The organism is Crossiella sp. S99.2, assembly GCF_023094165.1.
Lineage (GTDB): Bacteria > Actinomycetota > Actinomycetes > Mycobacteriales > Pseudonocardiaceae > Crossiella.
Genome location: NZ_JALMDK010000010.1, coordinates 1 through 54,829, shown reverse-complemented (window position 1 = coordinate 54,829; position 54,829 = coordinate 1). Strand labels below are relative to the sequence as shown.

Here is a 54,829-nt window from a genome sequence, read left to right as displayed (position 1 = left end):
GCCGTTGGGCCCCATGATCGCGTGGGTCTCACCGGCCTTCACGGTGAGGTTGACACCCTTGAGGATCTCCTTGTTCCCCTCATTGGTGACGACCTCGGCGTGCAGGTCCTTGATCTCCAGAGTAGCCATGGTCTTTCGTTTCTCCTGGTGAAAGCAGTCAGCGGTTCGTGGGGGTGGCCGGGTCCACGTAGACCTCGCCCTCGCGCACGCTCACCGCGTACACGTCGATCGGGTCGCTGGCCGGCGGGGTCAGCGGCTCGCCGGTGCACAGGTCGAAACCCGCACCGTGCAGCCAGCACTCGATGGCGCCGTCACTGACCTCGCCACCGTCGCTCAGGGTGACCTCGGCGTGCGAGCAGACATCACGCAGCGCGTGCACCCGCTCGCCGAGGCGGACGAGCACGACCGGCGTGCCGTCCACCTCGGTGCCGTGCGGTTTGCCCTCGGCCAGTTCGGCCAGCGGGCACACCCTGAACTCGGTCATGCGCCGACCGCCTCGAGTTCTGCCTCGATGGCGGCCTCAAGGCGCTCGCGGACCTCGGGCACGGTGATCTTGGCGAGGATCTCGCTGAAGAACCCGCGCACCACCAGTCGCCGCGCCTGCTCGACCGGGATGCCCCGTGCCTGGAGGTAGAACAGCTGCTCGTCGTCGAAGCGGCCGGTCGCGGACGCGTGACCCGCGCCCTCGATCTCGCCGGTCTCGATCTCCAGGTTCGGCACCGAGTCGGCGCGGGCGCCGTCGGTGAGCAGCAGGTTGCGGTTCAGCTCGTAGGTGTTGGTCGCCTCCGCGCTGGCCCGGATCAGCACATCGCCGATCCACACCGTGTGCGCGCCCTCGCCCTGCAGCGCGCCCTTGTAGACCACGTTGGACCGGCAGTGCGAGGCCGAGTGGTCGACGAAGAGCCGGTGCTCCAGGTGCTGGCCCGCGTCGGCGAAGTAGACGCCGAGCATCTCCGCGTCGCCGCCGGGACCGTCGTAGGTCACCGTCGGGGACAGCCGGACCAGGTCGCCGCCCAGGGTGACCGCGGTGTGCCGGAGCACGGCGTCCCGGCCGAGCTTGGCGTGGTGGCTGGCCACGTGCACCGCGTCGTCGGCCCAGTCCTGCACCGAGACCACGGTCAGCTTGGCGCCGTCACCGACGACGATCTCCACGTTCTCCGCGTAGGAGCCGGAGCCGCGGTAGTCCAGCACCACGATGCCCTCGGCGAAAGCCTCGGCGCGCAGCTGGATGTGCCCGTACGCGGTCTTGTCCAGACCCGCGCCGGTCACCGTCACCACGGTCGCCGCGGTGGCCTTGGTGTCCTTCGGGAAGGTCACCAGGGTCGCCGACGGGTAGGCGCACCACGCCTGCGCGGCCACCCGGTCGGCCGGCACGCCGGCCACGCCGAGCCGGGTGTCCCCGCGCTCGATGGTCTCCACGTTCACCTCGGGCGCGGCGCTGACCTCGACCGTGGTGGTCCCGTTGGCCGGGGCCGAACCGTCGTGCAGGTTGCGCAACCGCTTGAGCGGGGTGAACCGCCACAGTTCCTCGCGCCCGGTGGGCACCTCGAACGCGGTGACGTCGAACGAGGAGAACCACTCCGCGCGGGAGGCGTCCGGAACAACCGCGCCCGCGCCGTGCGAGTGCGGCTTCACCCCTTCCACAATCGCAGTCATCAGCCGACTGCCCCTTCCATCTGCAGCTCGATCAGGCGGTTCAGTTCGAGGGCGTACTCCATCGGCAGCTCGCGCGCGATGGGCTCGACGAACCCGCGCACGACCATCGCCATGGCCTCGTCCTCGGTCAGGCCGCGCGACATCAGGTAGAAAAGCTGGTCCTCGCTGACCTTGGACACCGTGGCCTCGTGCCCCATCGACACGTCGTCCTCGCGGACGTCGACGTAGGGGTAGGTGTCCGAGCGGCTGATCTGGTCGACCAGCAGCGCGTCGCACTTCACGGTGGAGGCGGAGTGGTGCGCGCCCTTGTTGACCCGGACCAGGCCGCGGTAGGAGGTGCGGCCGCCGCCACGGGCCACCGACTTCGACACGATGGTCGAGGAGGTGTACGGGGCGAGGTGGGTCATCTTGGCGCCGGCGTCCTGGTGCTGGCCCTCGCCGGCGAAGGCGATGGAGAGCACCTCGCCCTTGGCGTGCGGGCCCATCAGCATGACGGCCGGGTACTTCATGGTGACCTTGGAACCGATGTTGCCGTCGATCCACTCCATGGTCGCGCCCTCTTCGGCCTTGGCGCGCTTGGTGACCAGGTTGTAGACGTTGTTCGACCAGTTCTGGATGGTCGTGTAGCGGCAGCGGCCGCCCTTCTTCACGATGATCTCCACGACCGCGGAGTGCAGCGAGTCGGAGGAGTAGATCGGGGCGGTGCAGCCCTCGACGTAGTGCACGTAGGCGCCCTCGTCGACGATGATCAGCGTCCGCTCGAACTGGCCCATGTTCTCGGTGTTGATCCGGAAGTAGGCCTGCAGCGGGATGTCGACCTTGACGCCCTTGGGCACGTAGATGAACGAGCCACCCGACCACACGGCGCCGTTGAGCGCGGAGAACTTGTTGTCCCCGTGCGGGATCACCGAGCCGTAGTACTCCTGGAACAGCTCAGGGTGTTCCTTGAGCGCGGTGTCGGTGTCCAGGAAGATGACGCCCTGCTCCTCCAGGTCCTCACGGATCTGGTGGTAGACGACCTCGGACTCGTACTGCGCGGCGACACCGGCGACCAGGCGCTGCTTCTCCGCCTCCGGGATGCCCAGCCGGTCGTAGGTGTTCTTGATGTCCTCGGGCAGGTCCTCCCAGCTGGTGGCCTGCTTCTCCGTGGAGCGCACGAAGTACTTGATCGAGTCGAAGTTGATCCCGGTGAGGTCGGCGCCCCAGTGCGGCATCGGCTTGCGCTCGAACAGCTTGAGGCCCTTGAGCCGGGACTCCAGCATCCACTCGGGCTCGCCCTTACGCGCGGAGATGTCGCGGACGACGTCCTCGCTCAGGCCACGTCGAGCGGTCTCGCCGGCCGTGTCCGAGTCGGCCCAGCCGTACTCGTAACGACCAAGGGTGGCGAGCGTCTCCTCCTGGGTCATGGGCTCCGTGGTGGGACGCTGCTCGGCAGCGGCAGTCATGCGGGCTCCCCTCCGTCCGGGATCCGTGCGGTCTGGCCCGGCGCCGGCTTCTCGGCCGGTTCCGGACGCGTGGTGGTGGTGCCCGCCGTCGGCGGGACCGGGTCGTTCTGGGAAACCGCCACGGGGATCAGCGGCAAGTGCGTGGTGCACACCGCGTCACCCCTGGCGATGGTCGCCAGGCGCTGCACATGAGATCCGAGCAGCTCGGCGAATGCCGTCGTTTCGGCCTCGCAGAGCTGCGGGAACTCGGCAGCGACGTGCGCGACCGGGCAGTGGTGCTGGCAGAGCTGCTCACCATGGCCGACGCGCCGCGTCGAGGCAGCGTAGCCTTCGCTGCTCAGCGCCTGCGCGAGGGCCTCGGCCCGCTGCACCGGGTCGGAAACGGACAGCACGCTTGCCCGGTGCCGGTCCACCAGTGTGGCGACCCGGCGTTCGGCGAAGGCGCGCACCGCCTCCTCCCCGCCGCATTCGGCGAGGTAACGCAACGCGGCCACGGCGAGGTCGTCGTAGGCGTGCCCGAACTGGGCGCGGCCGCTCTCGGTGAGCAGGAAAAGCTTGGCCGGGCGGCCTCGTCCCCTCGGCTGGAGCCGGGAGGCCTCCCTGGTGCTCACTTCCTTGTCGGCCAGCAGCGCGTCCAGGTGCCTGCGCACCGCGGCCGGGCTGAGGCCGAGTTCCTCGGCAACGCTCGCGGCGGTCATCGGCCCCTGCTCCAGCAGCAGCCGGGCGACCACCTGCCGGGTACGCCCATCAGCGCGTTCCGCCTCTACGGCGGACCGCTGGGGGGTCCCGGTGTTTTTCACAACACAAGTGTTGCTTATTTACTCGCGAGCGGCAAAGGCAGGGTCCGGGGAGGTGACCCGACTCACCCCGCACACCTACGCACTACCCTTCCTGACGTGGCGTCCGGCGAGGTAGGCAGTGGTGTCAGTGGATCTGTGGTGGAAGGGCGACCGGCAGAACTAGGCCGCTCCGGCAACGGCAGGGCAGCCGGACTGAACGAGGCCGAGCAACGGCAACTCGACCTGGTGCGCCGCTTCGGCACGCTCGGCTCGCTGCTGATGGCGGTCGGCGCGATCGGCGCGGGCGCCTCCCCGGTGGTCAACCCGTTCCAGGACTTCCCGGTGCTCAACCTGTTCATCCGGGTGGGCACGGTGTCCATGGCCGCGGTCTACACCGGCATGGGCCTGCTGATCGTGTCCTGGCTGTGGCTGGGCCGTTTCGCCAGCCCAGGGCGGCCGCGGCTGGTCTCGCGCTCGCAGATGGACCGCACGCTGATGATGTGGCTGGTCCCGCTCAGCCTGTCGCTGCCGATGTTCAGCCGGGACGTCTACAGCTACCTGGCCATCGGTGAGATGGCCGCCCGCGGCTTCGACCCCTACACCCAGGGACCCGCCGAGACCCTCGGCGTGGACCACCCGCTGACCAGGGGCGTGCCCAACATCTGGCGGGACACGCCCTCGCCGTACGGGCAGGTCGGACTGGCCATCGGGCGCGGGATCGCGGCCCTGGTCGGCGACCACCTGATGGTCGGCATCCTGTTGCACCGGCTGCTCGCGCTGGCCGGCATCGCGATGATCGTGTGGGCGCTGCCCCGGCTGGCCCGCCGGTTCGGGGTGCCGCCGGTGGCCGCGCTCTGGCTTGGCGCGGCCAACCCGCTGGTGCTGTTCCACCTGGTCAGCGGGGTGCACAACGAGGCGCTGGCGATCGGCCTGATGCTGGCCGGCTTCGAGCTGGCGCTGTCCCGCTCGGTCATCCTGGGCACTGTGATCATCACCACCGCGGCGCTGGTCAAACTGCCGGCCGTGCTCGCGCTGGGCTTCCTGGGCGCGGTGCTGGCCCGCCGGATGGGCGGGGACCTCCGCGACCTGCTCCGGGTCACGGTCAAGCTGGTGATCGTCTTCGCGCTCACCCTGGCGGCGTTGACACTGGTCACCGGCATCGGCTTCGGCTGGATAGGCGCGCTGGACGTGCCCAACATCGTCAAGACGTTCAAGTCCCCGACCACCGCGCTGGGCATGGCCGCCGGCGGCATCGGCATCCTGCTCGGCGTCGGCAACCACATGGACTCGGCCATCCTGATCGGCCGCGGCCTGGGCTACGTGATCATCGCGGTGATCTGCGTGGCGCTGCTCTGGATCGCCTTCCGCACCAAGGTGCCCGGCCGCAACTCGCTCACCGCGCTGGGCATCGCGCTGGGCTGCGTGCTGCTGCTGGGCGCGGTGGTGCACCCCTGGTACATGATCTGGGCCGCCATCCCCCTGGCTGCGGCGACCAACTCGCGCCGGTTCCGCACCGCCGCGATCGTGCTCAGCATCGTGCTCGCCGTGCCCGACCCGCCGCCCGGCATGACCTACGAGGGTCGCGCCTACGTCATCCCGCTGTCGGTGGCGGCCGGCCTGATCGCGTGCGCCCTGCTGGTCTGGGCGGTGCGCAAACACATGCCCGAACCCAACAACGGCAAGAAGCGTGTCCTGTTCTGAAGCCCGCCGTCCGGGTGACCCCGCTCTCGGCCTACCCTTGGCTCTCGTGCGCCCGGATCTCGACGACCCAGCAGTGGCGATCACCGGGCTGGTCAAGCGATACGGCTCGACGGTCGCCGTCGACGGCCTCGACCTGACCGTCCAGCGCGGCCAGGTGCTGGCCCTGCTGGGCCCCAACGGCGCGGGCAAGACCACCACCGTCGAACTGTGCGAGGGCTTCCTGCGCCCGGACGCCGGCACGGTGCGGGTACTCGGCCTCGACCCGGCCACCGAAGCCGACCGGCTGCGCCCGCGCATCGGCGTGATGCCCCAGGGCGGCGGCGCCTACCCGTCGGTCCGCGCCGACGAGATGCTCCGCCTGGTCGCCGCCTGCGCCGCCGAGCCCCTCGACGTGGAATGGCTGCTGGACGTGCTGGGCCTGGCCGAGTCCCGCCGCACCCCGTTCAAGCGCCTCTCCGGCGGCCAGCAGCAGCGCCTCGCGCTGGCCTGCGCCATCGTCGGCCGCCCCGAACTGGTCTTCCTGGACGAGCCCACCGCGGGCATGGACCCCCAGGCCCGCCGCCTGGTCTGGGAACTCATCGGCGCCCTGCGCGCTGACGGCGTCACCGTGCTGCTGACCACCCACCTGATGGACGAGGCGGAAAGCCTGGCCGACCGGGTCGCCATCGTCGACCACGGCAAGCTGGTCGCCGAGGGCACACCCGCCGAACTGACCAGCGGTGAACCAGACCACCAGCAGCTGCGTTTCCGTTCCTTGCCGGGGTTGAACCTGGCACTGCTGACCGCGGCCCTGCCCGAGGGCTGCCGGACCAGCGAACCCCGCCCCGGCGACTACCTGGTGGAGGGCCACATCGACCCGCAGGTGGTGTCCACGGTGACCTCGTGGTGCGCGCAACACGGGGTGCTGGCGCACGAGCTGTCGGTGGCCCGCCGCAGCCTGGAGGACGTCTTCCTCGACCTGACCGGACGGGACCTGCGCTCATGACCGCCACCATCCGCTTCGCCCCCGGCACCTTCCGCCCCAACCCCCAGCCGGGCGCCCCGCTGCGGATGCTGGCCGCCCAGGCCGGCACCGAACTGCGCCTGCACCTGCGCCACGGCGAACAGGTCCTGCTCACCCTGCTCATCCCGATCGCGCTGCTGGTGGGCCTGGCCCTGCTGCCGATCCTCCCGCTGCCCGAACCCCGCCTGGACGTCATCGCCCCCAGGATCATCGCCCTGGCCGTCATGTCCTCCGCCTTCACCGGCCAGGCCATCGCCCTGGGCTTCGACCGCCGCTACGGCGTGGTCAAACGCCTGGCCGCCACCGGCGTCCCGCGCTGGATGCTGCTGGCGGGCCGGATCCTCGCCGTCCTGGGCGTGGTCGCCGTGCAGCTGGTGCTGATCACCGTCGTGGCCGTCGCCCTCGGCTGGCGCCCCGCCCTGCCCGGCCTGCTCCCGGCCCTGCTGCTGGTCATCCTGGGCGCCCTGAGCTTCGCCGCCCTGGGCGTCCTGCTGGGCGGCGCCCTCCGCGCCGACATCGTGCTGGCCCTGGCCAACATCATCTGGTTCGCCCTGCTCCTGGGCGGTGGCGTGGCCCTGCCGACGGCACAGCTGCCCGGCGCCTGGGCCGACATCGCCGCCTACCTCCCCACCGCCGCCCTGGCCGACGGCCTGCACACGGTGACCGCCACCGGCTCCTGGCCCGGCGCCCAACCCGTGCTGGTCCTGCTGGGCTGGGGAGCGGCGGCCACCGCCCTGGCCTGCCGCACCACCAAATTGAGCTGACGCCCCACCGGCGCACCAGCCCAGCCCCACCGGTCAGACCCGTCGGCAACCAGCCCACCCCACCGGTCGGCCCCGTCGGCAAACCACGCCTGTCCCACTGCACCGGCCTGGCCGATCACCGGCCGGCCCGCTCCGCCGCACCAGCACCAGGCCGCCCTGCTTCAGCCCGCCCCGCCTTGGCGCACCGTCACCACGCCCGCCCGCAGCCCGCCCGGCTCTGGCGGAACGCCGTCAGCGCAACGGAATCCCCTGCCCGCGCTCGCTCTCCGGCCGCGGCCCGAAGATCCGCCGCTCCCCCTCGGCGATGGCCACGTCGTTGATGCTGGCCTCCCGCCGCCGCATGTACCCCTCTTCGTCGAACTCCCAGTTCTCGTTGCCGTAGCTGCGCCACCACTGCCCGTCGGCGTCCCGCCACTCGTACTGGAAGCGCACCGCGATCCGGTCCCCGCCGAAGGTCCACAGGTCCTTCCGCAACGCGTAGTCCCGCTCCCGCTCCCACTTGCGGGTCAGGAACTCCTCGATCTCCGCCCGCCCCGTGACGAACTCGGACCGGTTGCGCCACACCGAATCCGGCGTGTACGCCGCCGCGACCTGAGCGGGTTCCCTGGTGTTCCAGGCATCCTCGGCGGCCTGCACCTTCTGCCGGGCACTGGCCTCGTCAAACGGGGGAACCGGTGCACGCGTCATCGAAAACTCCCAACACTTCTAACGGATAAACCACGTTTCTGACGTGAGAACAGAACCACGAACTTCTCACGGAATCAACCCACTGCTACCGTGAGAACGTGCTACTTCCCGGTGAGCCGCTCCCGGTACACCTGATGAACACCGTCTGGGCCGACCGCACCGGTGTGCACGACACCCTGGCCACCCTGGACTCACTCCGCGGCTGGCTCGCTGCCGTGCACGACGACGCCACAGCCCAACGGATCACCGAGAACGCTATCCCGCACTTCCTCACTCTGCGCGCTGCCCTGCGCCGCCTCGCCGCGCACCGCACCGAGGACCCCCGTGTCCGCGCCACCACCAGCCCACTCACCCCGGCCCAGGCCGTGATCGCCGTCAACCGCGCCATCACCCAGTCCCCGGCCAGCCCCCAACTGACCCTGACCGGCCACACCCTGGGCAGTACCACCACCAGCAAGGGCAGCCCCGCCGCGCGCATCCTGGCCGGCATCGCCACCCAGGCCATCCCGGTGCTCACCGCCGCACCGTTGCAGGCCTGCCTGGCCCCCGCCTGCGTCGTCTACTTCACCAAGGACCACCCCCGCCGCGAATGGTGCTCCACCACCTGCGGCAACCGGGCCCGCGCCGCCCGCCACTACAACCGCCACAAGCCCACGCCCTGACGCGCCAACCGCCACTGCCGCCCGACCCGGCCAGTCAGCGAGCCAGCGGACCGCCACACCCAACCCGCGGCCAGGCCCGCTCCGGCCTCAAGCCACCACCTCGGCAGGCGCACCCACCCACTCGCGCAGCGCCTCCTCCCGCCCGGCGCCCGCCTCGCTCCGGGACACCCAGGCCACATGCCCGTCCGGTCGCACGAGCACCGCGCGGACCCCGTCCAGGGCCGGATGCCCAGCAGGCACCCGCGCCCGCACCCCGCGCACCCGATCCGCCCACCTGGCGACCTCCCCGTCCCCGGCGAAGTCCAGCAACACGAACCGCCCGTCGCGCACCAGCTCGTAGACCCGGCGGCCCGCCCCCACCACGACATCCGGCATCCGCGCGCCCACCAGCGGTTCCGCCGCCGTCCCGTACCGCGTGTCCAGCGCCGAGATCCGTCCCGCCAGCCGGAGGTTGACCTCCTCGATCCCGAGCAGGTCATCCAGCACCGCCCGCAACGCCGCCACCGGCCGCCGGTACTCCGGCATCAGCATCAGTTCCAGCAACAGCGTCTGGGCCATCGTGTTGTCCACAACCTGTTGCCCCACCGGATGCCGCTCGGCGTGATAGCTGTCCAGCAATCCCGCCGGCGCCCAGCCCTTGACCTCGGCGGCCAGCTTCCAGCCCAGGTTCATCGCGTCCTGCAGCCCGACGTTGAGCCCCTGCCCCGCCGCCGGGAAGTGGATGTGCGCGGCGTCCCCGGCCACCAGCACCCGCCCATTGCGGTATCGGTCGGCCAGCCGGGTGGCGTTGCCGAACCGGGACAGCCAGCGCGGTTGCGCCACCCCGAGGGTGGATCCGGTCGCCCGGCGCAACGCGGCCAGGAACTCCGCCTCGGTCACCGGTTCGGACACCGGGACCCGCATCCGCTCGGCGTCCGGCAGCACGAACCGGGTCGCCCCGTTGCCCAGCGGCGCGGCCAGCACGCCGTGTTCGCCCGCCCGCCGCACCGCCTCCGGCCCGACCTGCGCGAAGTCGCCGAGCATCGCGGAGAACGTGCTGTCACTGCCCGGGAATCCGATGCCGCCCGCCTGCCGCACCACACTCCGCCCGCCGTCACAGCCCACTACGAACCCGGCCCGCACGAGGTAGTCCCCGTCCGGCCCGCGCACCTCGACGTCCACGCCGTCGACGTCCTGCCGCAGTCCGGTGACGGCATGCCCGCGCCGCGGCCGCACGCCAAGTTCCGCGGCCCGCTCCGCGAGCAGTTCCTCGGTGTGGGACTGGGCGAGGAACAACGAGTACGGGTGCGGCGAGTCCAGGTCCGCGAAGTTCAGCCCGGTGGGCAATCCGGCGAAGTGCCAGCCCGGCACCGGCCGCCCACGCGCCAGGAACCCTTCCGCGATGCCCCGCAGGTCCATCAGCTCCACGCTGCGCGGATGCAGGCTCAGCGCCCGCGAATCCCGCTGCGGCGCCTCCCTGCGTTCCAGCACCAGCACCCGGACTCCGGCCAGTGCCAGCTCACCGGCCAGCATCAATCCGGTCGGACCCGCCCCGGCCACCACGACGTCGACGTTCACGAGCACCCCTCCGCAACAATTTCTGAACAGTGTTCATTTAACTGTTGCTAGTGTGCTCCGCCATGACCGGTCCGTCAAACACCGCCCCGGCCCGCAAACCGCGCGGACGGCCACCGCGGATCGATCAGGAGCGGGCCGTGACCACCGCGCTGGCGGTGCTGGACGCCGAGGGCCTGGACGCGCTGACCATGCGCCGTCTGGCGGCAGCCCTGGACGTGCAGGTCGGCACCCTCTACGGCTACTTCGCGGACAAACCGGCCCTGCTCACCGCGATGGCCGAGCGGATGCTGCACGGCTGCGCCGAGCCTTGGCCGACCGGTCCGGACTGGCAGGCCCAGGTCACCGAACTCGCCCGCCGGATGCGCCTGGCGCTGCTGCGGCATCGCGATGGCGCGCGGGTTTACGCGGGCACCCGGACCACCGGCCCCAACACCCTGGGGTTCGCCGACACCTTTGTCGGCGTGCTGACCGCGGCGGGTTTCACCGCGGAGGACGCGGTGCGGGCCTCGTTCACCGTCATCCGCTTCGTCATCGGCCACACCCTGGAGGAACAGGCCGGCGATGACCGGCTGGCCGCCGATGTCGAGTCCCTGCACCGGGCCCTGGCCACCGAGGACTACCCCCGGCTGGCCGCGGCCGCGCACGTGATCACCAGCGCGGACCTGGAGGGCTATTTCGAGTTCGGCGTCCGCGCCCTGGTCGCCGGACTCCGCGAACTGCCCCGGCAGCCGTAGACGCCTGTCACACCAAGGGTTTGCGAGCGCGGAACCGGAATGAGCGGCCGGGCACCACGGTCAGCCAGATGTCGGTGAACCCGGCGGTCCGCAGCCGTGGCGCCAGGGTGTCCGGGTTGACCGGGACATAGGTGTCGTAGAGGTGGCCGAGCCGGAAGCCCAGGCTGGGCACCCCGTCTATCCCGGCGAAGGTCCCACCCGGTCGCAGCACCCGGAACGCCTCGGCGAAGAGCCGGTCCTGCAACGCCACCGACGGCACGTGATGCAGCATGGTGAAGCTGCCGACCCCGGTGAAGCTGTTGTCCGGCAACGGGATCGCCGTCCCGTCACCCTCGATCACCTGCACCTGGCCACCCAGCCGCGCCCGCAGCCCGCGTGCCAGCTCCGGATCGATCTCCACCGCGGTCAGCTGGGGCGTCCGGGTGGCCAGTGCCACGGTGGTCGCGCCGTAGCCGGGGCCGATCTCGAGCACATCGGCGCCCAGATCGACGCCGTCCAGTGCCCACGGGATGATGTCGCGGGCCACCCTCCGGGCCCACCGGTCCGAACGGCACAACCAACGGTGACACAGGTTCATCGGCATGGTTGCGACCCTAGGAACCGCCGCGGGTGTCCGCTACGAGCTAGCCTGACAACTGATGTCGCCATCCGGACAGCCCGCAGGGCCACAGGCTCTGCCGCTGCTCGTGCCCGCCTCGGGCGCGGTGCTGGTGGGCAGCTTCGAGTTACGGCTGGGCACCCGCTTCGACTGGCACCTGCACCCGGTGCACCAACTCGCCTGGGCCGCCACCGGAGTCCTGGCGGTGACGACACCGGATGGCACCTGGGTGCTGCCGACCAACCGCGCGCTGTGGCTGCCCGCCGGGATCGGGCACAGCACCGCCGCGATCGGCAGCGCGGTCATGCGCAGCCTCTACCTGGACCCCGCGGTGTGCCCGCCGGGCTGGCCCGCGCGGTGGTCGAGGCCGACGGTGGTCGCCGCCTCGCCACTGCTGCGCGAGCTGATTCCCTACCTGGGCCGGGAATCCCTAGCCCCACAGGCCCGCGCCCGCGCCGAGGCGGTGGTGTTCGACCTGCTGGAGCCACTGCCGGTGACCACCCTGGCGGTGCCCGGCCCACGCGATCCGCGGACCAGGGCCGTCGCCGCGGCCCTGACCGCCGATCCGGCCGACCCGCGGACCCTGCGGGACTGGGGCCGCCAGGTCGGCGCCAGTGAACGGACCCTGGCCCGGCTGTTCCGGGCCGAGACCGGCCTGCCCTTCGGCCGGTGGCGCACCCAGCTGCGGATCCAGGCCGCGCTTCCGTTGCTGGCACACGGAAGCGCGGTGTCCACAGTGGCCAGACGCGTCGGCTACGAGAGCGTCAGCGCCTTCGTCGCGGCCTTCCGGGCCGCGGTCGGCGTGCCGCCCGGCCAGTACTTCGGCCGGGTCACGGAATGACCCGCCGCTTGCGCATCTCTGTGAAGATGTCAAAGAACATGTGCTCGGTCTGCACGTATCGGTGGAACCCGAACCGGCGGGCCTTGGATCCGTCGGCGAACATGTCGTAGTCCCACGAGAACACGAAGTCCCCGAAGGCCCACGAGGACACCTCGCGGTAGCTGTGGCCGGCCAGACCGTGCGCCTCGGTCATCCGGTCCCACAACGGTTCCTTGTCCGCCATCACCGTTTCCAGCGACATCTGCAGCGGCGGCGCGACCGGCAGCTCGAAGAACTCGGCGATCTTCGGCCACAGTTCGCTCCACCGGAACAGGTCGCCGTTGTTGATGTTGAACGCCTGGTTGGCGCAGGCCGGATCCGTTGCCGCCCAGACGGTTGCCTCGGCCAGCAACCCCGCGTCGGTCATCTCCAGCAGCGCGTCGTAGGCGCCCGGTTTGCCGGGGAAACGCAGTGGCAGACCGAGTTCCTTGGAGATCGAGGCGTACACCGCGATCACCATGGCCAGGTTCAGCGGGTTGCCGAGACCGAATCCGGCGACCACCGACGGGCGGATGGCCGACCAGGTCCAGCTCTTACCTTCCTGTTGCCGAACCAGGAAGTCCTGCTGGTCCACGTTGAACTCCGGCGGCATGTGGCCGGCGTCGTCCTCACGGGCCGGGGTCTTGAACGGGCCGAGGTGCGCGCCGTAGACCTTGTAGCCCTGCATGAGGCTGATGTGCTCAAGACCGGTCGCGACCGGCTCGATCGCCTCGACGACGTTGACCAGCATGGCCAGGTTCGGCGCCACCAGTTCCGCCCAGCTCGGCCGGTCCTGGTAGGCGGCGTAGAAGACATGCGTCACCGAGCCGAGCCCGGCCAGCTTCTCCCTGGTGTCCGCCGGATCCAGCAGATCAACCGCGAGATAGCGCAGCCGCTCCCGATCGGCGCCGCCCCGCCGGGACAGCCCGATGACCTCCCAATCGCCCAGTCCGAGCAGGTGCTCGACCAGATTGCCGCCGATGACGCCGTTGGCTCCGACGACCAGTGCGACCTTCCCCAGTGTGCTCATAGGACGATCTTCAGCTCAGCCCGCCGATGAGTCCAACGCTTAGTGCTCATGCCCGCCATAACGGGCGCTCATGCCACCCGCAGGCCGTCCAGCAACACCGCCAGCAGCCGACGCCAGGCTTCCGGCTCGGAAGCCTTGGTGGCCAGCACGATCGGACCGAAGGAGAGCACGAACAACCCGATGTCACCGGCGCTGACATCGGCCCGTAGCGAACCTTCCCGGTGCGCGCGGTCGACCAGGTCACCCAGGGACTGCCGCAGGTGCGACTGGCATGCCTCGACCGCGGACTCCTCCACCGCCAGGCCGTCCAGGAACGCCCGGTTGGCGGCCATCAGCTCGACGGTGTGCTCGATAAGGGCACGAAGTCCCTGCCACGCACCGGCTGCGGCACGAGCAGCGGCGGCACGCTGCTCCCACTCCACGATCTTCGCTTCCAGCGCCGCCTCGACCAGCGACTTCTTGGTGCTGAAATGCCGATACAGAGTGCCCATGCCCACATCAGCCAGCCGGGCGATCTCCCGGACATCCACCTCGAGCCCACGGTCCCGGAACGCCTCCGTGGCCGCGCCGAGGATCTGGGCCCGGTTCCGCGCCGCGTCGGCCCGTAGTGGTCTGGCTCCCGCACTGTCCGCCGCACTCATGACTCCATTCTAGTCAGCAACTGGAACGTCTGCTCCGTCTCTGCTACGTTGAATATACGGAGCAACCGCTCCTATTGCAAACGGGAGGTGGACATGGGCACCACAGTGATCTCCGGTGGCACCGACGGTCTGGGCAGGGCGCTGGCCGCGCACCAGCTCCGAGCAGGCGAAACAGTCGTGGTGATCGGCCGGGACGCGGGCAAGTTCGAGGCGTTGGCGGCCAGTGCGCCCGGCCGCGCGCACTTCGTCCAGGCGGACCTGCGACTGATCGCGGAGAACGACCGGGTCGCCGCGCACATCGCCGAGCGGCACCCCCAGATCGACACCCTGTTCCTCGCGGCCGCCCACGTGGTCCGCAGCCGCACCCTGACCACCGAGGGCATCGAGCACAACCTGGCCCTCTATGCCCTGAGCCGCCACGTCCTGGCCACCGCGCTACTCCCCCGACTGAGCGCGACCACCCGCCCGGTGATCATCAACACCGCGGTCCCCGGCGCCCCCAAGACCGCTATGCAGTGGGACGATCTCACCCTGGCCGAGACCTACAGTTGGCGCGCCGCCAACCAGCAGAGCCGCCGCGCCAACGAACTCTCCGGCCTGGCGCTCATCAAGGCCGAGCCCAGGCTGAAGTACGTCCTCTACAACCCGCTGTTCGTGCGCAGCAGCCTCTCCGGCGACCTCTCCCCCGCCCACCGGGCGCTCACCCGGGTCCTGTTCCGTCTGGCCCCCACCCCGGAGCAGGCACTCACCCCGATCCTGACCCTGCTGGCCGAGCCACCGGCCGGCCGACTGTCGGCCTACACGAAGAAGAAGCGATTACCCCTGGAGGTCACGCCGGCGGACCACGCCGAAGCCCGCCGCTGGACCGAACTGACCACCCGACTCCGCACCGGCTCCTGACCGACACTGGCCGGGTGCCACCTAGAGAACCTTGGGAGGCAACGTCATTCGCGTGTCCTCCGGTCGTCACATCGGCGGGCGACCGAATGGAGGCAGGGCAGTGGTTACCGTGGACGACCTGGCGTGGTGGCGGTCCTGGCGGGACCGCCAGGTGCATGCCTTCATTGTCAGGGGGCTTGATCCGCGGCGGCCGCCTGCCGAGTTGACCGCGCTGTGCGGGCATCGGGCACCGACGACCGTGGTGGAACCTCGAAGTGTGGGAATGCCGTGTGTCCTGTGCATCGCACAGGCGCCAGTGGGCGAGAATCCCTGATCGCACGGGGGTTTTCTCCACCTGCCAGCGCGGTGCCTGGGACCCCTGACTCCGCGCGGCTCGCGGAGCAGAGTTCCGGGCATGACACAGACGCTGCTCGACTCGCGGGTCGCACCCACCTCCGTCCGGTACTCCGCCGCGTTGTGGCTGGCCGCGGTGGGCGCCGGGGTGGCCGAGACCGTGCTCGGGGTGCTCGAGCACCAGCCGACGGTGGACGAAGCTGTGGTGCCGGTGGGGATCCGGGTGGTGGTGACGGCGATCCTGGTGCCGCTCATCCTGGCCTTCCGCCGGGGGCGGGGCTGGGCGCGGGTCGCGCTGGCCTTGCTGCTGGGGGTGGCGGGGACACTGTCGCTGGTGGTGGAGCCGATCTCGTGGCTGGCCGCGGGCAACGACCCGGTGGCGCTGTTCGCCGGGGCCGATGCCGGGTTCCTGGTGTTCGCGGTGGTGCGCGCGTTGCACATCGCGGCGGTGTTCGGGGCACTCGTCTTGATGTTCACGCCGAGTGCCAACGGGTGGTTCCGGCGGCGCTGAAGGCTGGGTGCCCTGACCAGGTTACGTAGCCCGGCGACAGGTGCCGGGCTGGGGCGGCCTACCATCAGGGGCCGTGGCCGCTAACTCCGCCGAACCCTCCACCGACACCCCCGCGCCCGAGTCGGGACCGTCGCAGAAGCTGACCAGGAGCGTCCTGGTGACGAACCTGGTGTTGCAGGTCGTCATCGCGGTCACCGGGTCGGTGGTGCGGGTGACCGGGTCTGGTTTGGGTTGCCCTACCTGGCCGAACTGCTTCCCGGGCAGCCTGGTGCCGATCGAGCACCCCGAGTTCGCCTGGTTCCACCAGTGGATCGAGTTCGGGAACCGGCTGCTCAGCGGAGTGGTCGGCATGGTCGCGCTGGCCTGCTTCGTGCTGGCCTGGCTGCACCGGCCGCGGCGCCGGCGCCTGACCCGGCTGGCCGCCTACACCCTGGCGGGCACCATCAGCCAGGGCGTGATCGGCGGGATCACCGTGCTGGCCGGGCTGGTGTGGTGGACCGTGGCCGGGCACTTCCTGGTCTCGATGGTGCTGGTGTGGCTGGCCGTGCTGCTGGTCCGGTCGCAGCGGGAGACCGACGCGCCGGTGCAGCCACTGATCCCGGCGGCGTTGCGACAGTTGCTGGTGGTCAGCACGGTGGTGCTGGTCGGGGTGCTGGTGGTGGGCACCATGCTCACCGGGGCCGGTCCGCACGCGGGTGATGCCGCGACCGCCCGGCTCAACGCCTCGGTGTCCGGGCTGGCACAGGCGCACGCCGACCTGCTGTTCCTCTTCCTCGGGCTGTTGATCGCGTTCGCGTTCGCGTTGCGGGCGGTGTCGGCGCCGAGTGGAGTGTGGCGGGCCTACTGGTGGCTGATCGCCGTGGTGCTCGCGCAGGGGTCGGTGGGCATGATCCAGTACCTCACGGGCGTGCCCGAGGTACTGGTGATCTTCCACGTGCTTGGGGCGGCGCTGGTGACGGTGGGGATGGCGAACATGTGGGCGGCGACCGGGGATCGCGGTCAGCGCGGTTTGGCGGCCGACCACTTGGCGGGCAGTTCGGCGACCTCGGTGGCCAGCCAGCGGTAGTAGGCGTCCACGGTGCGCAGCCGCTGGGCGCGATCGCCCTGGCCGCTGAGCAGGCGCAAGCCCTCGTGGGTCAGTTCGTTGACCGCGGCGACGGCCTCCAGGCGGCGGAGCATGACCTCGGCCCACGCCTGGGCGCGGACCTCGTAGACCGCGGCCTCGCGGCCCCGGCGGGTGGTCTTGCTGACCAGACCGCGGGCCATGAGCAGCCGGACGTTGGTGCTCACCGACCCGCTGCTGGCGGAGAGGGCTGCGGACAGTTCGGCGGCGGTGCGCTCGGGCGGGTCGCAGATCAGCAGGAAGCCCAGGATCCGGCCGGCGATGAGGGGCATGCCCTCTTGGGCTTCGAACCTGGCCGCGAACGATTCGATCCAATCGGACGGCTGGCGACCACCGGTACGGCTGACATCGGACACCGCGAACCTCCGCATCTCTTTCAGTTGGAACTGAAGAGATGGTAGCAATGAAGCTGCCTGGGTGTGCGGAAGTGATCGCGGGAGCGGGAGCCGAAGCTGGGAGCTGGTGACGGCGCGCAGAGCGTGAGCCCGGGGGCCGGGACCACGCACTGGCGGCCGGGCGGCAGCACGCGGGGCGCGGGGCGGGGCCGGGTGGTGGCGCGCCGGGGCACGAGTTGGCTTGGGGCAGGCAGCCGGAGGCGGCTTGGTTTGGCGAGGGCGGCGGGTGGGCCGCCGTCGCCGGTGGGGTGGGCTGGGGAGCTAGCCGCGGGCTCGGGGGCCTGCCATCTTCTTGCGGTGGGCGGGGCCGATCTTGGTGGCGGCGATGGTCTCGCGGTCCCAGTCGTGGCCGTCGAGGCCCTCGACCTTGGCTACCAGGGCCTCGCCAGTGGCCATGTCGGGGACGATGACGTCGCCCAGGGCGCCGTCGTCGCCTACCAGGACTACTCGGACGCCGGCTCGGCCGATGTTCTCCACCACGGCTCGGGCGGACTTGCCGTGGGCAGCGACAAACGCGGTGGCGGCGGCGACCGCGGCCTTCGAAGGCTCACTCACCCGGGTCACTCTAGCTGGCCCGAGGGCGAAATCCGGCCGGTGGGAACACGTCCGTGACCGGTTCTGTTGGCAACAGTGACCGGGAAGATCACGCGAGAGGTGCGGGTTTCATGCGCGCAGTGCAGGTGCAGGCATACGGTGGCCCCGAGGTGCTGGTGGCGGCTGAGGTGGCCGATCCGGTGGCCGGTCCCGGGGAGTTGCTGGTGCGGGTGGCGGCCAGTGGGGTCAACTACATCGACACCTACCACCGGACCGGGGTGTATCCGGTGCCGTTGCCCTTCACGCCTGGTCTTGAGGGTGCGGGTGAGGTTGTCGCCGTCGGGGATGGGGTGACCGAGTTCGGGGTGGGGGCCCGGGTGGCGTGGGCCTCGGCGATCGGGTCTTATGCGGAGCTGGCCGCTGTGCCCGCTTCGGCTGTGGTGCCGGTGCCGGATGGGGTTGACCTGGTGGTGGCGGCGAGTTCGATGTTGCAGGGGATGACCGCGCATTACCTGACCACCTCGACCTATCCGGTGCAGGCCGGGGATGACGTGCTGGTGCACGCGGCGGCGGGTGGGATGGGGTTGCTGCTCACCCAGTTCGTCAAGGCCAAGGGTGGGCGGGTGATCGGGACCGTGTCCACCGCGGAGAAGGAGAAGCTGGCCAGGGAGGCCGGGGCGGACGAGATCATCCGGTACACCGAGGCCGATGTGGCTGAGCAGGCTCGTGCGCTGACCGGTGGGCGCGGGGTGGCCGTGGTGTACGACGGGGTGGGGGCGACGACCTTCGACGCCAGTCTGGCCAGTTTGCGGCCGCGGGGAGTGCTCGCCCTCTACGGCGCGGCCAGCGGGCAGGTTCCGCCGGTTGACCTGCAGCGGCTCAACCAGGCCGGATCGGTCTATGTCACCCGGCCCAGCCTCGGGCACTACACCGCCAACCGCGAGGAACTGCTGTGGCGGTCCGCCGAGGTGCTCTCGGGAGTGGCCGACGGGTCGCTGAACATCCGGGTCGGCGCGCGGTACGCCCTCAGCGAAGCCCGGCAGGCGCATGAGGACCTCCAGGGGCGGCGCACCACGGGGAAGGTGCTACTGGTGGGCTGATCGACTTCAGCACAGCGCCCCCTGGTCCGGTTGGGCCGGGGGGCGTTGTCGTCTGCTTCACAGTCTGAAACTTTGCACGTTGTGCAGTTTTCTGGTTCCTTGGTGAGGTGACCACCACCGACCGGCCGCCGGGACTGCGGGAACGCAAGCGGCAGGAGACCCACCGCACGATCGCGCTGACCGCGTTGCGGCTGATCGCCGAGCGCGGGCTGGACCACGTGACGGTCGAGGACATCGCCGGTGAGGTCGGCGTCTCCTCCCGCACGTTCTTCAACTACTTCGGCTCCAAAGAGGACGCGCTGTCCACCCCCTACCCCGACCACCGGCACCGGATCGACCGCCTGGTGGAGCGGCTGGCGGAGACGCCGGTGGGGCCGGATCCGCTGGCGGGGCTGCTGGCGATCGCCCGGCCGGACCTGGCGCGGATCGACGCCGACCGGGACGAATGGCTGCTGCGGATGACCGTGTTCACCGACAACCCGCAACTGCTGGCCCGCACCGCGGTGCTGGAGTCCGCCGGTGAGCAGCAGCTGACCGAGGCCATCGCGCGCTGGTGCGGACTGCCGGCCGACGACCAGTACCCGGCGCTGGTGCTCTACACCTTCGGCGCCGCGGGGCGCTCGGCCATGCGCCGCTGGTACGCCGTGCGCGGCGCCGAACCCCTTGTCGACCTCGTCGACGCCGCCTGCGCCGCCCTGGCCGCGGGTCTCCCACTGCCGGCCGACGCGACGCCGCGCGGCTGACCACGTGACCGATTTCCACTGGGAACTGAGGACAAACCGATGACTACAACCGCGGCGGCGCCCGAACAGGCGTCCGTGGCGACGAACAAGAGCGCGGTGCTGCAAGCGCTGTCCGGCCTGATGATGGGCATGTTCGTCGCGATCCTGGCCTCGACCGTGGTGGCCAACGCGTTACCCCGGATCATCTCCGAACTGGGTGGCTCGCAGGCCAGCTACACCTGGGTGGTGACCACCGAACTGCTGGCCATGACCGCCACGGTTCCGTTGTGGGGCAAGCTGTCCGACCTCTACAGCAAGAAACTGCTGATCCAGCTCTCGCTCGGCCTGTTCGTGATCGGCTCCCTGGTGGCCGGGTTCGCCGACAGCATGGGCGTGCTCATCGCCAGCCGGATCGCGCAGGGCATCGGCGCGGGCGGGCTCACCGCGCTGGCGCAGGTGATCATGGCCGCGATCCTGTCGCCGCGGGAACTGGGCCGCTACTCCGGGCTGTTCGGCGGGGTGTTCATGGTCGGCACGGTGGCCGGTCCGCTGATCGGCGGCGTGCTGGTGGACACCTCCTGGCTGGGCTGGCGCTGGTGCTTCTTCATCGGCGTGCCACTGGCTGTGGCCGCGATCATCCTGTTGCAGCGCACGCTGAACCTGCCGGTGGCCCGGCGCAAGGTCAAGATCGACTACCTGGGCGCGTTCCTGATCACCGCGGGTGTCTCGCTCACCCTGGTGTGGTCCTCGCTGGTGGGCAAGCAGTTCGAGTGGATGTCCGGGGCCACCCTGGGCCTGCTCGGCGGCGGACTGCTGATCCTGGCGCTGGCCGTGTTCGTGGAATCGCGGGCGGCCGAGCCGATCGTGCCGCTGACCATCTTCCGCAACCGCACCGTCACCCTGACCACGGTGGCCAGCTTCCTGGTCGGCGTGTCCATGTTCGGCGGCACCGTGTTCCTCTCCCAGTACTTCCAGCTCGCGCTGGGACACACGCCGACGGTGGCCGGACTGCTCAGCCTGCCGATGATCGTGGGCATGCTGGTCTCCTCCACCATCGCCGGTCAGCGGATCAGCAAAACCGGGCGGTGGAAGCACTTCCTGGTCGCCGGGGCCACCATGATGACGGTAGGCCTGGGGCTGCTGGGCACCATCGACGCGCACACCAGCCTGGTGCTGCTGGGCGGCTACATGGTGCTGCTCGGGGTCGGCATGGGCATGCTGATGCAGAACCTGGTGCTGGCCGCGCAGAACGACGTGCCCGCCAAGGACCTGGGCACGGCGACCTCGGTGCTGTCCTTCTTCCGCAGTCTGGGCGGCACCATCGGGGTCAGCGCGCTGGGCGCGGTGCTGGCCAGCAACGTGGCCGGCAAGCTCGGGGCGGGCGCGCTGCCCGGTGGTGGCGGGGAGTCGGTGCCGAACCTGGCGCACCTGAGCGAGTCCGCCCGGCAGGTGGTGCAGGAGGCGTACGGATCGGCCACCGGTGAGCTGTTCCTGATCTCCGCGCCGATCGCGTTGCTGGTGGTCGTGGCGGTGGTGTTCCTGCGGGCGATCCCGTTGAAGACCCAGAGCGGGATGGACCGGCTGGCCGAGGAATCCGCGGCCTGACAAGACGACTGTGGCGGTCCCGCGAGGTGCGGGACCGCCACAGTTGTGTCAGCACAACGGGATCAGGCTTCGGCCTTCTTCGCGCGCTTCGGCTTCGCCTCGGACTTGGCTTCGGCCTTCGCCTTGGAGTCCGGCTTCGCCTCGGCCTTGGCGGCGGGCTTGGCCTCCGCGGACTTCGCGGCGGGCTTGGCCTCGGCCTTGACTTCGGCCGGCTTGGCCTCGGCGGGCTTCGACTCGGCCTTGGGCTTGGTCACGGTCCGCTTGGCGGCGGACTTGACGACCTTGGACAGGCCCTTGAGCGTGACGTCGTAGATCTCGTCCGGGTCCAGCCTGCGCAGTTCCTCGGCCAGGCAGTCCCGGACCTCGCGCCGCTGCAACGCGACCCGGCGTTCGGGCTGACCTGCCTGGGTGAGCGCGCCGACCTTGCCGTCGGGCCGTTCCAGTTCGACCTTGCCGCTGCGGCGTTCCAGCACGACCGAGCAGATGCCCTGGCCGTCCTGGGACTTGGCCCGCTCCACCGGGATCTTCAGGCTGGCGGCCAGCCAGGCCGCCAGCAGTTCGGTGGACGGCGAGTCGCCCGCGCCCGCGACGGTGGCCGCGGTGACCTTCTCGTACGGCGGCAGGTCCAGGGCCGCGGCGAGCACGGCCCGCCAGGTGGTCAGCCGGGTCCAGGCCAGGTCGGTGTCGCCGGCGGTGTAGGACTTGCGGCGCTGTTCCAGGGCCTTGATCGGGTGGCGCTCGGCGGCGGAGTCGGTGATCCGGCGCTGGGCGAGTTTGCCGATCGGGTCCTGGGCCGGGATGGCCGGGGCGGCCGAGGGCCACCAGGCGACCACCGGCGCGTCGGGCAGGAGCAGCGGGATGGTGCAGCTGGCCCCTTCCTCGGCGAGCGGGCCGTAGAGGCGCAGCACGATGACCTCGCTGGCCCCGGCGTCGCCGCCGACCCGGATCTGCGCGTCCAGCCGCGGCGCGGCCTTGCGGGCGCCGCGGGCCAGCACGATCACCCGGCAGGGGTGTTCGCGGCTGGCGTCGTTGGCCGCGTCGATGGCCTCCTCGGTGCTTTCCCCGTCGTCGGTGACGATGACGAGGGTCAGCACCCGGCCGAGCGCGACCGCGCCGCCCTGCTCGCGCAGGTCGACCAGCTTCTTGTTGACCGCCGAGGTGGTGGTGGAGGGCAGGTCGATGATCACGGTCGCCTCCAGTGACGTCCGGTGCGGGCCATCATCTCGTCGGCCGACTCCGGGCCCCAGGTGCCCGCCTGGTACGGCTCGGGCCTGCCCTGACCGGCCCAGAACTTCAGCACTGGTTCGAGGATCTCCCACGAGGTCTCGACCTCGTCGTTGACCGGGAACAGCGAGGGCTCGCCGAGCAGCACGTCCAGCAGCAGCCGCTCGTAGGCCTCGGGGCTGGACTCGGTGAAGGCGTGGCCGTAGCCGAAGTCCATGGTGACGTCGCGGATCTGCATCGAGGTGCCGGGCACCTTGGAGCCGAACCGCATGGTGATGCCCTCATCCGGCTGGACCCGGATGACCAGCGCGTTCTGCCCCAGTTCCTCGGTGGAGGTGGAGTCGAAGGGCAGGTGCGGCGCGCGCTTGAACACCACCGCGATCTCGGTGACGCGGCGGCCGAGGCGCTTGCCGGTGCGCAGGTACCAGGGCACGCCGGCCCAGCGCCGGTTCTTGACCTCCACGGTCATCGCCGCGTAGGTCTCGGTGATCGAGTCCTCGGCGAAGCCGCCTTCTTCCAGGAGGCCGGGGACCTTCTGGCCGCCCTGCCAGCCGCCGACGTACTGCCCGCGCGCGGTGGTCTCGGCCAGGGGGGCCATCGGCGCGGTGGCGGCGAGCACCTTGGCCTTCTCCGCGCGCAGGTCCTTGGGCGCGAAGGAGCTGGGCTCCTCCATCGCGGTCAGGGCGAGCAGCTGGAGGAGGTGGTTCTGGATGACGTCGCGGGCGGCGCCGATGCCGTCGTAGTACCCGGCGCGGCCGCCGAGGCCGATGTCCTCGGCCATGGTGATCTGCACGTGGTCGACGTAGTTGGCGTTCCAGATCGGCTCGAACAACTGGTTCGCGAAGCGCAAGGCCATGATGTTCTGCACGGTCTCCTTGCCGAGGTAGTGGTCGATGCGGAACACCGACTCCTCGGGGAAGACCTCGTTGACGATCTTGTTGAGCTGCCGTGCGCTGGCCAGGTCGTGGCCGAACGGCTTCTCGATGACCACGCGCCGCCACTGGTCCGGTTCGGGCGCGGACAGCCCGGAGCGGGCCAGCTGCTTGCAGACCGTGGGGAACGCGCCGGGCGGGATGGACAGGTAGAAGGCGTGGTTGCCGCCGGTCCCCCGCTGTTCGTCGAGTTCCTTGATGGTCCCGGCGAGCCGGTCGAAGGACTCGTCGTCGTCGAAGGTGCCCTGCACGAACCGGCAGCCTTCGGCGAGCTGGTCCCACACGGACTGGCGGAACGGCGTGCGCGCGTGCTGTTTGACCGCCTCGTAGACGACCTGCTCGAAGTCCTGGTTGGCCCAGTCGCGGCGGGCGAACCCGGTGAGCGCGAAGCCGGGCGGCAGCAGGCCGCGGTTGGCGAGGTCGTAGATGGCGGGCATGAGCTTCTTGCGGGACAGGTCACCGGTGACGCCGAAGATGACCAGGCCGCAGGGGCCGGCGATGCGCGGGAGTCGCTTGTCCCTGGGGTCCCGCAACGGGTTCTGCCACTGCCGGCTGCTCATTCGCCGACCTCCTGTACGGCCTTGACGACCTGGGCCAGGCCGGCGGCGCGGTCGGTCAGGTGCAGGCGCAGCACCGGACGGCCGTGCCCGGCGAGCACCGATCCGTCGCCCAGCGCCTGTGCGAGCTGGAGCACGCTGAGCGTGTACGGCCGGTCCGGCACTTCGAGATCCTGCTCGTTGACGCCGGTGAGCTGCAGGAAGGCCCCGTTCTGGTGCCCGCCCTTGTGGTACTGCCCGGTGGAGTGCAGGAACCGGGGGCCCCAGCCGAAGGTGGTCTGCACCCCGGTGACCACGGCCAGCACCGGCCGCAGCACCACGGCGGAGGCGTCGTCGAGGCGGTCCAGGTAGGCCTGCACCGACAGGTAGCCGTGCTTGGGCAGGGCGGCGACCAGCGCGCGCACCGCGTCGGCGACGGTGGCCGCCTCGGCGGGCAGCCAGTCACCGGCGGCGTGCACCTCCACCGCACCGTCCACAAAGGACGGAGTGGCCGGCGCGGAGGTGGGCGCGTCCAGCAGCGCGCGGGCCGCCTTCTTCGCCGCTTCCACGTCGGGCTGGTCGAACGGGTTGATGCCGAGCACCCGGCCGGCCACCGCGGTGGCGTATTCCCACAGCAGGAACAGCCCGCCGAGCGGTCCGGAGGTGGTGAGCTGGGCGTTGGGCGTGCCGGGGGCGATGCCCACGGTGGTGGCGTCCTCGCCGGCGTCGGCGAACCCGGCCGCGTCGGGGCTTTCCACCGCCACCGGCAGCAGGCCGGTGCCGTTCTTGCCGGTGGACTCGGCCACCAGCTGCTCGGCCCAGTCGCCGAAGCCAGCCAAACCAGCACCGCTGGCGGAGTCCGCTGACGTAATGACCACCTTCTCCGCGCCGCGGGCGTGTGCCGCGCCGAAGGCGGCGGCCAGCCGCAGCGCCGGGTTGTCCGCGCTGTCCTGGGACAGCACGGTCGCCGCCGCGGCCGCCTCGTCGAGCAGCCCACCGATGTCCGCGCCCGCGAGACCGGCCGGGACGAGCCCGAACGCGGTCAGCGCGGAGTAGCGGCCACCGACGTGCGGGTCGGCCAGGAACACCTTGCGGTAGCCCTCATCCGCCGACAGCTGCTGGAACGGCGAGCCGGGGTCGGTGACCACGACGATCCGCCGGGCGGCCTCGATGCCGTTGGCGGCGAAGGCCTTGGCGAAGATCCGCCGGTGGCTGTCGGTCTCCACGGTGCCGCCGGACTTGGAGGACACCACCAGCACGGTGCGGGTGAGGTCACCGGCGAGCGCGTCGGCGACCTGACCCGGATCGGTGGTGTCCAGCACGACGAGGGCGACACCCGCGGTCGCGCAGATGACCTCGGGCGCGAGCGAGGAGCCGCCCATGCCCGCGAGGACCACCCGGTCCACGCCCTCGGCGTGCAGTTCGGCGCGCAGCGCGAGGATCTCGGCGACCAGTGGCCGGGAGGTCTCGTGCAGCGTGGTCCAGGACAGCCGGATCGCCGACTCGGGCTCGGCCTCCGGGCCCCATAGGGTGGGGTCCTGGGCGGTGAGCTTGCTGGCGACCTGCTCCTCGGCGAGCTGGGCCGCCAGGGGTTCGGCTTCCGCGTTCAGTCCACTGTGGACGATCTCAACCGAGATCTGCTCGGTCATGTGTGGTGTCAGCCCTTCGCGCGTGCGAGCTGGTCGGTGACGGTCTGCAGCAGTTCTTCCCAGGACTTCTCGAACTTCTCCACGCCCTCGCGCTCCAGCACGGCGTAGACGTCGTCCACGTCGATGCCGGCCTCGGCGAGCGCGTCGAAGAGTTCCTGGGCCTGTTCGGCGGTGCCGCGCACGGTGTCGCCGATGATCTGGCCGTGGTCGGCGACGGCGAAGAGGGTCTTCTCCGGCATGGTGTTGACCACGTTCGGCGCGACCAGCTGGTCCACGTACTGGGTGTCGGAGTAGTTCGGGTCCTTCACCCCGGTGGAGGCCCAGAGCGGCCGCTGCGGGCGGGCGCCGTTCTGCTCCAGCCGCTGCCAGCGCGCGGAGCCGAAGACGTCCTCGTAGGCGGCGTAGGCGAGCCGGGCGTTGGCGATGGCGGCCTGGCCGCGCAGCGCCTGCGCCTCGGGGGTGCCCTTGGACTCCAGGCGCTTGTCGATCTCGGAGTCGACCCGGGAGACGAAGAAGGAGGCGACCGAGGAGATCGTGGACAGGTCGTGGCCGTTGGCCTTGGCCTGCTCCAGCCCGGCCAGGTAGGCGTCCATGACGTCCAGGTAGCGGGCCACCGAGAAGATCAGCGTGACGTTGACGCTGACGCCTTCGGACAGCGCCTTGGTGATGGCGGGCAGACCCTCGACGGTGGCCGGGATCTTGACCATCAGGTTGGGCCGGTCCACGGTCTTCCACAGGTCGAGCGCCTCGGCGATGGTGCGCTCGGTGTCGTGCGCCAGCCGCGGGTCGACCTCGATGGAGACCCGGCCGTCCACGCCGTCGCTGCCGCTGTAGACGCCGCGGAAGACGTCACAGGCGTTGCGCACGTCGGTGGTGGTCAGCTCGCGCACGGTCTGGTCCAGGCTGGCGCCGCGGGCGGCCAGCTCGCCGACCTGCTCGTCGTAGGCGCTGCCCTTGGACAGCGCGCCGGCGAAGATGGTCGGGTTGGTGGTCACGCCCACCACGTGCTGGTTCTCGATCAGCGACACCAGGTTGCCCGAGGTCAGGCGGTCCCTGGACAGGTCGTCGAGCCAGATGGAGACGCCGGCCTCGCTCAGCTCGGCCAGGGGGTTCGTGCCGGTCACTTGTTTCCCTCCACTCGCGCGATGCTGCGCTGCGCCGCGGCGACCACGGCGTCATCGGTCAGGCCGAACTCGCGGTACAGCGTCTGGTAGTCCGCCGACGCGCCGAAATGCTCGATCGAGACGATCTCCCCGGCGTCCCCGGCGAAGCGGTGCCACGGCTGGGCGATACCCGCCTCGACCACGACCCGCGCCTTGACCGCGGGCGGGATCACCTGGTCGCGGTAGCTCTGCTCCTGCTGGTCGAACCACTCGACACACGGCATGGACACCACCCTGGTGGGAACGCCGGCGTCCTGCAGGATCTTCCGCGCGGCGACCGCGATCTGCACCTCGGAGCCGGTGCCGATCAGCACGACCTTGGCCGCGCCGCCCTCGGCCTCGGCGAGCACGTAGCCGCCCTTGGCCACGCCCTCGGCGTCGGTGCCGTCAAGGGTGGGCACGTTCTGCCGGGTCAGCGCCAGGCCGACCGGGCCGGAGCGCTTCTCCAGGGTGGCCTTCCAGGCCGCCGCGGTCTCGTTCGCGTCGGCCGGGCGCAGCACCGCGACACCGGGGATGGCGCGCAGTGCGGCGAGGTGCTCGATCGGCTGGTGGGTCGGGCCGTCCTCGCCCAGGCCGATGGAGTCGTGCGTCCACACGTAGGTCACCGGCAGGCTCATGATCGAGGCGAGCCGGACCGCGGGGCGCATGTAGTCGCTGAAGACCAGGAAGGTGCCGCCGTAGGGCAGCGTCGGGCCGTGCAGCGCGATGCCGTTGAGGATGGACCCCATGGCGTGCTCGCGGATGCCGAAGTGCAGCGTCCGGCCGTACGGGGTGGCCTTCCACTCCTTGGTCGCGGTGCTGGCGGGGCCGAAGGAGTCGGCGCCCTTGATGGTGGTGTTGTTGCTCTCGGCCAGGTCGGCGGAGCCGCCCCACAGCTCGGGCAGCACCTCGCCGATGGCGGAGAGGGTGTCGCCGGATGCCTTGCGGGTGGCCACGCCCTTGGCGTCCACCGGCCAGGTGGGCAGCTTGGCGGCCCAGCCCTCGGGCAGCTCGCGGCGGGTCAGCCGGTCGAAGAGCGCCTTGCGCTCGGGGTTGGCCGCGGCCCAGGCGTCGAAGCCCTTGAGCCATTCGGCCTTGGCGGCCTCGCCGCGCTTGACGACCTCGCGGGCGTGCGCCAGGACGTCGTCGCCGACCTGGAAGCTCTGCTCGGGGTCGAAGCCGAGGATCTCCTTGACCTTGCCGACCTCCTCGGCGCCCAGCGCGGAGCCGTGGATCTTGCCGGTGTTCTGCTTGGTCGGCGCGGGGAAGCCGATGATGGTGCGCAGCACGATGATCGACGGCTTGCCGGTCTCGGCCTTGGCCGCGTCCAGCGCGGCGGTGAGACCCGCCACGTTCTCGCCGCCGAGCACGGTCTGCACGTGCCAGCCGTAGGCCTCGTAGCGCTTGGCCACGTCCTCGGACAGCGCGATCGCGGTGTCGTCCTCGATGCTGATCTGGTTGTCGTCGTAGATCAGCACGAGGTTGCCGAGCTGCTGGTGACCGGCGATCGAGGACGCCTCGGAGGTGACGCCCTCCTCGATGTCGCCGTCGGAGGCGATCACGTAGATGTGGTGGTCGAACGGGCTCTCACCGGGCGCGGCGTCCGGGTCGAACAGGCCGCGCTCGCGGCGGGCGGCCATGGCCATGCCGACCGCGGAGGCCAGGCCCTGGCCGAGCGGGCCGGTGGTGATCTCCACGCCCTTGGTGTGCCGGTACTCCGGGTGGCCGGGGGTGAGCGAGCCCCAGGTGCGCAGCGCCTTGAGGTCGTCCAGGGACAGGCCGTAGCCGGAGAGGTAGAGCTGGATGTACAGGGTGAGGCTGGAGTGCCCGCAGGAGAGCACGAACCTGTCCCGGCCCGGCCAGTCCGGGTCGGCGGGGTCGTGCCGCATGGTCCGCTGGAACAGCGTGTACGCGGCGGGGGCCAGGCTCATCGCGGTGCCGGGGTGGCCGTTGCCGACCTTCTGCACGGCGTCGGCGGCGAGCACCCTGGCCGTGTCGACGGCGCGCTTGTCCAGCTCGGTCCAGTCGGCAGGAAGGTGCGCGGTGGTCAACTGGGTGATGTCGGCGGAGTCCTTGGAACCGGACACGTGACGCTGCTCCCAACGTGGTTGCCATAGCGGCGGAACCGGTGGACTGACCAGCCCCGAACCGTGGTTTTCCCTCTTTCGGCTCAGCCTAGTCCTTCAGGCCCAGGCGTACCGGACTCGATCCAGTTGTTGGCGCGCCCGGACCCCCGTGCGCGCCCCGCTTAGGTAGCGCGGCTACCATCCGATGGGACCCGAAGCTGGGTCCCCCGAAGCTGACGAGGATCTACCCGGCCCGCCCCCACCCACCGATGCGGCCGGGCCGATGAGGAGCGAGATGCCGCCGGTGACCGTGGTCAAGAGGGTTCGATGAGCGCCACCCTCGACGCGCCGGCGCAGCGCTCCCCTGGCAAGTTCAAGACCACCGTCGGGGCCTATGTGGCCCTGACCAAGCCGCGGATCATCGAGCTGCTGCTGGTGACCACCATCCCGGCGATGCTGCTGGCCCAGCGCGGCATCCCGAGCGTGTGGCTGGTGCTGACCACCCTGGTCGGCGGCACCATGGCCGCGGGCAGCGCGAACGCGCTCAACTGCGTGGCCGACGCGGACATCGACGCGGTGATGAAGCGCACCAAGGCCCGGCCGCTGGCCCGGCACGCGGTGCCCACCCGCAACGCGCTGATCTTCGGCATCCTGCTCGGCGTGGCCAGCTTCGCCTGGCTGTACGCCACCACGAACCTGCTCTCCGCGATCCTGGCGGTGGCGGCGATTCTGTTCTATGTGCTCGTCTACACGATGGTGCTCAAGCGCCGCACGGCGCAGAACATCGTGTGGGGCGGCGCGGCCGGGTGCATGCCGGTGGTGATCGGCTGGTCCGCGGTGACCAACTCGGTGGACTGGCCGGCCTTCGTCATGTTCGGCGTGATCTTCTTCTGGACCCCGCCGCACTTCTGGGCCCTGGCGATGAAGTTCAAGGACGACTACGCGGCGGCCGGGGTGCCGATGCTGCCGGTGGTGGCCACGCCGGTGCAGGTGGCCAAGCAGATCGTCATCTACTCCTGGGTGATGGTGGCCTGGTCGCTGCTGCTCGCCCCCGCGACGAGCTGGCTGTACACGGGTGCGGCGGTGCTGGCCGGGGCCTGGTTCCTGCTGCTGGCGCACCGGCTGTACAACGCGGTGCGGGACGGCGAACCGGCGAACCCGATGAAGCTGTTCCACATGTCGAACACCTATCTGACCGCGGTGTTCGTGGTGCTCGCGGTGGACTCGGCCATCGGGCTGCCGGTGCTCGGCCTGCCGTTCTGACGGATCAGGAGAAGCTGACGGACCTCAGCTTGAGCCGGTCCGTGGCCTTGCCACCTGGCTTGAGCGTGTAGTAGGCGTCGCCTTCGCAGTCGCTTTCCTTGAACATCGTCACGGTCGACCTGGTTTTGTTGTGCGGCCGGAAGGCGTACACGTCCTCGAAGTCGGCGACCTCCGGAATCTCAACGCACTCCCCGCTCGGCGGGTCGACCAGCGCGCCACTCTGGATCTCGCCCTCCTCGTAGTAGCGGTAGGTGAAGTCGCCTTCGGCGGCGGAGGCGGTGCCCGGGACGGCGAGGCCGAGGGCGCAAACACTCGCCACGGCGAGCAGTGCGGCACGCAGACGCATGGCTGATCGTTCCTCTCACGATGGTTCGACGCGGTGGTCCCAGGGTGTCCGTTGCCAGTGGGCGGCAGCCCGTTCCACCGCAACGCCACCTGTGGGTGTGCTGCCCTGCCACTCATGCGGGTGGATATCGGGAAATCACCGGCTTCGGCCCTCAACTTCCGGTCGGCGGCGGCCGAGGGCCGGCGCCGAGGTGTGTGCCAGTGCACACAGCCTGAGCCGGGTCCGCGGGCGTCCTCGGGGTGGCGGCATGGTGCCGCGCTCGATGGGGAGGTCCCGATGACCACGATCAGCCAGGTTCCGGCCACACGCGTCAGTCCGCCGCCGTGGGTGGCGGTGGCCGCCGCGGGGATCGCCACGCACGCGTTCAACCACTTCAGCACGGTGGTGCAGGACGGGTGGCGGCTGATCGAGAGCCCGGCCACCGCCGAGTTCAACCCGGGCGTGATCTACCACCCGATCAGCGCGGTGCTCTACGTGTGGCTGGCCGTCATGGTCTACCAGGGCCGTAACTGGGGGCGGGTCGTGATCACCATCCAGCTCGCCGGGCAGTTCGTCGGCCGGTACTTCATCTGGATGTCCTACCCGGCCCTGGAGGTCAGGGCTGATCTGGCCACCGGGTGGGCGTTGTCCACGGTGGTGCTGTTCCTGTTGTGGGCCCCCGGGTCGAGCCGGCGGTACTTCCGGCGACGTTGAGTCAGCCGGTCAGCTTGGCGAGCAGGGCGGTGCGGATCGCCGGGCGGGAGCCGAACAGCAGCAGGAAGGTGGCCTCGCGGACCAGGCGCTGGGCGTCGGAGCCGGGCAGCAGTGAGCGGCTGCCCTGGTGCACGGCGCAGGCGTTCGCGGCCCGCAGCGCCAGCTCGGATCCGGCGGCTCGGGCCAGTGCGACGTCCTCGGGTGCGGCGGTGTGCAACTGGGTGCGGGCGGCGTCGAGTTGGGCGGGCAGGGCGCCGGCCGCCTCGCCCAGCAGGGTGATCGCCCGGCCCGCGACGCCCAGGGCGAGCGCGCCGTTGAACCGCTGGGCCTCGGCGTCCCCGGTCAGGTAGTCGGCCTGCGGAACGGTGTGCACGATCTGTTCCGTGGGCACGAAATGCCGGGTGAAGGTCAGCGTGACGGTCCGGCTGGCCTGCACGGCGAGCAGGTCCAGGGGTTCGACGGACACGGTGTCGCCGGCCGCGGCGTCGAGCAGTGCGAAGACCAGCAGGTTCTCGGTGTCCCTTGCCGCGGTGTGCAGGGTGTCGATCAGGTCCCAGCCGGACACCCAGGGCGCGCTGCCGTCGAACAGGTAACCGCCGTCCACCTGCTCGGCCCGCAGCAGCGGCGGGCCGGGGCGCACCGCCGCGCCCACCGCGACCCCGGCCCGCCGCCGCCCGGCGATCAGGTCGTCGAGGTACTTCTCCCGCAGCGGCTCGTTGGCCGAGCGGGCCAGGGTCATCACCGGGCCGTGGTGCTGCATCCAGACGAACGTGGTGGTCAGGCAGCCGCCGGCCAGGATCTCGACCAGTCGCAGCACCGAAGAATAATCCGGAAGGTCCACTGTGGACAGTCCGTAGAATCCATGCTCCGCCAACAGGTCCAGGTGACTTCCGGGCACCCGGTCGGCGGCGTCGACGACGGCCGCGGCCGGGAACAGCACGGTGTCCGCGATCTCGGCCGCGGTGCGCAACGCCTCGCTCATGGTCTCCCCCGATATTCGGTTGCCCCGCCGCCGGGACCTCTGGTGTCCTTCCGAGCCTAGGCCCCGAGCAAGGAGATGATCATGCGCCGCACGTTCGTGTTCCCCCTGGAAGGAGTTTCCCCCAACCCCAAGGACACGACACTTGTCGGCACGCACGATCAATCTGGGCATCCTGGCGCACGTCGACGCCGGTAAGACGAGCCTCACCGAGCGGCTGCTGCACGCCGCCGGGGTCATCGACCGGATCGGCCGGGTCGACGACGGCGACACCCAGACCGACTCCCTCGCCCTGGAACGCCAGCGCGGGATCACCATCAAGTCCGCGGTGATCTCCTTCGCCCTGGACGACACCACGGTCAACCTGATCGACACCCCCGGTCACCCGGATTTCATCGCCGAGGTGGAGCGGGTGCTGTGCGTGCTCGACGGGGCCGTGCTGGTGGTCTCGGCGGTGGAGGGCGTGCAGGCGCAGACCCGGGTGCTGCTGCGCGCGCTGCGCAGGCTCGGCATTCCGACGCTGATCTTCGTGAACAAAGTCGACCGGCGTGGCGCGAACCTGGACCGGGTGCAGCGGCAGATCACCGAGCGGCTGTCGCCCTCGGCGCCGGCGATGGGCTCGGCCGAGCGGGCCGGTGCCCGCGAGGCCGGCTATCTGCCCTGTGCCGCAACCGATCCCGGGTTCCGGACCCGGCTGCTCGACCTGCTCACCGGCCACGACGACACCCTCCTCGCGGACTTCGTCGCCGACGCGGACTCGGTGTCCTATCAGGGGTTGCGCACCGCGCTGGTCACCCAGACCCGGCAGGCCCTGGTGCACCCGGTGTTCGCCGGATCCGCGGTCACCGGGGCCGGGGTGGACGCGCTCATCGAGGGCATTCGCGAGCTGCTGCCCGCCGATCCGGGCGATCCGGACGTGCCCGCCGCCGGGACCGTGTTCAAGGTCGACCGCGGCCCGGCCGGGGAGAAACTGGCCTACGTGCGGCTGTTCGCCGGGACCATCCGGGTCCGGGAGCACCTGGACTTCGGCCGGGACCGGCAGGGCAAGGTCACCGGGATCAGCGTGTTCGAGCAGGGAGCGGCGGTACCGGCGGATTCGGTGACCGCGGGCCGGATCGGGCTGCTGCGCGGTCTGGACGAGATCCGCATCGGCGACCCGGTCGGACTCCCCCATTCGCGCTCCGCACTCCGGCCGCAGTTCGCCCCGCCCACCCTGGAAACCGTGGTGCTGCCCAGGGATCCGCGCGACCGGGGTGCGCTGCACCAGGCGCTCACCCGGCTCGCCGAGGCCGATCCGCTGATCAACCTGCGCCGGGACGAGACCCGCCAGGAGATCGCGGTCTCCCTCTACGGCGAGGTGCAGAAGGAGGTCATCGAGGCCACCCTGGCCACCGATTCCGGGCTCGCGGTGGAGTTCCGGGAGACCACCACGCTGTGCCTGGAACGCGTGCGCGGCACCGGATCGGCCGTGGAGGTGATGGGCGCGGGCAACCCGTTCTTCGCCACCGTCGGCCTGCGGGTCGACCCCGCGCCACCCGGCACCGGACCGCGGTTCACCTACGAGACCGAACTGGGCGCGCTGCCCCTGGCCTTCTTCACCGCGATCGAGGACACCGTGCTGACGGCGCTCGGCCAGGGCCTGCGCGGCTGGCCGGTCACCGACTGCGTGATCACCCTGACCCACTCGGGGTTCTCCAGCGTGTTCAGCACCGCAGGGGATTTCCGGTCACTGACCCCCCTCGTAGTGATGTCCGCACTGCGCCAGGCCGGGACCGTGGTGCTCGAACCCCTGCACCGGTTCGAGCTGGACCTCCCGGCCGAGGCCCTCGCCGCGGTCCGCCCGGTGCTGGCCCGCCTGGACGCGGTGCCGCGCGAGACCAGCACACACGGCTCCACCTACCGCCTGGTCGGGGAGATCCCGGCGGCCAGGGTCCATGAGCTGCAACGGCAACTGCCCGGCCTCACCCACGGCGAAGGCGTCCTGGACTGCGCCTTCGCCGACCACCGCCCGGCCCGCGGTCCGATCCCGGCCCGCCCACGCACCGACCACAACCCCCTGGACCGCAAGGAATACCTACTGCACGTACGCCGCCGGGTCTAAGCAAGCGGCCACCGAGTTGGCCGTTGTCGCAGGACTCTGGTGGCGAATCGGCGGCCTGACCCGCACCCCCGTACCACTTGGGCCAACTGGCACGCCCACTTGAGCCAAACCGGCGTACCAGTTGGCCCAACTCGTCGGCGAGTCCTTGGCCGAACGGCTGATCTTGGTGGCCGAACGGGCGAGGTGGGCGCCGGCGGCGGCGAACAGGCTGACGACGCCATGTTCGCCGCTGGAAAGGGTTCTTGATGTCTGGCAGTTCCCGCCGGGCCGCCGCACTGCTGCTCGTCACCGCCTCGGCGCTGACGATCGGTGTCGCGCCTGCCTCGGCCGCGCCCACCTTCACCCCCGGCTCCCCCGGCGTCGGCGACCGGCTGTTGCCGGGGCTGGGCAACGGTGGTTACGACGCCGAGCAGTACACAGTGGACTTCCGGTTCGAACCGGGCGTGCCCACGATGGCCGGGCGCACCACGATGACCGCGAAGGCCACCCAGAACCTGTCCCGGTTCAACCTGGACTTCGCCGGTGGGGTGGTGCACCAGGTGCGGGTGGACGGGCGGCGCGCCGAGTTCCGCGCCGAGGGCGAGGAGCTGGTGATCACCCCGGCCCGGCCGCTGCGCGCGGGCCGGAACTTCGCCGTCGAGGTCGAGTACACCGCCGACCGCGCCGCCAAGGTGCCGTCCCCGGTGGATGAGACCGCGGGCTGGAGCAAGCTCGCCGACGGCGGGTTCGCGCTGTGGTCGCAGCCGGACCGGGCGCACCTGTTCTTCCCGGTCAACGACCACCCCTCGGACAAGGCCCGGTTCACCTACCGGGTGGACGCGCCCGAGGGCTGGACCGTGGTGGCCAACGGGATCCGCACCGGCGAACGCACCGCGGGCGGGCGGACCGTGGTCACCCACACCACCCGGCACCCGATCACCAGCCAGGTCGCCCAGCTCGCCGTCGGCAAGTTCGACCTGGTCACCGGCACCGGACCGCACGGGCTGCCGCTGCGCAGCGCGGTCACCGCCGGACAGGTCGAGCAGGTGCGCCCGGCGCTGGACCGGATCAGCGGGCACCTGGCCTGGCTGGAAGCGCGCATCGGCCGCCCGTTCCCCCTGGAGACCTACGGCGTGCTGGGCCTGGACGGCAACCGGCCGACGCAGACCGACGCCCTGGAAACCGCGACCCTGTCCACCTTCCTGACCCGGTCACTCACCGAGCTGCAGCACACCGAACCGGTCATGGTGCACGAGGCCGCCCACCAGTGGTTCGGCAACTCGATCTCCTTCCGCTCCTACGACGACGTGTGGCTCAGCGAGGGCTTCGCCACCTACTTCGGTCAGCTGTGGGAGCAGGAGCACGGCGGCACGTCCGTGCCGGACAGCCTGCGCCGGATCTACGGCGCCGACCAGGAGGCCCGGACGGCACTGGGCTCCATCGTGGTCTCCAACGAACCGAGCGGGATCTTCGGACTGGCCAGGGCCGGTGGCGCGCTGGTCGTCTACGCGCTACGCCAGGCCGCGGGCGAGCAGACCTTCCAGCGGATCCTGCAAGCCTTCCTGGACCGGCACCGGGACGCCACCGCGAACACCGCGGACTTCGAGCGCGTGGTCGCCGATGTCGCCGGTCCGGAGATCGCCGGGGTGCTGCGGGAGTGGCTGCACAGCCCGACCACCCCGCCGATGCCGGGCCACCCGGACTGGAAGCCCGGAAGCTAGGACATCCCGCCGATTTGTCTAGTTTATCCGCCGCCATTCGGCCGAATGTGTGCACTCGTGAATCACCCTGGTGTGCCGCTGTTCGGAAGGGGTTTACTCCGAAGTGGTCCGCAACCAGGAGGCTCATCGTGGCGAGTGGTTCATCACTTCAGGATGCCAACATCGGCAAGGTTTTCGACGCGCTCGACGTCACCAAGGACGGGATCATCTCCGCGGCTGATTTCACCGCGCTGGCCGAGGGCGTGGCGGCCCAACTGGTGCCCGACGCGGAGGAACACCGCAGGCAGGACATCACGTCCTCGTTCCTCGGCTGGTGGGCGCAGATCGAACGGGACGCCGACACCGACGGGGATGGACAGGTCAGCCGGGAGGAGTTCGTCGCGGCCACCGAACGCGGTCTGGCGGACAATCCGGATTACCTCGACGAGGCGTATGCCAAAGTCGCGGAAACCGTGTTCGAGGCACTCGACCGCAATGGCGATGGGCAGATCAGCCGGGACGAGTACATCGCCATGTACGCCTCGGCGGAGGTGAGCGCCGAGATCGCGGAATCGGCGTTCAAGCGAATTGACCAGAACGGCGACGGCGTCATCGACTACGCCGAGTTCCGGGCAGCCTTGCAGGAGCTGTTCACCACTTCCGACTCCGCTGCCCCCGGGGCCGGACTGCTCGGCTGACCGCGCGCGGCGCGGAGACGGCCCCGCCTGGGAGCGCGACCCTCCACGGGCGGGGCCGTCCGCGTGCCCTCGTCCGGGTGGATCAGTACCTTCGGCGGCTGGGTAGCACCGCCCCGGGTTCCTAGGATCCCAGGTCATGCAGCTACGTCGCCGTTTCCGGGTCTCGCGCACCGGGGCCCTCGCACTGGCCGCCGCGCTGTCGGTGTCCATGGCGGGCATGGCCTCCGCCGCACCGGCGGACTGGGGCGCGCCGGCCTCTCTCGCGCCGATCGACCCGCAGCAGTGGGAGAACCCCGCCGACATGACGTGGTCGGACTACAAGAAGCCGCCGGGCACCGACTGGGCGAACCCGGCGCTCAAGCCGACCAAGCGGATGTTCAAGGGCGCTCTCGTCCTCGTCGACTACCCGGACCAGGAGTTCGCGGTCACCCAGCCGCCGAAGTCCACCGTGTTCGGCAACCCCACCCAGCTGGCCAACAACATCCCTCGGCCGCAGGTGGCGCAGTTCTACCAGGACTTCCTCAACAAGCCCGGCAAGGTCAACAACGGGCACACCATCAACGAGTACTGGATGGAGGACTCCGGCGGGCGCTTCGGCGTGGACCTCAAGGCCTTCGGCGCGTACCGGCTGCCCGGCAAGTCCTACGAGTACGCGATGGAGTTCCAGGGTTCGGGCGCCTGCCCGGCCGGGTCCAGCTGCAACAAGGACCTGCGCACCGACGCGGGCGCGGCCTGGCGCAAGGACGTCGGCACCGAGGTGCCCAAGGGCTTCGACTTCGTCTTCTTCCTCTCCGCGGGCCAGGACGAGTCCGGGACCTGGCAGGAGTTCGGGCCGATGATGTTCGAGAAGAAGGAGGACGTGCCGGACTCCTTCGGTCCGCCCGACCCCAACCTGCCGAACTGGGCCAAGACCCGTTACGTGGAGTGGACCTCGTGGAAGGCGGCGGCCTCCATCTGGCCGAATGCCGGCGGCGGCTCCTCCACCCAGGCGGAAAGCTCCGGGCAGAGCGTGTACGCGCACGAGTTCAGCCACATCCTGGGCATCGGCGACAACTACAACAACCCGTTCAGCAACCCGCCGGTGCGCGCCTACAGCGGCCCGTGGGACATGCTCAGCCGCGGCACCTTCAACGGCCCCGGCGGCACGCACACCCGCTGGTTCATCCCGCCGATGGCCGGGGCGTCCATGGGCGCGCAGCACATGCTGCGCAACAAGATGAAGCTCGGCATCGTGGACGAGGCGAACGTGCTGCGGCTGGACCGGGGCACGCTGACCACCTCCGGGCTGGCGGTGGCCACGGTGACCGCCCGCTCGGTGCAGCCCGGCCCCACCGGACTGGCCGGGATCAACGTGGTCATGCCCGGCGGGGACAAGGCGCCGGCGTGCAGCCAGGCCCGTGATCCGCTCTGCGACGGCCGCGGCTACCAGAACTACACCCTGGAGGTCGTGGACCGGATGGGGTCGGATTCCTTCACCCCGGACAGCGGTGTGCTGCTGGCCAAGACGAAGAACGCCGACGCCGCCCCGTTCAAGTGGATCGTCGACGCCAACCCGCAGGACATCAACCTGGTCGACTACTACAAGCCGGACGGCACGCCGGTGAAGGTGACCATCGGCGACCCGCGCCAGCTCGCCGACGCGTTGCTCAAGGCGGGCACCGGGTCCAAGTCGATCTATGAGTACACCGACACGCACAACCGGCTGCACTTCTACGTCCTGGACATCAAGCGGGACAACAAGGGCGTGCTTTCCTACACCGTCGCGGTCCGCTCCCTGGACGGCGCGGGCGCGCACACCCGCGGGGTGGCCCTGGGCAACGCGCGCACCGGCTGGGTCGGCCGCCGCGGCGCCACCGCCTGCACCTTCCCCCTGACCAACACCGGCAAGGCCAGTGGCAACCCGGCCGCGCACCTGCGTTCGGACGTCTACCGGCTCAAGGCCGAGGTCAGCGGCGCTGGCTGGCAGGTCCAGCTGCCCAACTCCCTGGCCACCGCCAAGTTCGGCGAGAAGGCCGACGTGGCGGTGAACGTGGAACGCACCACCGCACAGCAGATCGAGGCCGCCACGGTGAAACTGACCGCGGTGTCCGAGTCCGACCCGAGCAAGACCGCGACGGCGACGTGCACCGTCCTGTCCTGATCCTGCTCACGGCGCTGGTGGCGGCGGGCTGCGCGAGCACGCCCGCCGCCACCGGCCTGCCGGTGAAACTCCTGGTCCGGGACGGGGCGATGCGCGAGGTCGGCGGCGACTGCTCGGGCACCGGCGCCTACCAGGCCATCCACCCCAACGCCGGATTCCGGGTCCTGGACGCCGAGGGCAAACAGCTCGCCGACGGGAAACTGCCGCCGGGCAAGGCGGTCAAGGCCATCGACGAACCGCTGAAGGTGCCCCGCGAACCCACTTTCTGCCAGCTGGAGTTCACCGTGACCGTCCCGGCCGCCACGGGCTACCGGCTGCACGTCGGCGACCTGCCGCCGATCGAACTGGCCCGCGACCCGAACCTGGGCGAGCAGGCGCCCCTGGTGGGATTGACCACGTGAGAGCCTCCCTGGTCCTGCTGCTCGCCCTGCTCCTGGCCGCCTGCACCCCCGCTCCCCCACCGGCCCCGGTGCGCGGCGGCTCCTCGGCGCTGCCCGGACCGCTGCCCCCAGGGGTGACCTTCCGGGCGCCACCCGCGGAGGCCGCCGCCGCGCCCGACTTCACCGTGCCGCTCACCGACGGCGCCAAGGTCACCGCCTCTGCGCTGTGGAAAGACCGGCCACTGGTGGTGGTGTTCTTCAGTTCCTGGTGCGCCAAGTGCGGCAGCGAGCAGGCCAAGCTCACCGAACTCGCCACCCAGTACAAGGACAAGGTGGTCTTCCTCGGCGTGGCCGCCCGGGACACCGAGCCCGATCTGCGCGGCTACCTGGACAAACACCAGGTTCCTTACCCGGTCGGCCAGGACGACCAGCAGCAGACGATCGGCCGTAGCTACGCGCTGGCCGAACCGCCACTGCTGGCCGTGGTGGCCCCCGGCGGCGGCCTGATCAAGGGACTGACCTCGGCGAACGCCGTCGGGGACGCACTGCGGCAGTTGGTCGGCTGAGTAGGCGGCGCGGCACCCACCGGGCCGTCTAGGCTTCCTGCCGTGTCCCTTTCTCTGACGATCTCCCGGGCCCGCCTGCTGGCCGCGGGCGCGGTGACCGCGCTCGGCCTGCTGGTCGCCGGCTGCACCCCCAGCGAGGCGCCTGCCGGACTGGAAGAGCTGGCCAAGGCCAACACGACCCCGTCCGCGGCCTCGGCCACCAGCTCCGCGGCCGCCACCAGCGCCGCGGGCAAGCCCGCCGGCGCGCCCTGCGCCATCGACGCGTTCAAGGTCGAGGGCGCGGCAGGCGCCAAGCCCAAGGTGACGGTGCCGACCGACTGCTCGGCGCCCACCACACTGCTGTCCAAGGACATCACCCCCGGCGCCGGCGCCGGGCTGAAGGCCGGTGACACGGTCGAGGCGCACTACCACCTGACCACCTTCTCCGACCGCGCCTTCAAGCAGTCCTCCTACGACGGCGGGCAGAGCTTCAGCACGCCGATCGGCGCCGGCCGGGTCATCCCGGGCTGGGACCAGGGCATGATCGGCCAGAAGGCGGGCTCCCGCCGCGTGCTGATCGTCCCGCCGGACCTGGGTTACGGCCCGGCGGGCAAGGGCGACATCGGGCCGAACGAGACCCTGATCTTCGTGGTCGACCTGATCAAGATCACCCCGGGCGCCGGGTCCTGATCAGCTCCTGACTCAGCGGTTGGCCGGGGTCTCGTCCAGGAACACCTTGGTGACGACCCGGCCATCCGCGGTCAGGTAGCCGTGCAGCATGCCCGGCGTGCTGTGCGGCGCGTCGAACTCGCCCGCCCGGTTGAGCGCGATCACGCCGCCGGCGCCGCCGAGCGCGGGCAGCCGCTTGACCACGACCTCGAAGGCGGACTCGGCCAGTGAGCGCCGCCCGAACTCGACCAGGTTCGAGATGGTGCCCGCGGCCGAGCCCCGGATGAACACCTCACCGGCGCCGGTGGCGCTGATCGCGGCGGTGTCGTTGCGCGCGTAGGTGCCCGCGCCGATCACCGGCGAGTCGCCGATCCGGCCGGCCATCTTGTTGTTCAGCCCGCCGGTGGAGGTGGCCGCGGCCAGGTCGCGGGCCCGGTCCAGGGCGACCGCGCCGACCGTGCCGTGTGCTTGGGGGTCGGCCAGGTCGAGGGTGGCCGGGTTCTTGGCCTTCATCAGCGAGTCCCAGCGGGCCTGGGTCCAGTAGTAGTCCTGGGTGACCGTGGGCAGGCCGTTGCGGGCGGCGAAATCGTCCGCGCCCTCCCCGGACAGCAGCACGTGCTTGGACTTCTCCATCACCAGGCGGGCCGCCGAGATCGGGTTGCGCACGCTGCGCACCCCGGCGACCGCCCCGGCGGCCAGGTCCTTCCCGCGCATGATCGAGGCGTCCAGCTCGTGCCCGGCGTCCTCGGTGAACACCGCGCCCTTGCCCGCGTTGAACAACGGGTTGTCTTCCAGGACCTTGACCGCGGCTTCCACCGCGTCCACGCTGTTCCCCTTGTCCTGCAACACTTTCTGCCCCGCCCGCAAGGCCGCGGTCAGGCCGTCCCGGTAGGCGCGTTCCACCTCCGGGCTGGTGTCCTTGCGAATCAGGCCGCCGCCCGCGCCGCCGTGCACGGCCAGCACCACGTTCCGCGCGTCCGGGGCCGGACCGCGCGCGTCCACCGCCGCCGGTTCGGGCGCCGGCGGCTCGGGCAGGGCGCTGCTCTGCGGGCCGACCAGCAGCAGGGCGGCGGCGGTCAGCAGCACAATGGTTCGTCCTCGCATGACGAAGTCCCTCCTAGACAGACTGTGCGTCCTGCCTAGGGCGAGCGGGCAGGCGGCGCCACCGGCCGATAGGCCAGAATGTCTGACCATGAGCCAGTCGCGGGTAGTCGTGCACGCCAGTCCGGACCTGCTCGCCGCGGCGGTCGCCGCCCGCCTGATCACCGCCCTGGTCGACGCCCAGGCTGCCCAGGGCGCCGCCAGCCTGGTGCTCACCGGCGGCCGCACCGGCAACGCGGTCCTGGCCCACGTGCGCGACCTGCCCGCCCGTGACGCCGTCGACTGGACCCGGGTCGACCTGTACTGGGGCGACGAGCGCTTCCTGCCCGCGGGCCACCCGGACCGCAACGAGACCCAGGCCCGAGCCGCCCTGCTGGACCACATCCCCCTGGACGCCGCCCGGGTGCACGCGATGGAACCCAGCGACGGCCGCTTCGGCGACAACCCGGACGCCGCCGCCGATGCCTACGCCGAGATCCTGGCCAAGAACGCGGCGCCCTACGGCGCGGTGCCCGCCTTCGACGTGTGCCTGCTCGGCGTCGGCGAGGAGGGCCACACCGCGTCGATTTTCCCGGACTCCCCCGCCGTGCACGAGGCCAGCCGCACCGTGGTCGCGGTCCGCGACTGCCCCAAGCCCCCGCCCACCCGGGTCAGCCTCACCCTGCCCGCGATCCGCACCTCCCGCGAGGTGTGGCTGATGACTACCGGCGACAGCAAGGCAGGCCCGGTGGCGCAGGCCCTGGTCGAGGGCGACGAGGTGGCGATCCCGGCCGCCGGGGCTCGCGGCGCGGAGCGCACGCTGTGGCTGCTGGACCCGACCGCCGCCGCCCAGGCGCCCGCCAAGTTCCTGCGGCCGACTGCCTGACCCGGACGGTCGGCCCGCTCAACCACCCGGCCACGTCCGCGGCACCGCCGCCAGTCCGCGGATCCGCGCCGCCCGCCGCCGTCCCGGTCAGCCCTGGCGCTGTGTCGGCAACACCAGCCGCAGCCAGGCCCGCGGCGCCAGCAACTCGGCCGGACTGTCGATGTTCTCCCGCCCGGCCGCCCGCCGCAGCACCCGCCGCCCGGCCTCCTCGGCCACCGCCGGCGGCACCACCAGCAACCGCAACCCACCCCCGGCCCGCCCCAGCACCAGAACCATCGCCGGGTCCAGGGTCGCCGACCGCCGCAGCACCACCGGCCAGCCCCCGGCGAGCACCCGCCGCGGCGCCGGCCGGAACGCCTCCGGGTTGAACACCACCCGCCCGATCGGCCCCAGCCGCACCGCGAGCAGTTCCAGCAACGGCGGCAACTCCACGGCCAGGCACCCGGTGTGCGGCCACCAGCCACCGTCCAGGAGACCCACCGCCGATTCCCGCGGCTTGAGCCGGAGCCGGAGCGCGCGCCGGGCGGCGCTGGGGGTGAGCGGGGAATGGTGACTCAGGTCCGACAGCATGCCGGTGGTCCCGTCTCCGGTCGCGGAGCGCGGCCGGTGTCGGTGTGCGCCGGAAACGGCGCCGGCTCGGCTGCCGACGTGCGCGACGTCCCCGCCAGTCCCGACCCTACGCCCCAGGACACCCCCGGAACCGGCCGTGACAGGGTTGTCCTCATGCGATACCCGGGCGCGCATCCCGACCACGAACAGCGGTTCCGCCGTTTCCCGCGGCTGGCCTACGTCACCACCCTCGTCATCCGGGTGCTCGCCTGCGCCCTCGGCCTGGCCCTGCTCGCCCTGTGCGCGCTGACCTTCCGCGCCGAACCCGCCCCGGCGCACGGCCGCGCCACCCTGGCCGAACCCTGCGCCTCCGGGGTCTGCGCGGTCACCGTGACCTGGGACGACCGCGGCGCTGAACGCGCGCTGCTGAGCGTGACCCGAGCCGAACGCGACCAGGCCGCCCAGGGCATCGAGGTGTGGGGCCGCAAGCCCTTCCCCGGGTTCTGGGGCCGCACCGAACTCGCCACCGCACCGCCCGCGCCGCGGGGTCCGCAATGGGGGCTGCGGATCGCCTTCCTGCTGATCGGCGGGCTGCTGCTGGCGCTGGGCGTCTCACGCCGGTTCGGGCCCGCGCTGGGCCGGCGGATCAACCCGGCCGGGTGGCGGCGGGCCCGCCGGTTCTACGGGGCCGAGGATGGGCCGAACCGGTGAACGTGGCCGGAAACGACTGAGCCGGGACCCCTCCGCCCGGGATCATGCAGTCCTGGCCTCGGCAGTCAGGAGGGCGCATGGTCCGGCGCTGGCTCCAGTTCCAGCTCCTGCTCGCCCCACTGCTGCTCATCGCCTGCGGCTCGCAACCGCAGGTCGGCTTCACCCCGGCCCTGCTGCCGGTGAAGTTCAGCATCAGCGCGAGCGGTGTCAGCGTCTCCGGCGACAAGACCCTGGTGACCCCGATCGGCGTGTTCTCCATCGGCGCCAAGTACAGCCTGCCGGACAAGGACGCCGACTCGATCTACGTGGTCATCCGGGACCGCCGCACGGGCGACACCGGCTTCGACCACACCTACCAGGTGCGCTCCGGCCAGGGCGAGTTCACCGCGGTGGTCGACGGGCGCACCACGGTGCAGGTGGTGGACCGGCAGGTGCTGATCGACGTCACCGAAGGCAAGATCGAGTCCATCGAGTTGAAGGGCGTGGAGAAGGTCGCCGCGGTCAAGGAGGACAACCCGCTCGTCCGGTTCGTCAACAACTGGACGGCGCACTGGCGGGAGTCGATCTACGCGCCGTTCGCCTTGTTCAGCTGGGCCTACGACGACTCGACCATGGGCGAGTGGTACGGCCTCGGCTTCGTGTGGTTCCTGCTGCGCCTGCTGTTCGCGCTGCTCCTGCTGGTCCCGGACCTGATCCTGACCGGGGTGTTCGCCGTGGCCGGCGTGGGCTACGCCCTGCTCGGGGAGACCGCCCGCAACATCGTCTACGGCCTCGCCGTGCTGGTCGGGTTGTTCCTCGCGGTCGCCGCGGTGGCGGTGGCCAACGACTGGTGAGCCGAGGGGCCCGGTCCGGGCCCCTCGCTGCCGGGAGTTACTTCTCCCACCAGCCCTTTTTCTCGTTCTCCTCGATGTTCTCCGGGTTGAAGTCGTCCTTCGCCCAGGTCTTGCCGCCCTCCAGGCCGATCTTGATCGGGGCCTGCCACAGGTATTCCTTGCCGACTTCCTTGCCGACCTGCTTGCCGTAGTCGGCGGCCTGCCCGTAGTCGTCCTTCAGCCCGTCCAGCCTGGGTATCTGGTCGCCCCGGTTGCCCCTGAGCCCGCGCAGCATGCTCTGGTTGGTCTTGCTCACGCTCTTGGACAGGTCGAACCCGCTGCGGCTGTACTTGCCGAGGCCGCCGAGGCCCTTGATCTTGCTGGCCGCCTTGGCCATGTTCTGGATCATGGTGGAGAGCACCCGGTTCACGCCCTTGCACAGGCGCAGGAACTTGGTGAAGTACTTCATGATCTTCGCGACGGCCATGCCGACCCTGGCGATCACCCAGGACACCCCGGCCGCGATCGAGGCGCCGAAGGTGAAGAAGGCGGTCAGGCCGGCCGCGACCATGGCCTTGATGATCTCGGCGACCACGATGGAGATGGTGTCGCGGACGATCGCGCGCACGATCGCCATCGCCTCGCCCAGGCCGCCGGCGGCCTCCGAGGTGGCCTTGGCCTCGGCGCTGATGGCCAGCAGGCTGTCGTTGACGATGGTCATCTGCTCGCTGAAGGCCTGCTGGGCGTCCCCGCTCCAGCCGCCGATCTGCGCGTTCAGCTCGTTGCGGGTGTCGGTGGCCAGATCGGTGAGGTCCTTGGACACGTTGTGCCAGGCCAGCACGCCCTTCTTGACCTCGCCGTCGTCACCGCTGATGTAGTCCAGGCACTCCTTGAGCGGGCCGATGTGCTCCATCGCCCAGCCGATGCCCGCCTCCAGCAGCGAGCCGAAGGGGTCCATGGCCACGCCCACCGCGTCGAAGGCCAGCCCGGCCGCGGAGGCGCCCGCCTCCGGGAACTCGCCCTGCACCAGCGCCGAGACCGTCTCCGCGGTGCTGCCGATCGCGCCCGAGCCGTCCAGGGACTTGGTCGCGCCGTCGAAGTTGGGAAACCACTCCATGGCTCAGTTCACTTCTTCCCGTCGAAGGAGTCGCGCACCGCGTCCTCCGCGTCCTGGTAGGTCAGCGCGGCGTCCTTGAGCGATTTCGCCACGTCCTGCAGGCCCTGCGCGCCGTCCTCGATCTTCGCCCTGGCCTCGCTGGCCTGCTTGTTGAGGTCACCGGCGAACTGCATGCCGATGATCCCGTAGGCCTCCTGGCCGAGCTGGATGTTCGCCGCGTTGCCCGCCTGCTTGGACAGGCCCTCCGCGATGCGCGCGAGCGTGGCGGCGTACCGCTCCAGCTCCGCGCTCTTGGTGGTGAACTTGTCAGCCGTCATAACCCACTTCCCCAGTGCCGCCCTGCCTGCCGTCGGTCCGCGCTCCCGCTAGCGCAGGATCGGGCCGCCGAAGTCGTCCTCGTCCTCGTCCCCGCCCGGTCGCCGCCGCGGCTGCTGGGACGGGCGCGGCGGGGTGTTCGGTTCCCGCCGATCCGGGCCGGGCTGCGCCGCGGCGTCCTCGTCCTCGGCGGGCGGCAGGTAGCCGCGCAGCATGGCCATGGTCTGGGTGGCGTCGCCGAACAACGGCGTGACCACCTCCTCCAGCTGCCGGCCCGCCTGCGCCTGGGCCTGCTGGGCGAGCTGCACCAGCAGCTGGCCGAGGTTGCGCAGCGAGGCGTCCACCAGCGAGGGGTGGATCTGCACGTCCTTGAGCGTCCCGTTGACGTGCACCTCGACGCTGATTTTCCCGTCCGGGGTGCTCGCGCGCCCGCTGAGCTGTTGCAGCTCACCGGAAACGGCGTCCACCGCCGCCAGCCGGGCACGGTTCTCACGTTCCATGCGCGCTACCCACGCTTCGGGGTCCACAAACATTCACCTTTCACTCGCCCCCCATGCCTTGTTGTCCCCCGGTCAGACTAGGAAGGCGGCCTACCGGTTCCCTCGGACGGCCGTAACTGTGTGGCAATTTCCCGGACACCGCCACCGGATGTAGTGGTCTGTACCATTTCGCCGGTCAACGGCGGCCCTGACTGGACCGTTCGATGGCCGGACACATGGTTCAAAGTTGTCAAACTGATGACACGCCCACGTTCGGAGCAACGACCCCGTCGAGCGGCCGAACTGGGAACACGCTGCGTAGTCACGGCTGACTCGGTCAATCTGACAAGTTTTGACAACCCCGCAGGCTGTCTGGGGAGTCAGTTGCAGCAGGATCATGACAAGCTGGACAGACTTGTCAACTGGCCCTGTTTTTTGGCAGCAGGCTGCCGTACGGTGGGGTCGATCGGACGGGTGACTCGGAGGTGCTGCTCTGGTCACGAAGAGCTTGTCCGGGCTCGGCTTGCGTCAGGCCGCCCCTGGGACAAACGTGAGCACGGAGACCCGCGGCGACCGCGGGCCGGACGGGCTGCGCTGCCTGCGGCGCACACTGACCGACCTGGCCCTGATCGCCCTGGCGGGACTGGATGTCGTGGTCAACACGACGCCCTCGACGCACTACACGTTCCTGCTGCCGGTGCTGGCCTGTCTGGCACTGCTGTTCCGCAGGGAGTTCCCGCGCACCGCGCTGCTGCTGACCATTCCCGGCCTGGTGGTGGGTTTCACCGTGCTGGCCGCGATGGTGGCGCTGTACTCGGTGGCGCGGGCACGCCGCCTGGACTGGCAGCTCATCGGCTGCGGGCTGCTGGGCTTCGGCGGTTGCCTGACCCTGGGCCCGATGCAGTTGTTCCCCGATGTCGCCGTGCACGAGGCGTTCCTGCGCGCGCTGTACGCGGCGTTGCTGGCGGGCGCGCCGATCGCGGTGGGCCAGCTGGTGCGGGCCCGCTGCGAGCTGACCGGCAGGCTCACCGAACTGGCGGCCGGGCGGGAACGGCAGCAGAAGCTGCACGACCACGCGGTGCGCGCTGAGGAGCGGACCCGGCTGGCCCGCGAGATGCACGACGTGGTCTCGCACCAGGTCACGCTGATCGCGATCCAGGCGGGCGCGCTGCAGGTGGTGGCCGAGGACCCGGACTCCCGGGAAATCGCGCTGACCATCCGCAGGCTCTCCAACCGCACCCTGGAAGAACTGCGCAACCTGGTCGGTCTGCTGCGCTCCTCCACCCTGGACTGCGAGGCGGCCCAGCCGACCCTGACGGACGTGCCGGAACTGGTCGCCGACAGCGGCCTGCCGACCACGCTGACCATGGGCCCGATGCCGGGTCCGGTGTCCCCGCAGCTGGGCTGCGCGGTGTACCGGACCGTGCAGGAGGCGCTGACCAACATCGGCAAACACGCTTCCGGCGCGCCGGTCACGGTGCACCTGGGACTGGCGGGCGGCAGCCTGCACGTGGAGGTGCGCAACGCGTGCCCGCGCGGTCAGGACGGTTTCGCGCCGCTGCCGCCGGGTGGGCACGGGCTGATGGGCCTGCGCGAGCGGGCGGCGATGCTCGGTGGCACGCTCACCGCGCAGCCGACCGAGGACGGCGGATACGTGGTGCACGCCAGTTTCCCGCTCACCGCGGAGAACCTGGCCGCACCTGCTCCGGCGGGCCCGGTTCCGGTCTCCTCCCCCACCGCTCCGGCTCCGGCGGACAACCCCGCGCCGTCACCCCAGTCAACCCCGGTCACCTCGGCTCCGGCGCACCTGCCGGTCACCACCCGGCGGAGCACCCACTCCGCCGCGACCGGGCAGTCCGCGCTGGCCTCGGCCGAGCATCTGGCGATGCTGCGCCATCCCCGGCCGCGGGAACCCAGTCCGGCGGAACTGCACCTGTCAGCGCAGTGACAACGGGGGCAGGGATTCCTGCCTCGCGGTGACAAGCCCAGGTCAGGGCGGTCCGGTGGGACACGGTCGGCTCATGCTGAGCCCATGACCGACGTCCTGTCCCCCGGAGCGCATCTGATCGAGGTCGGCGGCGTCCGCCTGCGCTACCACGTGGCGGGCGCGGGCCCGCTCTGCCTGGTGCACTCCGGTGGCCCCGGCATCCACTGGGAGTACCTGCGGATGCCCGAGCTGGAGCGCCACCTGACCCTGGTCTATCTGGAGCCGGTGGGCACCGGCCGGAGCGATCCGCTGCCCGGCGGCCGGTACACGGTGCGCCGCTACGCCGAGTTCGTGGACGGCGTGATCGATCACCTGGGCGGCCCCGAGGTCTACTTCCTCGGTCATTCGCACGGCGCGTTCGTCGGCCTGCAATACGCCCTGGACCACCCGGAACGCCTGACCGGGCTGATCCTCTACGACGGCGCCCCCACCATGAACACCCCCGACTTCGAGGCGGAGGTCGCCCAGGGCGTGCAGGCGCACCTGGCCGCCCACCCCGGCGACCAGTACACCGAGCGCGCCGCCGCGGCCTTCGGCCAGACCGCCATCACCGACGACGCCTCCTTCCGCGCCTACCTGGCCGCCATCCTGCCGCTGTACTTCGCCGACTACCCGGCCATCGACCTGTCCGGCTGGCTGGACACCCTGGACGCCACGCACGACCCGGACCGGGCGCCGGAGACCTGGGACGTGCGCGATGACCTGGATGTCATCCACACCCCGACCCTGGTCCTGGTGGGCAGGCGCGATTTCATCTGCGGCCCGCGCTGGGCACGGGAGCTGGCCACCGGCATCCCCACCGCGCACCTGGTGGTGCTGGAGCGCAGCGGCCACTTCGGGCACCTGGAGGAGCCGGCGCGGTTCTTCGGCGCGGTGGCCGCCTTCACCGGATCGGCTCAGCGGGTTTCCGCGGTCACCCAGTCCAGGTAGCCCGGGGATCCGGCGACGATGGGAGTGGCGATGAGTTCGGGTTCGTCGTAGCTGTGCCGGGCGCGCAGTTCGGCGAGCAGGGCGTCCAGGCGGTCGGCGCTGGTCTTGCATTCCAGGCGCCATTCGGGATCGGACTGGATGCCGCCGTTCCAGCGGTAGACGCTGGTGACGGGCAGGATCTGCACGCAGGCCGCCAGGCGGGCCTCGACCACGGCGGCGGCCAGGGCCTGCGCGGCCTCAGGGGTGTCCAGGGTGGTGGTGACGATCAAGTGTTCGGCCATGATCGGCACGGTACCGAGCCCAGAACAGCAGACGGCCCGGAGGCGGGCGGCCTCCGGGCCGGTCGTCTTACTGACCCCTGCCACAGGCCGCTTCCGACATCGCGACCTGCTTCGAACCGGCCGTGCCCCACACGGCCGTACCGCTGGTTGTGCTGTTGTCAGGCCGAGTGTCAGGCCTCGCCGCGCTGGGCCCGCAGCCGCGCTAGGGCCTCTTCCAGGATCGCCTGGCCGTCGGCGTCGGAGCGGCGCTCCTTCACGTAGGCCAGGTGAGTCTTGTAGGGCTCGTTGCGTGGCGCGGCCGGAGGGGCCTGCTCGTTGCGACCTGCCGGGAGCCCGCAGCGCGGGCAGTCCCAGCTCTCCGGTACCTCGGCCTCCAAGGCGAAGGACGGCCGGACCTCGTGCCCGTTGGCACAGAAGTAGGCCACCCGTTGTCTCGGCGCCGATTCACCTCGTTCGGACTCGCCCATCGGGCCAGCACCGACTCGGGTGCCGCGGATCGCGTTACCGCCAGCCATCGACCCTCACTTCCCCCGTCATGTATTTGCCCCTGGTGCCTGTGTTCACTTGTCAAAGTCCGGATCCGGACTGTCAACCGTTGGAACGGCCGAGGCCCGGATCCGGTTCCCTCAGCTCAGGTCGCCGCTGCTGGGGCGAGCTTCATCAACAGGCCGACGCCGATGATGGAGATCAACCAGACCGCGCCGAAGAACAGCGTGAGCCGGTCCAGGTTCTTCTCCACCACGCTTGAGCCGGACAGGCTCGACTGCATGCCGCCACCGAAGAGCGAGGAAAGCCCGCCGCCCCGGCCACGGTGCAGCAGCACCAGGAGCACCAGCACCACGCTGGCCACGATCAACACAATCTGAAGAGTCAGCTTCATCTCATCCTCGCCGTACCGCGGTAGACGTCACAGAGTACCGGTAAGGGCGGCCGACTTGGACCGCCCTCCGGATCATTGCCGTACGTAATGGCGATTGCACTACGTAATGGCCAGGTCACGGCCTTACGGCAGCGGACCGCCGGCGGCGAGGGCGCAGAGTTTCGCGAACTCCTCCGCGTCCAGGCTGGCCCCGCCGACCAGGGCGCCGTCGATGTCCTCCTGCTTGATCAGTTCGGCGATGTTGCCGGACTTGACCGAGCCGCCGTAGAGCACCCGCACCGCGGCCGCCACCTCGGGCCCGTACTTCTCCGCGAGCTTGGCCCGGATCGCCCCGCACACCTCCTGGGCGTCGGCCGCGCTGGCCACCCGCCCGGTGCCGATGGCCCACACCGGCTCGTAGGCCACCACGACCTGCTGGACCTGCTCGGCCTTGAGGCCCTTGAGCCCGGCGATGAGCTGGTCGGTGGTGTACTCCACGTGCGTGCCGGCCTCGCGGATCTCCAGCTTCTCGCCGATGCAGAAGATCGGCGCGACGCCGTGCTTGAGCGCCGCGCGGACCTTCTTGTTCACCAGGTCGTCGGTCTCGCCGTGGATCTCCCGGCGCTCGGAGTGGCCCACGACCACCCAGGCGCAGCCGAGCTTGGCCAGCATCGGCCCCGAGATGTCCCCGGTGTAGGCGCCGGAGTCCGACGGCGAGAGGTCCTGCGCACCGTAGGTGAGCAGCAGCTTGTCGCCGTCCTTGAGGGTCTGGATGCTGCGGATGTCCACGAACGGCGGCAGCACCGCCACGTCGACCTTGTCGTAGTACTTGTCCGGCAGGGAGAACGCGAACTTCTGGACCAGCGCGATGGCTTCCAGGTGGTTCAGGTTCATCTTCCAGTTGCCGGCGATGAACGGCTTGCGCGCCATCAGTCCTCCAGGACGGAAACGCCGGGGAGTTCCTTGCCCTCAAGGAATTCCAGGGATGCTCCACCACCGGTGGAGATGTGCGAGAAGCCGTCCTCGGGCAGGCCGAGCAGGCGCACCGCGGCCGCGGAGTCGCCGCCGCCGACGACGGTGAACGCCGAGGAGTCGACCAGTGCCTTGGCCACCGCGCGGGTGCCGCCCGCGTACTCGGCGACCTCGAAGACGCCCATCGGCCCGTTCCAGAACACGGTCTGGGCGTCGGCGAGCTTGGCGGCGAAGAGCGCTTCGGTGTCCGGGCCGATGTCCAGGCCCATCCGGCCGGCCGGGATGCCGTCCACCGGCACCACCACGGGGGCGGGCTGGCTGGCGGCGCCGAAGTCCGGGAACCGCTCGGCGGTGGCCACGTCGACCGGCAGCACCAGTTCCACGCCGCGCTCGGCCGCCTCCTTGAGGAAGCCGCGCACGGTGTCGAGCTGGTCCTCCTGCAGCAGCGAGTCGCCGACCTCGTGGCCCTGGGCCTTGAGGAAGGTGTAGGCCATGCCGCCGCCGATGAGCAGCCGGTCCACCTTGGCCAGCAGGTTGGCGATCACGCCGAGCTTGTCCGAGACCTTGGACCCGCCGAGCACGACCACGTAGGGCCGCGCGGTGTCGGTGGTGAGCTTGCGCAGCACCTCGACCTCGGCCAGCACCAGGCCGCCGGCGTAGTGCGGCAGCAGCCTGGCCACGTCGTAGACCGAGGCCTGCTTGCGGTGCACCACCCCGAAACCGTCGGAGACGAACGCGCCGTTCTCGCCGAGCAGCGCGGCGAGTTCGGCGGCGAAGGCGGCCCGCTCGGTCTCGTCCTTGCTGGTCTCCCGCGCCTCGAAGCGCACGTTCTCCAGCAGCGCCACCCGGCCGTCGGCCAGACCGTCCACAGTGGACTTGGCCGAGGGGCCGGTCACGTCGGCGGCCAGGGCCACCTCCGCGCCGAGCAGCTCACCGAGGCGCGCCGCGACCGGGGCGAGGGAGAACTTGGGGTCGGGCTCGCCCTTGGGGCGGCCCAGGTGTGCCGCGACGAGCACGCGGGCCCCGGCCTCGGTCAGCTGCCGCAGGGTGGGCAGCGAGGCGCGGACCCGGCCGTCGTCGGTGATGACGGAGCCGTCCAGAGGAACGTTGAGGTCGGCGCGCACCAGCACGCGCCGACCGGCAACACCCTCGGCGAGCAGATCTGCCAGGGTCTTCACAGTTGTCTCTCCGTCAGAGCTTCGAGGCGACCAGCGCGGTCAGGTCGACCAGGCGGTTGGAGTAGCCCCACTCGTTGTCGTACCAGCCGACGACCTTGACCTGGTTGCCGATGACCTTGGTCAGCGGCGCGTCGAAGATGCAGGACGCCGGGTCGGTGACGATGTCGGAGGAGACGATCGGGTCGGTGTTGTAGCGCAGGATGCCCTTGAGCGGGCCGTCGGCCGCCGCCTTGACCGCGGCGTTGACCTCCTCGACGGAGGTCTCCCGGCCCACCACGACGGTGAGGTCGGTGGCCGAGCCGGTGGGCACGGGCACGCGCAGCGCGTAGCCGTCCAGCTTGCCCTTCAGCTCCGGCAGCACCAGGCCGATGGCCTTGGCCGCGCCGGTGCCGGTGGGCACGATGTTCAGCGCGGCGGCGCGGGCCCGGCGCAGGTCCGAGTGCGGGGCGTCCTGCAGGTTCTGGTCCTGCGTGTAGGCGTGGATGGTGGTCATCAGACCCTTTTCGATCCCGAAGGTGTCGTTGAGGACCTTGGCCATCGGCGCCAGGCAGTTGGTGGTGCAGGAGGCGTTGGAGATGATGCTCTGCGAGCCGTCGTAGAGGTGGTCGTTGGCGCCGAGCACCACGGTCAGGTCCTCGCCCTTGGCCGGGGCGGAGATGATGACCTTCTTGGCGCCACCCTCGTCGATGTGCTTGCGCGCGGCATCGGCGTTGGTGAAGAACCCGGTGGACTCGACGACGACGTCGACACCCAGGTCCTTCCACGGCAGCTTGCCGGGGTCGCGCTCGGCGAGGGCCTTGATGACCTTGCCGTTGACCGAGATGCCCTCATCGGTCACCGTCACCTCGCCGTCGAGGCGGCCCAGGATCGTGTCGTACTTGAGCAGGTGCGCCATCGTGGCCACGTCACCCAGGTCGTTGAAGGCCACGATCTCGATGTCCCGGCCACTGGCGGCCAGGGCACGCCAGAAGTTGCGGCCGATCCGACCAAAGCCGTTCACACCCACGCGAACCGTCACGGTGCGTCTCCTCGAAGTTCGTCCCGGCCGTCCAAGACCGGGCGCTAACCGGCGTTTGCGCATTCACCCTAGCGGGCGGGAATGTCGCTGGTCACGGCCACCCGGGGAACTGGCTTGATCGAGACAGAGACCGAGGCCACGACGGTCCCCGCGAGTGGCTGCTAGCCGGGGGCGCGGAGGTCTGGTATCGGGCGCTCGCGGCAGGTGGCCTTCGGCGCCGAAGGAGTCAGTCGGCCGGAGCGGGGATGTGCGCGGCGAAGTACTCGGCCACGCCGTTGAGCACCCGGGTGACCAGCGCCAGCTCCGCGGGCGGCAGCGCGCCGAAGAGCGACTCGGCCAGTTCCGCGGCCGAGCCGCGCATGTGCTCGATCGCGGTGCGCCCCTTGGCGGTCAGGTCCACCGCGATGGCCCTGCGGTCCTCCGGGTGCGCGCCGCGGGTGACGAAACCGGACTCCTCCAGGGCGTCGACGAGGGTGGTGACGTTGCGCGGGGTGACGGCCAGGGCGTCGGCCAGGGCGCGCTGGGTGACCGGGGCGAGCGGGGCGAGGGTCCACAGGGCCTTGGCACGGGCCGGGGTGAGGCCGTCGGCGTGCAGGGTGGCGGTCATCTCCTGGTTGATCAGGTCGTTGGCCAGCATCAGCGCCCCGAACGCCGCCCCGGCAGATGATGTATCATGTTCACTATGTCCCATATTCACCATGCTACCGCGTGGTGCCGAGGAAGGAGAGCACCGTGGACGCCGTCGCCGAGCGGAACATGAACACCATGCGCGCCACCTACCAGACCCTGCAGGGCGGTGACCTGGACGCCTGCGTGCGCCTGCTGACCGAGGACTTCATCGCCAACCTGCCCGGCCTGCCCGAGCCCTTCCGCGGCCGCGAGGTCTGGCGGATGGGCGCCCAGGCCATGCTGACCGCCTTCCCCGACCTGGACATCGAGATCGAGAACATGCTCGCCGCCGGCGATCAGCTCGCCGTCCGGGCCCGTTTCCGCGGCACCCACCGCGGCGAGTTCAACGGCGTCCCGGCCACCGGGCGCAGGGTGGAGTTCTGGAGCGTGGAGCACTACCGCTTCACCGCGGACGGGCGCTTCGCGGAGGAGTGGGTGGCGCCGGACATCGCGAACCTGATGCGGCAACTCACCGAAGACGCGCCAGGCTAAACCGGTGTGTTGGCCGTTGTCGTACACAGTCTTGGCCCAACTGGTACGCCCACTTGAGCCAAATCGGCGTACCAGTTGGCCCAACTCGCCGTCCAGAACGGCCAACACACCGT

At 70.8% G+C, this 54,829-nt stretch carries 58 protein-coding genes (1 of these 58 cut by a window edge); 27 read left to right on the top strand and 31 right to left on the bottom strand.

What is annotated here, in order from left to right:
* The 5 genes in view from sufC to MZC64_RS32795 are tightly spaced (at most 28 nt apart) and all read right to left on the bottom strand, a layout consistent with a single transcriptional unit that may run on beyond the window.
* Window positions 1–129 carry the start of a Fe-S cluster assembly ATPase SufC gene (gene sufC / locus MZC64_RS32815; protein WP_247763443.1) on the bottom strand. 642 nt of this gene lie to the left of the window's left edge, so only the first 129 of its 771 coding nucleotides appear in the window; it begins with the start codon at window positions 127–129; its stop codon lies beyond the left edge, outside the window.
* A 28-nt stretch (window positions 130–157) separates the two neighbouring features.
* Complete coding sequence (locus tag MZC64_RS32810) at window positions 158–484, bottom strand: non-heme iron oxygenase ferredoxin subunit (protein WP_247763442.1); 327 nt, start codon at window positions 482–484, stop codon at window positions 158–160.
* The gene (sufD, locus tag MZC64_RS32805) at window positions 481–1,656 is read right to left on the bottom strand and encodes a Fe-S cluster assembly protein SufD (protein ID WP_247763441.1); all 1,176 of its coding nucleotides are present in this window, start codon (window positions 1,654–1,656) and stop codon (window positions 481–483) included. Before sufD ends, MZC64_RS32810 begins: the two co-directional genes overlap by 4 nt.
* A complete protein-coding gene (sufB, locus tag MZC64_RS32800) occupies window positions 1,656–3,101 on the bottom strand; it encodes a Fe-S cluster assembly protein SufB (protein ID WP_247763440.1) in 1,446 nt (481 codons plus the stop codon). The genes sufD and sufB overlap by 1 nt, the downstream gene beginning before the upstream one ends.
* A complete protein-coding gene (locus MZC64_RS32795; RefSeq protein WP_247763439.1) occupies window positions 3,098–3,901 on the bottom strand; it encodes a metalloregulator ArsR/SmtB family transcription factor in 804 nt (267 codons plus the stop codon). Before MZC64_RS32795 ends, sufB begins: the two co-directional genes overlap by 4 nt.
* A gap of 138 nt (window positions 3,902–4,039) precedes the next feature.
* On the opposite strand from MZC64_RS32795, the gene mptB reads away from it, so the two are divergent.
* From mptB to MZC64_RS32780, 3 genes are read left to right on the top strand one after another with little or no spacing between them, the layout of a single operon-like run.
* Window positions 4,040–5,581 carry a polyprenol phosphomannose-dependent alpha 1,6 mannosyltransferase MptB gene (mptB, locus tag MZC64_RS32790; RefSeq protein WP_247763438.1) on the top strand — a complete coding sequence of 514 codons (1,542 nt, stop codon included), beginning with the start codon at window positions 4,040–4,042 and terminating at the stop codon, window positions 5,579–5,581.
* Window positions 5,582–5,627: 46 nt separating this feature from the next.
* Window positions 5,628–6,566 (top strand): ABC transporter ATP-binding protein, encoded by a 939-nt coding sequence (locus MZC64_RS32785; RefSeq protein WP_247763437.1) that lies wholly within the window; start codon window positions 5,628–5,630, stop codon window positions 6,564–6,566.
* Entirely contained in the window at window positions 6,563–7,348 is a 786-nt protein-coding gene (locus MZC64_RS32780; protein WP_247763436.1) for an ABC transporter permease, read from the top strand. The genes MZC64_RS32785 and MZC64_RS32780 overlap by 4 nt, the downstream gene beginning before the upstream one ends.
* Window positions 7,349–7,579: 231 nt before the next feature.
* Here the strand turns inward: MZC64_RS32780 and MZC64_RS32775 are convergent, their stop codons facing one another.
* The gene (locus MZC64_RS32775) at window positions 7,580–8,035 is read right to left on the bottom strand and encodes a nuclear transport factor 2 family protein (protein WP_247763435.1); all 456 of its coding nucleotides are present in this window, start codon (window positions 8,033–8,035) and stop codon (window positions 7,580–7,582) included.
* A gap of 98 nt (window positions 8,036–8,133) precedes the next feature.
* On the opposite strand from MZC64_RS32775, the gene MZC64_RS32770 reads away from it, so the two are divergent.
* On the top strand, window positions 8,134–8,697 hold the full coding sequence (locus MZC64_RS32770; RefSeq protein ID WP_308301095.1) for a CGNR zinc finger domain-containing protein: 564 nt from the start codon (window positions 8,134–8,136) through the stop codon (window positions 8,695–8,697).
* Window positions 8,698–8,784: 87 nt separating this feature from the next.
* Here MZC64_RS32770 and MZC64_RS32765 read toward each other — a convergent pair whose 3' ends face one another.
* Window positions 8,785–10,254 carry an FAD-dependent monooxygenase gene (locus MZC64_RS32765; protein WP_247763433.1) on the bottom strand — a complete coding sequence of 490 codons (1,470 nt, stop codon included), beginning with the start codon at window positions 10,252–10,254 and terminating at the stop codon, window positions 8,785–8,787.
* 62 nt (window positions 10,255–10,316) lie between these two features.
* Here MZC64_RS32765 and MZC64_RS32760 point away from each other — a divergent pair, with 62 nt between their 5' ends.
* Complete coding sequence (locus tag MZC64_RS32760; protein WP_247763432.1) at window positions 10,317–10,988, top strand: TetR/AcrR family transcriptional regulator; 672 nt, start codon at window positions 10,317–10,319, stop codon at window positions 10,986–10,988.
* 7 nt (window positions 10,989–10,995) lie between these two features.
* Here MZC64_RS32760 and MZC64_RS32755 read toward each other — a convergent pair whose 3' ends face one another.
* Entirely contained in the window at window positions 10,996–11,565 is a 570-nt protein-coding gene (locus MZC64_RS32755; RefSeq protein WP_374205815.1) for a class I SAM-dependent methyltransferase, read from the bottom strand.
* A 61-nt stretch (window positions 11,566–11,626) separates the two neighbouring features.
* Between MZC64_RS32755 and MZC64_RS32750 the strand changes: the two genes are divergently transcribed.
* Window positions 11,627–12,427 (top strand): helix-turn-helix transcriptional regulator, encoded by an 801-nt coding sequence (locus MZC64_RS32750; protein WP_247763430.1) that lies wholly within the window; start codon window positions 11,627–11,629, stop codon window positions 12,425–12,427.
* Here MZC64_RS32750 and MZC64_RS32745 read toward each other — a convergent pair.
* Both MZC64_RS32745 and MZC64_RS32740 read right to left on the bottom strand, forming a co-directional pair.
* Window positions 12,417–13,475, bottom strand: a complete 1,059-nt coding sequence (locus MZC64_RS32745) for an SDR family oxidoreductase (RefSeq protein WP_247763429.1) — start codon at window positions 13,473–13,475, stop codon at window positions 12,417–12,419. The genes MZC64_RS32750 and MZC64_RS32745 overlap by 11 nt on opposite strands.
* 68 nt (window positions 13,476–13,543) lie before the next feature.
* Window positions 13,544–14,116 (bottom strand): TetR/AcrR family transcriptional regulator, encoded by a 573-nt coding sequence (locus tag MZC64_RS32740; RefSeq protein WP_247763428.1) that lies wholly within the window; start codon window positions 14,114–14,116, stop codon window positions 13,544–13,546.
* A 93-nt stretch (window positions 14,117–14,209) separates the two neighbouring features.
* Between MZC64_RS32740 and MZC64_RS32735 the strand changes: the two genes are divergently transcribed.
* The 3 genes from MZC64_RS32735 to MZC64_RS32725 all read left to right on the top strand — a co-directional run bounded on the left by MZC64_RS32735 (window position 14,210) and on the right by MZC64_RS32725 (window position 16,926).
* Window positions 14,210–15,016, top strand: coding sequence for an SDR family NAD(P)-dependent oxidoreductase (locus tag MZC64_RS32735; protein WP_247763427.1), 807 nt, complete (start codon window positions 14,210–14,212; stop codon window positions 15,014–15,016).
* A gap of 394 nt (window positions 15,017–15,410) precedes the next feature.
* Complete coding sequence (locus MZC64_RS32730; protein WP_247763426.1) at window positions 15,411–15,860, top strand: hypothetical protein; 450 nt, start codon at window positions 15,411–15,413, stop codon at window positions 15,858–15,860.
* 73 nt (window positions 15,861–15,933) lie between these two features.
* Window positions 15,934–16,926: a COX15/CtaA family protein gene (locus MZC64_RS32725; protein WP_247763425.1), complete on the top strand. Its 993-nt coding sequence runs from the start codon at window positions 15,934–15,936 to the stop codon at window positions 16,924–16,926.
* Here the strand turns inward: MZC64_RS32725 and MZC64_RS32720 are convergent.
* Window positions 16,860–17,255, bottom strand: coding sequence for a MarR family transcriptional regulator (locus tag MZC64_RS32720; RefSeq protein ID WP_247763424.1), 396 nt, complete (start codon window positions 17,253–17,255; stop codon window positions 16,860–16,862). The two genes, MZC64_RS32725 and MZC64_RS32720, sit on opposite strands and share 67 nt — an antisense overlap.
* A 384-nt stretch (window positions 17,256–17,639) precedes the next feature.
* Window positions 17,640–17,933, bottom strand: a complete 294-nt coding sequence (locus MZC64_RS32715) for a hypothetical protein (protein WP_247763423.1) — start codon at window positions 17,931–17,933, stop codon at window positions 17,640–17,642.
* A gap of 110 nt (window positions 17,934–18,043) precedes the next feature.
* Here MZC64_RS32715 and MZC64_RS32710 point away from each other — a divergent pair, with 110 nt between their 5' ends.
* The 3 genes from MZC64_RS32710 (at window position 18,044) to MZC64_RS32700 (ending at window position 21,339) form a co-directional block, all read left to right on the top strand.
* A complete protein-coding gene (locus MZC64_RS32710; protein WP_247763422.1) occupies window positions 18,044–19,012 on the top strand; it encodes a quinone oxidoreductase in 969 nt (322 codons plus the stop codon).
* Between the two features lie 107 nt (window positions 19,013–19,119).
* Window positions 19,120–19,755 (top strand): TetR/AcrR family transcriptional regulator, encoded by a 636-nt coding sequence (locus MZC64_RS32705; protein ID WP_247763421.1) that lies wholly within the window; start codon window positions 19,120–19,122, stop codon window positions 19,753–19,755.
* A gap of 39 nt (window positions 19,756–19,794) precedes the next feature.
* On the top strand, window positions 19,795–21,339 hold the full coding sequence (locus MZC64_RS32700) for an MDR family MFS transporter (RefSeq protein ID WP_247763420.1): 1,545 nt from the start codon (window positions 19,795–19,797) through the stop codon (window positions 21,337–21,339).
* A gap of 62 nt (window positions 21,340–21,401) precedes the next feature.
* Here MZC64_RS32700 and opcA read toward each other — a convergent pair whose 3' ends face one another.
* The 5 genes from opcA to tkt are packed head-to-tail and all read right to left on the bottom strand — an operon-like array spanning window position 21,402 to window position 28,909.
* A complete protein-coding gene (opcA, locus tag MZC64_RS32695; RefSeq protein ID WP_247763419.1) occupies window positions 21,402–22,526 on the bottom strand; it encodes a glucose-6-phosphate dehydrogenase assembly protein OpcA in 1,125 nt (374 codons plus the stop codon).
* Window positions 22,523–24,055, bottom strand: a complete 1,533-nt coding sequence (zwf, locus tag MZC64_RS32690) for a glucose-6-phosphate dehydrogenase (RefSeq protein ID WP_247763418.1) — start codon at window positions 24,053–24,055, stop codon at window positions 22,523–22,525. Before zwf ends, opcA begins: the two co-directional genes overlap by 4 nt.
* A complete protein-coding gene (locus tag MZC64_RS32685; protein WP_247797769.1) occupies window positions 24,052–25,680 on the bottom strand; it encodes a glucose-6-phosphate isomerase in 1,629 nt (542 codons plus the stop codon). Before MZC64_RS32685 ends, zwf begins: the two co-directional genes overlap by 4 nt.
* 8 nt (window positions 25,681–25,688) lie before the next feature.
* Window positions 25,689–26,804, bottom strand: coding sequence for a transaldolase (gene tal / locus MZC64_RS32680; protein WP_247763416.1), 1,116 nt, complete (start codon window positions 26,802–26,804; stop codon window positions 25,689–25,691).
* On the bottom strand, window positions 26,801–28,909 hold the full coding sequence (tkt, locus tag MZC64_RS32675; protein WP_247763415.1) for a transketolase: 2,109 nt from the start codon (window positions 28,907–28,909) through the stop codon (window positions 26,801–26,803). The genes tal and tkt overlap by 4 nt, the downstream gene beginning before the upstream one ends.
* Before the next feature lie 306 nt (window positions 28,910–29,215).
* On the opposite strand from tkt, the gene MZC64_RS32670 reads away from it, so the two are divergent.
* Window positions 29,216–30,151, top strand: a complete 936-nt coding sequence (locus MZC64_RS32670; protein ID WP_247763414.1) for a heme o synthase — start codon at window positions 29,216–29,218, stop codon at window positions 30,149–30,151.
* A 4-nt stretch (window positions 30,152–30,155) separates the two neighbouring features.
* On the opposite strand, the gene MZC64_RS32665 is transcribed toward MZC64_RS32670, so the two are convergent.
* Window positions 30,156–30,497: a hypothetical protein gene (locus MZC64_RS32665; protein WP_247763413.1), complete on the bottom strand. Its 342-nt coding sequence runs from the start codon at window positions 30,495–30,497 to the stop codon at window positions 30,156–30,158.
* Window positions 30,498–30,773: 276 nt separating this feature from the next.
* Between MZC64_RS32665 and MZC64_RS32660 the strand changes: the two genes are divergently transcribed.
* Window positions 30,774–31,190 carry a hypothetical protein gene (locus MZC64_RS32660; protein WP_247763412.1) on the top strand — a complete coding sequence of 139 codons (417 nt, stop codon included), beginning with the start codon at window positions 30,774–30,776 and terminating at the stop codon, window positions 31,188–31,190.
* A gap of 1 nt (window position 31,191) precedes the next feature.
* Here MZC64_RS32660 and MZC64_RS32655 read toward each other — a convergent pair whose 3' ends face one another.
* On the bottom strand, window positions 31,192–32,172 hold the full coding sequence (locus tag MZC64_RS32655) for an acyl-CoA dehydrogenase family protein (protein ID WP_247763411.1): 981 nt from the start codon (window positions 32,170–32,172) through the stop codon (window positions 31,192–31,194).
* Between the two features lie 142 nt (window positions 32,173–32,314).
* Here MZC64_RS32655 and MZC64_RS32650 point away from each other — a divergent pair, with 142 nt between their 5' ends.
* From MZC64_RS32650 to MZC64_RS48905, 7 genes are all read left to right on the top strand, one after another.
* Window positions 32,315–34,270, top strand: a complete 1,956-nt coding sequence (locus MZC64_RS32650; RefSeq protein WP_247763410.1) for a translation factor GTPase family protein — start codon at window positions 32,315–32,317, stop codon at window positions 34,268–34,270.
* Between the two features lie 245 nt (window positions 34,271–34,515).
* Window positions 34,516–35,970: a M1 family metallopeptidase gene (locus tag MZC64_RS32645; protein WP_247763409.1), complete on the top strand. Its 1,455-nt coding sequence runs from the start codon at window positions 34,516–34,518 to the stop codon at window positions 35,968–35,970.
* Between the two features lie 128 nt (window positions 35,971–36,098).
* Window positions 36,099–36,647 (top strand): EF-hand domain-containing protein, encoded by a 549-nt coding sequence (locus tag MZC64_RS32640; protein ID WP_247763408.1) that lies wholly within the window; start codon window positions 36,099–36,101, stop codon window positions 36,645–36,647.
* Between the two features lie 136 nt (window positions 36,648–36,783).
* Complete coding sequence (locus tag MZC64_RS32635) at window positions 36,784–38,787, top strand: M6 family metalloprotease domain-containing protein (protein ID WP_374205813.1); 2,004 nt, start codon at window positions 36,784–36,786, stop codon at window positions 38,785–38,787.
* On the top strand, window positions 38,769–39,188 hold the full coding sequence (locus MZC64_RS32630) for a hypothetical protein (protein ID WP_247763407.1): 420 nt from the start codon (window positions 38,769–38,771) through the stop codon (window positions 39,186–39,188). Before MZC64_RS32635 ends, MZC64_RS32630 begins: the two co-directional genes overlap by 19 nt.
* Window positions 39,185–39,733, top strand: coding sequence for a TlpA disulfide reductase family protein (locus MZC64_RS32625; RefSeq protein ID WP_247763406.1), 549 nt, complete (start codon window positions 39,185–39,187; stop codon window positions 39,731–39,733). Before MZC64_RS32630 ends, MZC64_RS32625 begins: the two co-directional genes overlap by 4 nt.
* A gap of 42 nt (window positions 39,734–39,775) precedes the next feature.
* On the top strand, window positions 39,776–40,402 hold the full coding sequence (locus MZC64_RS48905; protein ID WP_247763405.1) for an FKBP-type peptidyl-prolyl cis-trans isomerase: 627 nt from the start codon (window positions 39,776–39,778) through the stop codon (window positions 40,400–40,402).
* Window positions 40,403–40,414: 12 nt separating this feature from the next.
* Here MZC64_RS48905 and MZC64_RS32615 read toward each other — a convergent pair whose 3' ends face one another.
* Window positions 40,415–41,485 (bottom strand): isoaspartyl peptidase/L-asparaginase family protein, encoded by a 1,071-nt coding sequence (locus MZC64_RS32615; RefSeq protein ID WP_247763404.1) that lies wholly within the window; start codon window positions 41,483–41,485, stop codon window positions 40,415–40,417.
* Window positions 41,486–41,573: 88 nt separating this feature from the next.
* Between MZC64_RS32615 and pgl the strand changes: the two genes are divergently transcribed.
* Window positions 41,574–42,347 (top strand): 6-phosphogluconolactonase, encoded by a 774-nt coding sequence (pgl, locus tag MZC64_RS32610; protein ID WP_247763403.1) that lies wholly within the window; start codon window positions 41,574–41,576, stop codon window positions 42,345–42,347.
* Between the two features lie 87 nt (window positions 42,348–42,434).
* On the opposite strand, the gene MZC64_RS32605 is transcribed toward pgl, so the two are convergent.
* Window positions 42,435–42,917 (bottom strand): DUF5994 family protein, encoded by a 483-nt coding sequence (locus MZC64_RS32605; protein ID WP_247763402.1) that lies wholly within the window; start codon window positions 42,915–42,917, stop codon window positions 42,435–42,437.
* A gap of 153 nt (window positions 42,918–43,070) precedes the next feature.
* Here MZC64_RS32605 and MZC64_RS32600 point away from each other — a divergent pair, with 153 nt between their 5' ends.
* Together MZC64_RS32600 and MZC64_RS32595 are read left to right on the top strand one after the other, a co-directional pair.
* Complete coding sequence (locus MZC64_RS32600) at window positions 43,071–43,607, top strand: hypothetical protein (RefSeq protein ID WP_247763401.1); 537 nt, start codon at window positions 43,071–43,073, stop codon at window positions 43,605–43,607.
* Between the two features lie 77 nt (window positions 43,608–43,684).
* Entirely contained in the window at window positions 43,685–44,440 is a 756-nt protein-coding gene (locus MZC64_RS32595; RefSeq protein WP_247763400.1) for a hypothetical protein, read from the top strand.
* A gap of 37 nt (window positions 44,441–44,477) precedes the next feature.
* Here MZC64_RS32595 and MZC64_RS32590 read toward each other — a convergent pair whose 3' ends face one another.
* Genes MZC64_RS32590 through MZC64_RS32580 form a run of 3 tightly spaced genes read right to left on the bottom strand, consistent with a single transcriptional unit; the run spans window position 44,478 to window position 46,351 of the window.
* Entirely contained in the window at window positions 44,478–45,536 is a 1,059-nt protein-coding gene (locus tag MZC64_RS32590) for a WXG100 family type VII secretion target (RefSeq protein ID WP_247763399.1), read from the bottom strand.
* A gap of 8 nt (window positions 45,537–45,544) precedes the next feature.
* Window positions 45,545–45,853, bottom strand: coding sequence for a type VII secretion target (locus MZC64_RS32585; RefSeq protein WP_247763398.1), 309 nt, complete (start codon window positions 45,851–45,853; stop codon window positions 45,545–45,547).
* Window positions 45,854–45,901: 48 nt separating this feature from the next.
* Window positions 45,902–46,351, bottom strand: coding sequence for a YbaB/EbfC family nucleoid-associated protein (locus MZC64_RS32580; protein ID WP_247763397.1), 450 nt, complete (start codon window positions 46,349–46,351; stop codon window positions 45,902–45,904).
* Between the two features lie 529 nt (window positions 46,352–46,880).
* Here MZC64_RS32580 and MZC64_RS32575 point away from each other — a divergent pair.
* Window positions 46,881–48,278: a histidine kinase gene (locus tag MZC64_RS32575; protein ID WP_247763396.1), complete on the top strand. Its 1,398-nt coding sequence runs from the start codon at window positions 46,881–46,883 to the stop codon at window positions 48,276–48,278.
* Between the two features lie 84 nt (window positions 48,279–48,362).
* Complete coding sequence (locus tag MZC64_RS32570; protein WP_247763395.1) at window positions 48,363–49,247, top strand: alpha/beta fold hydrolase; 885 nt, start codon at window positions 48,363–48,365, stop codon at window positions 49,245–49,247.
* Here MZC64_RS32570 and cutA read toward each other — a convergent pair.
* From cutA to MZC64_RS32535, 7 genes are all read right to left on the bottom strand, one after another.
* A complete protein-coding gene (gene cutA, locus MZC64_RS32565) occupies window positions 49,214–49,528 on the bottom strand; it encodes a divalent-cation tolerance protein CutA (RefSeq protein ID WP_247763394.1) in 315 nt (104 codons plus the stop codon). The genes MZC64_RS32570 and cutA overlap by 34 nt on opposite strands.
* A 170-nt stretch (window positions 49,529–49,698) precedes the next feature.
* Window positions 49,699–50,043 (bottom strand): RNA polymerase-binding protein RbpA, encoded by a 345-nt coding sequence (locus MZC64_RS32560; RefSeq protein WP_185003602.1) that lies wholly within the window; start codon window positions 50,041–50,043, stop codon window positions 49,699–49,701.
* 116 nt (window positions 50,044–50,159) lie between these two features.
* Window positions 50,160–50,408, bottom strand: coding sequence for a preprotein translocase subunit SecG (gene secG, locus MZC64_RS32555; protein ID WP_185003601.1), 249 nt, complete (start codon window positions 50,406–50,408; stop codon window positions 50,160–50,162).
* Between the two features lie 123 nt (window positions 50,409–50,531).
* Entirely contained in the window at window positions 50,532–51,317 is a 786-nt protein-coding gene (gene tpiA, locus MZC64_RS32550) for a triose-phosphate isomerase (protein WP_247763393.1), read from the bottom strand.
* The gene (pgk, locus tag MZC64_RS32545; protein ID WP_247763392.1) at window positions 51,317–52,537 is read right to left on the bottom strand and encodes a phosphoglycerate kinase; all 1,221 of its coding nucleotides are present in this window, start codon (window positions 52,535–52,537) and stop codon (window positions 51,317–51,319) included. The genes tpiA and pgk overlap by 1 nt, the downstream gene beginning before the upstream one ends.
* 13 nt (window positions 52,538–52,550) lie before the next feature.
* On the bottom strand, window positions 52,551–53,555 hold the full coding sequence (gene gap / locus MZC64_RS32540; protein ID WP_247763391.1) for a type I glyceraldehyde-3-phosphate dehydrogenase: 1,005 nt from the start codon (window positions 53,553–53,555) through the stop codon (window positions 52,551–52,553).
* A gap of 226 nt (window positions 53,556–53,781) precedes the next feature.
* Complete coding sequence (locus MZC64_RS32535) at window positions 53,782–54,246, bottom strand: MarR family winged helix-turn-helix transcriptional regulator (RefSeq protein WP_247763390.1); 465 nt, start codon at window positions 54,244–54,246, stop codon at window positions 53,782–53,784.
* Window positions 54,247–54,266: 20 nt separating this feature from the next.
* On the opposite strand from MZC64_RS32535, the gene MZC64_RS32530 reads away from it, so the two are divergent.
* The gene (locus MZC64_RS32530; protein WP_247763389.1) at window positions 54,267–54,716 is read left to right on the top strand and encodes an ester cyclase; all 450 of its coding nucleotides are present in this window, start codon (window positions 54,267–54,269) and stop codon (window positions 54,714–54,716) included.
* Window positions 54,717–54,829: the final 113 nt, after the last annotated feature.

Coding starts and splice junctions, on each gene's coding strand:
- MZC64_RS32755 (WP_374205815.1), bottom strand. CDS start 11,565: ATGAACCTGTGTCACCGTTGGTTGTGCCGTTCGGACCGGTGGGCCCGG.
- MZC64_RS32590 (WP_247763399.1), bottom strand. CDS start 45,536: ATGGAGTGGTTTCCCAACTTCGACGGCGCGACCAAGTCCCTGGACGGC.
- sufD (WP_247763441.1), bottom strand. CDS start 1,656: ATGACTGCGATTGTGGAAGGGGTGAAGCCGCACTCGCACGGCGCGGGC.
- MZC64_RS32780 (WP_247763436.1), top strand. CDS start 6,563: ATGACCGCCACCATCCGCTTCGCCCCCGGCACCTTCCGCCCCAACCCC.
- MZC64_RS32700 (WP_247763420.1), top strand. CDS start 19,795: ATGACTACAACCGCGGCGGCGCCCGAACAGGCGTCCGTGGCGACGAAC.
- MZC64_RS32750 (WP_247763430.1), top strand. CDS start 11,627: ATGTCGCCATCCGGACAGCCCGCAGGGCCACAGGCTCTGCCGCTGCTC.
- MZC64_RS32615 (WP_247763404.1), bottom strand. CDS start 41,485: ATGCGAGGACGAACCATTGTGCTGCTGACCGCCGCCGCCCTGCTGCTG.
- sufB (WP_247763440.1), bottom strand. CDS start 3,101: ATGACTGCCGCTGCCGAGCAGCGTCCCACCACGGAGCCCATGACCCAG.
- MZC64_RS32585 (WP_247763398.1), bottom strand. CDS start 45,853: ATGACGGCTGACAAGTTCACCACCAAGAGCGCGGAGCTGGAGCGGTAC.
- MZC64_RS32660 (WP_247763412.1), top strand. CDS start 30,774: ATGACCACGATCAGCCAGGTTCCGGCCACACGCGTCAGTCCGCCGCCG.
- MZC64_RS32710 (WP_247763422.1), top strand. CDS start 18,044: ATGCGCGCAGTGCAGGTGCAGGCATACGGTGGCCCCGAGGTGCTGGTG.
- MZC64_RS32775 (WP_247763435.1), bottom strand. CDS start 8,035: ATGACGCGTGCACCGGTTCCCCCGTTTGACGAGGCCAGTGCCCGGCAG.
- cutA (WP_247763394.1), bottom strand. CDS start 49,528: ATGGCCGAACACTTGATCGTCACCACCACCCTGGACACCCCTGAGGCC.
- MZC64_RS32810 (WP_247763442.1), bottom strand. CDS start 484: ATGACCGAGTTCAGGGTGTGCCCGCTGGCCGAACTGGCCGAGGGCAAA.
- MZC64_RS32735 (WP_247763427.1), top strand. CDS start 14,210: ATGGGCACCACAGTGATCTCCGGTGGCACCGACGGTCTGGGCAGGGCG.
- MZC64_RS32580 (WP_247763397.1), bottom strand. CDS start 46,351: ATGGAACGTGAGAACCGTGCCCGGCTGGCGGCGGTGGACGCCGTTTCC.
- MZC64_RS32760 (WP_247763432.1), top strand. CDS start 10,317: ATGACCGGTCCGTCAAACACCGCCCCGGCCCGCAAACCGCGCGGACGG.
- pgl (WP_247763403.1), top strand. CDS start 41,574: ATGAGCCAGTCGCGGGTAGTCGTGCACGCCAGTCCGGACCTGCTCGCC.
- MZC64_RS32645 (WP_247763409.1), top strand. CDS start 34,516: ATGTCTGGCAGTTCCCGCCGGGCCGCCGCACTGCTGCTCGTCACCGCC.
- MZC64_RS32570 (WP_247763395.1), top strand. CDS start 48,363: ATGACCGACGTCCTGTCCCCCGGAGCGCATCTGATCGAGGTCGGCGGC.
- MZC64_RS32670 (WP_247763414.1), top strand. CDS start 29,216: ATGAGCGCCACCCTCGACGCGCCGGCGCAGCGCTCCCCTGGCAAGTTC.
- MZC64_RS32560 (WP_185003602.1), bottom strand. CDS start 50,043: ATGGCTGGCGGTAACGCGATCCGCGGCACCCGAGTCGGTGCTGGCCCG.
- MZC64_RS32730 (WP_247763426.1), top strand. CDS start 15,411: ATGACACAGACGCTGCTCGACTCGCGGGTCGCACCCACCTCCGTCCGG.
- MZC64_RS32665 (WP_247763413.1), bottom strand. CDS start 30,497: ATGCGTCTGCGTGCCGCACTGCTCGCCGTGGCGAGTGTTTGCGCCCTC.
- MZC64_RS32600 (WP_247763401.1), top strand. CDS start 43,071: ATGCGATACCCGGGCGCGCATCCCGACCACGAACAGCGGTTCCGCCGT.
- secG (WP_185003601.1), bottom strand. CDS start 50,408: ATGAAGCTGACTCTTCAGATTGTGTTGATCGTGGCCAGCGTGGTGCTG.
- MZC64_RS32740 (WP_247763428.1), bottom strand. CDS start 14,116: ATGAGTGCGGCGGACAGTGCGGGAGCCAGACCACTACGGGCCGACGCG.
- MZC64_RS32535 (WP_247763390.1), bottom strand. CDS start 54,246: ATGGGACATAGTGAACATGATACATCATCTGCCGGGGCGGCGTTCGGG.
- zwf (WP_247763418.1), bottom strand. CDS start 24,055: ATGAGCAGCCGGCAGTGGCAGAACCCGTTGCGGGACCCCAGGGACAAG.
- MZC64_RS32655 (WP_247763411.1), bottom strand. CDS start 32,172: ATGAGCGAGGCGTTGCGCACCGCGGCCGAGATCGCGGACACCGTGCTG.
- MZC64_RS32685 (WP_247797769.1), bottom strand. CDS start 25,680: ATGACCGAGCAGATCTCGGTTGAGATCGTCCACAGTGGACTGAACGCG.
- MZC64_RS32605 (WP_247763402.1), bottom strand. CDS start 42,917: ATGCTGTCGGACCTGAGTCACCATTCCCCGCTCACCCCCAGCGCCGCC.
- MZC64_RS32635 (WP_374205813.1), top strand. CDS start 36,784: ATGCAGCTACGTCGCCGTTTCCGGGTCTCGCGCACCGGGGCCCTCGCA.
- MZC64_RS32595 (WP_247763400.1), top strand. CDS start 43,685: ATGGTCCGGCGCTGGCTCCAGTTCCAGCTCCTGCTCGCCCCACTGCTG.
- tpiA (WP_247763393.1), bottom strand. CDS start 51,317: ATGGCGCGCAAGCCGTTCATCGCCGGCAACTGGAAGATGAACCTGAAC.
- MZC64_RS32720 (WP_247763424.1), bottom strand. CDS start 17,255: ATGCCCCTCATCGCCGGCCGGATCCTGGGCTTCCTGCTGATCTGCGAC.
- MZC64_RS32745 (WP_247763429.1), bottom strand. CDS start 13,475: ATGAGCACACTGGGGAAGGTCGCACTGGTCGTCGGAGCCAACGGCGTC.